We start from the raw sequence: 57671 nt of genomic DNA on the forward strand, positions 1-57671 counted from the left end.
GGGGCCCGGCCCGGCCTCCGGGGCCGCGGACCGGGACCCCACCTCGTTCGACTATCATCGAAATAGCAGAGGTGAGTGGAAGGCGGTCGTGGTGGCTCGAGTCGTTAATCAGCCGGCGCGCGAGGACATCGAATTGACCGCGGTCTTCCATGCACTCAGCGATCCGGCACGGTTGCGCATCGTCTGCGATCTGGCCGACCGCACCGACGAGATGTCGTGCAGCGAGCTGACGGTCGAGATGTCGAAATCGACTCTGTCCCACCATCTGAAGGTGCTGCGCGAGGCGGGACTCACGGTGACCCGAGTCGACGGCACGCGGCGGATGGTGTCGCTGCGCGCGGACGATCTGGACGCCCGCTTCCCGGGCCTGTTGCGGACCGTCGTCGCGGTCGCCCCGCGCCCCGTTCGCGCCTAGACCGCGAAAATCGTTCCGCGGCAGCCGAAGACAGCTCCGCCGGAGGTTCTGGATCTATCCTCACCGCCCAGGCGCGCGTTCTCACAACCGTTGACGCCCCTACGGGCCTGTGTCACCATGTGAACCACATTTCGATTGTTTTCGAAGTCTCTTACAATCCCCCGAAGTAGGTGTACACGCATGGTTTCACCGACCCCACCCGTCACCGAGGATCCGGATCGCGCCACGCGCCGGCTGCTGATCGTCGGTTCCGTCTGCGCGGCGCTCGTCGGCCTCGACGCGCTGGTCGTCGCGCCCCTCGCCCCCACCATCACCCGCTCCACCGGCGCGTCGATCGACTCCGCCGGACTGCTGGTGACCACCTACGCACTGGTCTACGCGGTGACCGGCCCCCTGTTCGGCCCGGTCTCCGACCGCTGGGGCCGGCGCAATGTGATCCTCACCGGCCTGGTCGCCTTCTCCCTGGGCACGGCCCTGACCGGCGTGTTCTCGAATTTCGCCGTGCTGCTCGTCTTTCGCGGTGTCGCCGGTCTCGGCGCCGCGATGATGGTGCCGAGCATCTTCGCCGCCGTCGCCGACGTCGTCGCGCCCGAACGCCGCGGTCGTGCGATCGGCATCATCATGGGCGCGCTCACCGGCTCCTCGCTGATCGGCGTACCGCTGGGCTCCTTCGCCGCCGACGCGTTGAGCTGGCGGGTGACCTTCTGGGTGATCGCCGCCCTGGCGGTGGTCGCACTGGTGGCGGTACCGCTGTCGCTGCCGCAGCTGCCGCCGGCGGCCGCCGACTCCGACGTGAGTCCGCTGCGCGCCTATGTGGGCAAGTTCCGGGCCGCGTTCAGTAATCCGACGGTGATCTTCGTGCTGCTGTCGACGTTCTTCTGGACGGCGGGCAACCAGGGCATGTGGGCCAATATCGGGGTCTATTTCCATACCGCCTTCGATCTGTCCACCACCGCGATCGGCCTGGTCCTGCTGGTCATCAGCGCGGTCGGTGTGCTGGGCAACTTCCTCGGCGGGCGGCTCACCGACCGATACGGCAAGCGTGCGGTCATCGCCGCGGCCGGTGTGTCGGTCGCGGTCGCGCTGGTCACCTTCTCGAGTCTCAGCGGCGCCCTCGTTCCGCCCGTCGTGATCGCCGCGCTGTGGGTGCTGGCGTTCAACATCGGAGCGTCCTCGATCACCACGCTGGTGAGCGAACTCAGTCCCGGTGCGCGCGGAACCGCTCTGGGCTTGAATTCTTCCGCGCTGTACGCGGGTTCGACGATCGGCACCTCGGCATCGGTCGCGGTGTTGTCGGGCACGCACAGTTTCGTCTGGCTCGGCGTCGTCTGCGCGATCTCGTGCCTGCTGGTTTTCCCGATCGTGGTGTTGCTCGTGCGTGAGCGCGCGGTGGCCGAGGCGGTGGCGGCGTAATGGTGACCAGGCTGAATCTCACCACCGACGAACTGCTCACCACCACCCGGGCGGTGCGCAAACGACTCGACCTGACCCGGCCGGTCGAACGCGAGGTGCTCGAGGAGTGCCTGCACCTGGCCACTCAGGCGCCCACCGGGCGCAATCGGCAACGCTGGGCGTTCGTGGTGGTCACCGACCCGGAAAAGCGTGCGGCACTGGCGAATCTGTACCGCAAGGGACTGATGGCGCCGACCGAGGTGGTCCCCGAGGACGGCATCGACTGGCGCGACGACCCGGCCCAGATCCAGCGCGGTCACGACAGCGGGCATCATCTGTTCCGGTATCTGCACCAGGTGCCGGTTCTGCTGGTGCCGTGCGTGCACATCGTGCGGCGCACCCGTCCCGGAGCCGTCGACCTGGCCAACAGTTTCGGCTCGATCCTGCCGGCCACCTGGAGTTTCATGCTGGCCGCCCGGGAACGCGGCCTCGGCACCGTGTGGACCACGCCGCATCTGCAGTACGAGCGCGAGGCGGCCGAATTGCTGGGCATTCCGTACGAATCGGTACTCCAGACCGCGCTGATTCCGGTGGCGTACACCATCGGCACCTCGTTCCGCCCGGCGGCGCGCACCGATCTGGACAACGTCGCGCACTGGGACACCTGGTGAGCGCGGCTGCGCCGTCCGCGACGCCGGTAGACTCGCACAGTGCGCGCGCTCGAACACCCCTCCGTCGACTCGGTCGCCCTGCCCACTCTGCTGCAGGCCCTCGCCGATCCGGTGCGCCTGGACATCGTCTGCAAACTGATGCAGCGCGAGGCGATCACCTGCGGCGGATTCGATGTCCCGGTGAGCATGTCCACGCTGTCGCATCATCTGAAGGTGCTGCGGATGGCGGGTCTGCTGCGCGTGATCCAGGAGGGCAGCTACCGCCGCAACGAACTGCGCTACGACGAGGTCGAGACCCGCTTCCCCGGAGTGCTGAGCTCTATTCTGCGCAATGTGCACGAGGGCATCACGGCTTCCTGAACGTCCGCACCAGCGGCCCGGTCGTGCTGGTCACACCGGTCGCGGTGGCACATCCGGCCAGATCGGGCGTCAAATAGATCCCGGCGCCGTCCACCTGATCGCCGAGGAATTCGCCGTCGACGACCGTGCCGGACACGACGATCACCGTCTGCCCGGCCGGTCGGTCGGCGAAGACCGTGCGGAAGCGAAAGGTGCTGTGGCGTCCGTTGTTCCAATCTATGCGGGAAGTGCCGACTCCCGCCGCCGGGCCGCAGCCGATCTCCGCCCGGCCGCCGGCGTGGGTGGTGCCGCCGGTGATCGACGGATCGCTCGAGGCGCACGACAGGGTCGCGTCGGTGACGATGGTCGTCGGCCGCGCGGTGGCGGTGAGGCCGGGCGTGTAGGTGACCGTACTGGTTCCGGCGCAGCGTGTTCCGACCTCGCCGGCGCGTGCGGACGGCGCGGTGCACAGGGTCACCGCCACCGTCCACGCCAGGACCACCGCCGTGACGATCATCGCCCTCATCGCTGCACCCCGTCCGCCGCAGGCGAATCCGACACCGCCGCAGGCGAATCGACCACCGCGATCGGCGGCGCGGCCGCGACACCCTCGGCACCGGATGCGTCCGCCGGCCTCGCGGTGTCCGCCGCCACCCCGGCGAGTGAGGTCAGCGTCGCGGTCGATACGGCGGGCAGCGACGACCGGCGCCGGCGCGGACGACTCCACCGGCGCACGATCGGCGATTCCACCGCCGAGTACAGGCCCCAGGCGAGCACGACATCGACCACCAGCAGCCCCAGCACGACCGCGAGCGCGACCGGAGTGGACCAGGCCGCCTGGATACCGAACAGCCGGACCCGATAGTGCAGGACCAATTCGTGAATCATGTAGAACGCGAACGAGATATCGCCCAGCCACACCACGAAACGCGCTCGCCACAGCGACGGTGTGCCCCGCACATCGGCGCGCGCGCCCGCCAGGATCAGCAGCGCGATCGGCACGATGGTCACCGCGTCGAGCGCGAACAGGTACGGCGCGTACAACAGACCCACATATCCCAGCACCGCCAGCCCGGTCGCCGGGGCGAGGGACAGCGGCGCGCGCCGGCCCGACAGCAGCAGCTTCGCCAGCAGGATGCCGAGCAGGAAGTCCAGGGTGCGCACGGGCGGGAACAAGTAGACGAACCAGAACTGGTACACCGGCACGTCCGGTGCGAACGGCACCCGCGGCCGGTCGGGCAGCAATCGCGCGATCAGCGGGAGCACGACGATGACGGCGATCACCGCGATCGTCACTGCCCAGAGCCGTTCGGCCCGGATCCGGTTCACCGCGGCCAGCAGCCAGGGGAACAGTAGATAGAAGAACGCCTCACAGCACAGCGACCAGGCGACGGTGTTCATACTGGCGAAGTTCTGCACGATCGGCAGCCAGGTGTGCACGAGCAGCAGATTGGGAATCGCCACCCCCGCGGTGACCGTCTTTCCCGTCCACAGCAGCAGCGCGAACGCGATCGCCCAGGTGAGCAGGTGATTGGGGTAGATCTTCACCGCCCGGCGACGCCAGAAGCCCACCGTGGTGTCGCCGGGACGCGCCGACCACGCCAGCACGAAACCGCTGAGCACGAAGAAGAATCCGACACCGGTCCACCCCGCCCGTTTCACCAGGAACGAGGCGGTGTCGGCGGCGCCGGCATCGGCGAAGAACCCCTCCAGCGAGACGTGCGTGCAGAACACGAGAAGTGCTGCGGCGAAACGCATTCCGGTCAATGTCGGCAGGCGGGGAACCTTGGTCGGTTGCGATGTGTCGGTCACGGAGCACCCTCCTGACGGGCGAAGGAAACGACGGCCCATCAAGTGTCGAAAAGGGTGATCCGGTCGTCTTCGGGCAACGGACCGGTTCGCCGGCCCGCCCTCGGTCCGGTCCGCGTCAGCACCGGACCGGTACTGCGGTCGCAAGCGTCGCGGCGAGCAGCCCGCCGAAGCGCTCGGCGATCAGCGCGTCGCCCGCGGCATCCGGATGCAGGCCGTCGACGGTGAGCGCGGCATCGCCGGCCCCGAACAGTTCCGCGCCGGAGACGAGATGCAGATTGTCGTCGCCCAGCCGCTGCAGGACCGCGACCACGTCCTCGACCAGCGCCCGGACGTCGCGCAGCGTGAGGCCGTGTGAATTCGGTTCGTGCTCGCGCTCCACCCATACCGGCGGCGAGAACGCGACCACCGGAACATCCGGATGCGCCGCGCGGATCGTCTCCAGGAATCCGGCCGCGAGCCCGCCCAGGGACCGGGCGGTGAACGGTCCGCGGATGTAGAGGTTCGGCCCCAGTTCCACCGAGATCAGGTCCGCGGGCCGGGCCGCGATGGCGCGTGCGACGAACGGGTCCAGATAGGCCTGGGCGGCGAAACCCAGATTCAGCATGCGCCAGCCGTGGGTTCGCGCGATCCGGGCCGGCCAGGTGTCGCTGGGCGTCTCGGTGATCAGGCATTGGGTGATGGAGCTGCCGTAGGTGATCCACTGCGGACCGTCGGATTCCCACGGTTCCACGGTCGCGCCCGCCGGTACCGACAGGGCTCCGACCCGCGTCACGGCCCCGCGGTGCGGCAACCACAGCTCTACCCGAGAACGCGTGCCGGGCAACGTCGCAACCACCTGCTCGGCACCCGAGCCCACCCGGACGCGCTGGGTGAGCCGCCCGTCGACGAAGACGTCGACGAACCGGGGCCGAGGCTGCCAGATCGGGGTGGAGTGCACGGGCAGCGTCACCTCGGCCGCATCGGTCACCAGTCCCAGCCGCACCCCCGTCGCCACGGCCGCGTGTTCGGCCAGTTCCGGAGAGAACGCGGCTGCCAGGCGGTCCGGAGGCAACCGCCATGGCTGCCGCCACTCCCCGGCGTCGCTCACCGCGACCACTCCGTCCCAGTTCATCAGATCATCGGTCACATTTCGATTGTCGTCGAAATCATGAAGAAATGTCCAGTACCTGCGCGGGCCGATCAGAACAGCGCGAAAACCCGTGCGGGCCCACCTGTTCCGCCGCCGTGCTTGGGCGCACCCACGATCAGCGTCGCGCCCGCGTCGGGCACCTGATCCAGGTCGGCGAGCGATTCGACGCCGTAACGCCCCGCCGGCAACCAGCTGCGATGAACCGGAACCGCATGGTCGCTACCCCGGTCCAGACCCGTGGAATCGACACCGATACCGACCACCCGGCGTTGCCGGATCAGGAAATCAGCGGCCTCGGCACTGAATCCCGGCCAGCGATAGAGATTGCGCCGCTCGTCGTAGTTGAGATAGGCCCCGGGTACCGAAATGCGGTGCGACCACCCCGAATCCATCGCCACGAAGGCGCCGTCGGGCAACGGACCGTGCGAGGCCTCCCAGGTGCGGATGTCGGCCACGGTCACCGCGGCGGACGGATCCCGCGCCGCCCGATCGGCGATCCGCAGCACCGCCAGCGGCGCCACCAGCTGGTCGGCCGGAATCCGGTCCACCGACAAACCCGTGTCGCTGAAATGCAGGGGTGCGTCGACGTGGGTGCCGACATGTTCGTAGGTGACGATCTCGTCGCCGTTGTATCGGTTCTGCGCCATCCGGGACACCGGAATCAACTGCGGCGGTTTGCTCACCTGTGTCCACACCGGAAAGTCCGGGGTCACGGTGTGGGTCAGATCGACGACCCGGCCGAATCCGCGACCACGCCCGGACGCCGCCTGCACCGGCGGCGCACCCGTCGCGACAGCCCCGGCCGCACCGACCACCAGACCCGTGGCCAGCGTCTTCAAGAATCCACGGCGAGCCGGACGGGGCGGGGCGGCGACCAGGCCGCACGGCGACGCCACACTGTCGATCAGTTCCGGAGCACACACAGACGATCTCCTTTCGCGACGGTGCCCCCAGTGTGCTGGCGCGCCGGGGCCGCGTCTTCGGGCCGTGGCCCGGATCCACGCCCCCGTCCCCAGCCCGGGATCGCCCGGCCCTCAACGGCTTTCGAACCGCGCGGCTCGGTCTCGCGCAGCCGGGAGCGTCGGCACCGCGGCGAGCAGTTCGCGCGTGTACGGGTCACGCGGGTCGGCGAACAGTTCGCCGGCCGGGCCGGACTCGACCACGCGCCCCGACCGCATGACCAGAATCTCGTCGCTGACGTGGTGGACGACACCGAGGTCGTGGGAGATGAACACCAGTGCCACACCGAGTTCCGCCCGCACCCGCAGCAGCAGATCCAGGATCTGGGCCTGCACCGACACATCCAGCGCCGACACCGGCTCGTCGCAGACGATCACGTCCGGCCCGGGAGCCAGTGCCCGCGCGATCGCGACCCGCTGCTGCTGACCACCGGACAGTTCCAACGGACGACGAGGCAGCACCGTCTCGGACAATCCCACCGCGGCCAGGAGCCGACGGGCGTGGCCGTCGCGGGCGGCGCGCGGCACCCGTCCCGCCTCCAGGGCCTCGGCCAGGACCCGGCGCACCGTGAACCGCGGATCGAACGATCCGAGCGCATCCTGGAACACCGCCTGGACACTGGTGCCGGGAGCAACCGTCAGGGAACCGGAGTCGAGCCGCTCGAGCCCCAGCAGCACCCGCGCGAAAGTGCTCTTGCCCGAACCCGATTCGCCCACCACACCGACCACCCGGCCGGGCGCGACCACCGAATCGACCCCGTCCAGCGCGACGGTGACCCCGCCGTCGGGCTTACCGAAACGGCGGTGCGCGCCCGCCAGTCGCACGAGCGGTTCCGTCGTCGTCACCGCCGCCCGGGCGGGCAACTGCGCGGCGAGATCGAATTCGACCGGCGAGAGCCGCGCGCCCCGGGTATGCGCCGAGGGCACCGCGGCCAGCAGCAGTTCGGTGTACTCGTGTTCGGGACGGCCGAGTACTTCGGCCGTCGCGCCCTCCTCGACGATCCGGCCGTCGCGCATCAGGACGATCCGATCCGCCACCTCCGCGACCACCGCCAGGTCATGGCTGATCAGCAGCACACCGGTGCCGGCATCGCGAATGTCGCGCAGCAGCGTGAGGATCTGACGCTGGACGGTGGCGTCCAAGGCGGTGGTCGGTTCGTCGGCGATGAGGAACTGTGGTTGCGCCGCAAGGGCACTCGCTATCAGGACCCGCTGGCGCAGACCCCCCGAAAGCTCGTGCGGATACTGCCGCAACCGGTTGACCGGATCGGGTACTCCCACCCGCCGCAGCAGCTCCAGCGCACGATCGGGATTCGAGGCCGCGGGGACGCTGCGGTGCACCCGCAATGCCTCGCCCAGCTCCTGCCCGACCCGCCGCAACGGATCCAACGACGCCAGCGCGTTCTGGGTGACATAGCCGACGGTGCTGCCCCGCACGGTCCGCCAGCGCCGCTGCGACCACCCGCGCGCGTCGTGGTCGCCGATGCGCAGCCGTGCCGCCCGCACGCGGCCGTCGCGCTGAGTGAGCCCGATCAACGCCCGTGCGGAAACGCTTTTGCCGGAACCGGATTCACCCACCACGGCCACGCATTCCCCCGCCCGCACCCGCAGCGAGATGCCGTGGACGACTTCGGTCTCGCCGAAAGAGACGGTGAGATCCTCGAATTCGAGTGCCGTCATCGCGCGGTCCTTCCTTCCGCCAGGCGCTGCCAGTACCGGCTCAGCACCGTGATCGATACGACCGAGGCGACCACGAACAATCCTGGGAACACCCCGATCCACCAGGCCCGGCCGACGAGATTGCGTCCCTCCGACAGCATCGAGCCCCATTCGGGCGTCGGCGGTATCACGCCCAGTCCGAGAAAACTCAGGCCCGCACCCGCCACGATCGCGGTGCCCACGCCGAGTGTCGCCAGCACCACCAGCGTCGTCAACGCATTGGGCAGGACGTGACGCAGCGCGATCCGCCGTCTGCTCTGCCCCAGGGTGCGCGCGGCCTCCACATATCCGCTGTGGCGCACCTCGAGCGCCTGCGACCGAACCAGCCGGGCGTAGTACGGAATGGTGGCCAGCCCGATGGCGATGGCCGAATTGCGCGCTCCCGGCCCGGATACCGCGATCACCACGAGCGCCAGCAGCATCCCGGGAAAGGCCAGCATGGTGTCGGTCAGCCGCATCAGCACCGCGTCCAGCCACCGCGACGGGCCCGAGGCGAGCAGTCCGATCACCGCGCCCAGGCCGAATCCGATCGCCGTCGCCGCCACCCCGATGCCCAGCGAAATCCGCGTGGCGTGCACGGTTCTGGCGAAGACGTCGCGGCCGAGTTGATCGGTGCCGAACAGGTGCTCTCCGCTCGGCGGCCGCAGGGTCTGGCGGCGGGCCATCGCGGTGGGGTCCACTCCGGTCACCAGATCCGGCACCAGCGCGGCGACGACCAGGAAGGCGAAGACGAGGGCGGCGATCCATACCGGCCACGGCACCGAACGCAGTCGAGCCCCGGGACTACCCTTCAGGGCTTCGGACCAGCTGCTCACGGCGTCCCCTTTGCGACGGGTTCGGCATCGGCCACGACCGCGCCCGCACCGGCGACGCTCGCCGACGCCGCGGCCTGCGTGCGCACCGGACGCGCGCGGGGCGCACGAAGCCGCGGATCGAGGACCAGATACAGCAGATCCACCACCAGATTGATCACCACGAACAGCACCGCGGCCAGCAACACCACCGCGCTCACCACCGGAAAGTCCTTGGTGGTCACCGCGTTCACGGTGATCCGGCCGATGCCGGGCCGCGCGAACAGCGTCTCCACCAGCACGGTCCCGCTGAACAGCGTGCCGAGCATCCAGCTGGTCATGGTGACCGTGGCCAGCGATCCGTGGCGCAGCGCGTGGCGCACGCGCAGGCCGGGCTCGGACAGTCCGCGCGCCCGCAGTGTCGCGACGAACGGTTGTTCCAGGGTCCGGTCCAGATTCGCGCGCAGCACCTGCCCCAATTCGCCCGCCATCGGTACCGCCAGGCTCAGCGCCGGCAGCACCAGACTCGCCGTGCCGTGGGCACCGGCGACCGGGAAGATGTGCAGACGGAAGGCGAATGCCGTGATCAGCAGCAGTCCCAGCCAGAACGGTGGCAGTGATACCGCGAGCAGTTCCGCGCCGGAGACCGCCGCACGCACGAACCGCCCCCGGCCGGCCGTCGAGGTCGCCGCCACCACGGCCACCAGGACGGCGGGTACCAGGGCGCACAGCGCCAGCTCCGCGGTGGGCCGAAGTTGGCTCAGCAGCAGCCTTTTCACATCCTCTTGCAGCTGATAGGAACGGCCGAGATCGCCGGTGAGCGGACGCACCACGGTGTGCAGATACTGCCGCCACACCGGCTGGTCCAGTCCCAGATCGGCGGCGATCTGCGCTCGGACGCGCGGCGACGCGCTGGTCTGGGCGCCCAGCAGGGTGTCTACCGGGTTTCCCGGCGCCAGCCGCAGCGCGAAGAAGGTCAGCGTGACCGCGCCCAGTAATACCAGCGCACCGGTCCAGATCCGGTGTACGAGGATGCGAACCACCTGCCCGGTCACGAGTGATCCACCCAGGTGTCGTAGAAGTTGCTCCAGCCGTTGGCATCCAGTCCGAAGCCGTGCACACGGGCGGCAGCGGTGTAGACACCGGTGAAGACGTAGATCGGCAGGGCGTACGCCTTGTCGAGGATCAACTGCTGCGCTTGCTTGTAGACGGCGCCACGCTGCGCGGGATCGGCGGTGGCACGGCCCTGCTGCAGCAGCGCGTCCAGTTGCGGGTCGGCGACCTTTCCGTTGTTGGCGCCGCCCTTGGCAACCGAGCGGTCCGACTGGTACAGCGTGGCGAGCACATCCGCATCGGATCGGCCCCAGCTGGCGCCGACCAGGTCGTAGCCGTTGCCGCCGACGATCGTGGTGTAGGTCCCGTAATCGACCGGGGCGAGCCGCAATTCGATGCCGACCTTCTTCAGATCCTGCTGCACCGCCTGGGTGACGAGATCCCGGGACTCGCGCACCAGATTCGAGGCGTAGGGCAGCACCAGGCCGAACCGGTGACCGTCCTTGGTGCGATAGCCCTGGGCGTCGCGCCCGGTGTAGCCCAGTTCGTCGAGCAGGCGGTTGGCCTTCGCCACGTCGTACCCCGGTCGCTTCTCCACCGAGGCGTCGTAGCCGGGAGTCGAGGCGGACAGCGGTCCGTACGCACGCGGGTAGACGCCCAGATAGATGCTGTCGACGATGCCGTCGATATCGATCGCCGCGCACACCGCCTGCCGCGCCCGGATATCGGAGAACGGCTCCTTCGACTGATTGAAGAAGAACGTGTACGGCGCCCCCGGCGCATCACCGCGAACGATCCGGTACGCCGGATCCTGCTGCAGCGCTTGATAATCCGCCGGCGGCGTACCCGCGATCACGTCGACCTGCCCACCCCGCAGCGCGCCCGTGCGCACCGCGTCCTCGGTGAGATACCGGACCGACAACTTGTCCAGATACGCCGGACCGGTGTGCCGCGCGGTCGCCGGCGGCCAGGTGTAGTCCGGATTCCGTTCGAATTCGATGCCCTGGCCGTGGGTCACGCTCACCTCCCGGAACGGTCCGCTCCCCACCGCGTAGCGGCCGCCTCCGCACAACTCGTCCGGATGTTCGGCCAGCACCTTCGGTGAGTAGAACCCCAGGTAGGCGGTGCTGGCCGCCTGCAGGAACGGCGAATACGGCTGGGTGAACCGGACTCGCACGGTGTGGTCGTCGATGATGTCCGTGCCGGCGTAGGGCCCGAGCAGACTCGCCGCGTACTGCGATTTCGTGGCCGGCGCGAGAATGTGTTCGAAGTTGGCCTTCACCGCTGCGGCATCGAATGGGGTGCCGTCGAAGAATTTCACATCCGGGCGCAGTGTGAACACATATTCTTTACCGTCGGCGGAAATCTTCCACGCGCTCGCCAGCCACGGAGCGAAGGTGCCGTCGGATTTCTGCGCGACGAGCGAGTCGAATACGTTGCGCTGCAGTTCGCCGACGATGTCGCCCGGACTGACATGCGGATCCATGCACGTCGCGTCGCGATAGGAGGCGTAGGTCAGCGTACCGCCGGAAACCGGCGTGGCGGATTCCTGATCCGCGCCGGAACCGCCGGACGAACAGGCTGTGACCAGCGCTACCAACGTCATTATTGCCGCGATCGATCCGGAAATCGACCGACTCTTTTTTCGCATCACACATTCTTTCGTCGGCGCGCCGGGCGCGCATCGGACGGGCTACGGGGTATTTCAGTGAAGTCGACGACAGGTCGGCACACACCTTTTCGCCGAAGACGGATTCCAAACATTGACAAAAGCTATCCGCGGGGAGCGAGGTAATTCGACCGGCAAAAGTCCAGTACAGAAATGTGGGGACGGCCCACAGCCGGGGACGGAACCCGGTCTCCGGTACGGGTCGATGTCCGGAAAACACGCCGCTGGACCCGAACGCAATAGGGCCGTGGCCGGAAGACCGATATTCCCGGCCGAAACAGAATGATTTGCGATCGCAATTCGATCGTTTTCTTCCCGCCTGGCTCGCACCAATGCTGCTGCCCCAGGGTTCGGCGACCCGAGGAGGCCGACACGATGACCGTCTACGTAGCGCACACCCGCGGCGATATCGACGAAAACCGGTTGCAGGACCTGTTGTCCCGGATCCGGCAACTGCCCGCCGCCGCGACCACCCGGCGCACCCGCGACGGCTTCCTGATCGTGGCGTGGGGCGCCTCCGGTCCCGTCCTGGAGGCCGAACTCACCCGCAGTGAGTATGTGACCCGCGTACTGCCGGAAGGGACGTCGTTTCCGCTCGCGGCCAGGGCGCATCGACCGGAGGGTTCGGTGGTGCACGTCGGCTCGGTGCCGGTCGGCGACGGCCGACCGGTGATCATCGCCGGGCCGTGCTCGGCCGAGACCCCGCAAGTGCTGCTGGAAACGGCCCATCGGGTGAAGGCCGCCGGCGCGGCCATGCTGCGCGTCGGCATCTTCAAACCGCGCACCTCCCCCTACAGCTTCCACGGCCTCGGCCACATCGGGCTGCCGCTGCTGCGCGAGGCGCGGGCGCAGACCGGACTTCCGATCGTCACCGAGATCCTCGACGCCCGCGACATCGAACTGGTCGGCGATGCCGCCGACGTGCTGCAGGTCGGCGCGCGCAATATGCAGAACTTCAGCCTGCTCACCGAATTGGCGCTGACCGGGCGACCGGTACTGCTCAAGCGCGGCATGTCGGCGACCGTGCACGAATGGCTCAACGCGGCGGAGTATCTGCTCGCGCACGGCAACGACAACGTCATCCTCTGTGAGCGCGGGATCCGCACGTTCGAGCGCTCGACCCGGTTCACGTTGGACCTCAACGCCGTTCCGGTGGTCAAAGAACTATCCCACCTGCCGATTCTGGTCGACCCGAGCCACGGCACCGGCGCGACGCGATATGTGCCGCCGATGTCGGCCGCCGCGCTCGCCGCCGGCGCCGACGGACTGATCGTCGAGGTGCATCCGCGCCCGCACGAGGCGCTCTCCGACGGCGCACAGTCGCTGGATCTGGCGCAATTCGACCGCTTCGCCGCGGATCTGCGCGGGCTCGCGAGCGCACTCGGCCGGGAATTCGTCTCCGCCCCCGAACTGCTGGCCGAACTGTCATGACCACCACGAGTACCGAACTGGTTCTGGACGGCAACGGTTTACAACTCACCGACGTGGCGGCGGTGGCGCGCCGCACCGCGCCGATCTCGGTCAGCATCGCACCGGTGGCCCAGGCCGGGATGTCGGAGTCGGTGCTGCTGAAGAACGAACTGCTCGAAACCGGGATACCGATCTACGGCGTCACCACCGGATTCGGCGACAGCGTCAACCGGCAGATCGCACCGTCGAAAGCGGCTGCGCTGCAGCGCAACCTGATCCTGTATCACCTCAACGGCGTCGGTCCGATCGCGACGCCGGAGATCGCCCGCGCCACCATGCTGATCCGGGCGAACTGCCTCACCCGCGGGCCGTCCGCGATCCGCCCCGATGTGGTGGCGACGTTGCTGCGGCACCTCGACGAGGACATCCTGCCGCTGATCCCCGAACGCGGATCACTAGGCGCCAGCGGCGATCTGGTGCCATTGTGCTACGTCGCGGCGGCGCTCATCGGCGAGGGCGAGGTGCGCTACCGCGGCGAGACCCGGCCGGCGCTCGACGCGTTGCGCGAGGCGGGCATCGCACCGGTCGCGCTGGGCCCGAAGGAGGGCCTGGCGCTGATCAACGGCACCTCCTTCACCGCGGCCTTCGCGGCGCTGGCGCTCACCGACGCGGCCGAGCTGGCCTACGCCGCCGACGTCGCCACCGCGATGACCTGTGAAGCACTGCTGGGCAACGCTTCTCATTTCCACCCGTTCGTGCACGCCAACAAGCCCCATCCGGGTCAGGGCGCCAGCGCCGCGCTGATCCGGGAACTGCTCGCCGATTCGAAACTCACCACCAGCTACGAGGAGATCCTGGTCCGCCGCGACACCCTGGACGGGCGCGGGTTCCTGCTGCTGGACCACCGCATCCAGGACAAGTACTCGGTGCGCTGCGCACCGCACGTCAACGGCGTGCTGCGCGACAGTCTCGAGTGGACCCGCAGGTGGGTGGAGACCGAGATCAACTCCTCCACCGACAATCCGCTCTTCGCCTGGGAGACAGGCGAATTGCATCACGGCGGCAACTTCTACGCCGGCCACGTCGGACAGGCGATGGACAGCCTGAAGGTCGCCGTGGCCAGTCTCGCCGATCTGCTGGACCGCCAGCTCGCCCTGGTGGTGGACGAGAAGTTCAACGCGGGCCTGACCGCCAATCTCGTCGCGCCGGTGCCCGAGTCCGACCGGCAGTCCGGCCTGCACCACGGGTTCAAAGGCATGCAGATCGCCGCGTCCGCGGTCACCGCCGAGGCGCTCGGTCTCAGCGGTCCGGCGACCGTGCTGTCACGCTCGACCGAATCGCACAACCAGGACAAGGTCAGCATGGGCACGATCGCCGCCCGGGACGCGCGGACCATCATCGAGTTGACCCGGCAGGTCACCGCCATCCACCTCGTCGCGCTCGCGCAGGCGATCGATATCCGGGGCGCCGGGCAGGCCGCACCCGCCGTGCGCCGGGTCCATGAACTGATTCGCGCGCACGTCCCCTTCACCGACCGCGACCGCCGCATGGACCGCGATATCGAGCGGGTCGCCCGGCTGATCGCCGACGGATCGGTGCGTGCCGCCGCCGGCGTTGCCGATCCCCTTTTCACCCCCCACGGTTAGGAGCCGTACCGATGTTGCTGTTACGCGATGCGCGGACGCGCGCGAAGAACGAGGCCCTGCTGGACGAACACACCCACCTGGTTCGCTCGGTTCTCGACGGCACCGCCGACCTCGACCGGGTTCACGCCGAGAAACTGTTGCGAACCGTCCGGGCCGCCGCCGGCTCCCCCATGTACGAGGGACGGCTGCCGGCCGATCTGCTCGCCGAGATCGACGCGGGCACAACGATTTCCGACGAGCGGGTGCTCAGCGAGATCCTGCCGTCGCTTCCGCTGCTCGGCAAGCGCGAACTGGGCCGGTTCGGGGCCGAGGCGTTCACCCGGCCGCTGGACGAATTCCTGCACTACTACGAATCCTCCGGCACCACCGGCGATCCCGCCGCCGCGCCGAAGGCGCTGGACGATCTGCTGGTCAACACCGTCAACATCGGCGAGATGTGGGCCCGGCTGCTGCAGCCGAAGGATATCGCGCTGATTCTGATCAACGCCCCGTTCGCCCCGGCCGCCTACCAGTTCGAGAAGGCGCTGGAATACCTCGAGGTCATGTCGCTGCGGCCCTGGGTGGACAACATCACCGGCGACTACACCCGGGTGCTGCGGCTGGTCGACCAGCTCGGCGCGAACGTCTTCGTCGGCCCCCCGTCGCGGCTGCTGGAAATGGTGCAGTTCGCCCACCGCAACGAACTGCCCGCGCCGCGCTTCGATCGGCTGCTGCTGATGGCCGAGCAGACCGGCCCCAGTTTCCGCCGTCACCTCGAACGCCTCACCGGCGCGCGATCGTACGTATCCTCCTACGGCTCCTCCGAGACCGGAACACCCGCGGTCACCTGTGAGCAGGGACAGCTCCACCTGCAACCGCAGAGCTTCCTGCTGGAGTTGGCCGACGACAACGGAATTCGCCGCATCGGGAACAGCTCCGATCGCGGTGAACTGGTGCTGACCACGCTCGATCTGCCCGCCCGGCCGCTGTTGCGCTACCGCACCGGCGATCTCGTCGAGATCGACGCGACTCCGTGCCCGTGCGGGGTCCGCACCCCGATCCTGCTCACCCAGGGGCGTTCCCAGGATCTTCTGGTCCTGGACCGCAACGGTATTCGGCAGAACGATCTCGAGGCGGCGGTATGGGAACAGCCGCTGCCCGCGGCGACGGTCTTCAACTACATGGTCGTCGTGCGCGGCCGCCAGGTCGTCTTCCTGGTCACCTACGACGGCGACCCCGCCGGTCCGTGGACCGACGTGCTGACCGGCCGGTTGCGGGCGCTGTTCGGCCGCGAGGAAGTGACCGTCCGTCCGGTGCCGGTCCTGCCGCCGCTGGCCTCTCTCGGCCAATACCTCGGCTGGAAACTCTCGCGGGTCCTCGACCTCGACGACGAGAAGAACTGGGACCGGCTGCCCGCCCCGATCGACGCCGTGGTGCGGCAGACGATCGCCGAACTCGCACCCGGTGCCTGAGGAGGCGACGACTCATGTCCGCAATCACCGGCTGGCTCGACCGCGACCGCGATCTGCGCGAACACACCACGACGGTACGGGCCATGTCCGACGCACTCGCTCACCGCGGTCCCGACGGCGGCGGCATCTGGCTGGAACGACGAATCGCGCTGGGCCGCAACGTACTCGCGGTGGCCGATCTGCTCGACAACGGGCAGCCCGTCGTCACCGGCGAGGCCGGAAGGCCGATCGCGGTGCTGACGCTGTCCGGCGAGCTCTACAACACCGCCGAACTCCGCCATGAACTGACCGCCCGGGGCCACGCGTTCACCGGCGCCACGGACCCGGACGCCGAGGTGGTGCTGCACGCCTACCTGGAGTGGGGCGCCGGCGCGGTGAGCCGCCTCGACGGCATGTTCGCCTTCGCCGTGTGGGACGTGCGTCGCGGCGAACTGCTGCTGGCCCGCGACCGGCTGGGCATCGAACCGCTCTACTACGCCGAACACCCCGGCGGCCTGCTGTTCGGCTCGGAACCGAAAGCGTTGCTGGCCAACGAGTTGTTCCGGCCCCAAGTGGATGTCGAGGGACTGATCGACATCTTCACCGTGGCGATGCGGCGGCCCGGTGACGCGGTCTATCGCGGACTGCGCGAGGTGCGGCCGGGCTGGATCGTGCGCGCCGATCACAACGGCCTGCACCACCACCGGTACTGGCAGCCGGTCAGCGCGCCGCACACCGACGATGTCGACACCACGATCGCCACGCTGCGCGAGCTGCTCACCGATATCGTCGAGCGGCAGACCCGCACCGGCACGGCCGCCGGGCTGCTCTCCGGCGGCCTGGATTCCAGCGTCATCACGGCCTTGGCGGCGCGGGCTCGTGGCGATGCGAAACTGGCCACCTATTCGGTCGACTTCGCCGGCAGCGACACCGATTTCACGCCCGACGCGCTGCACGTCAGCCGGGACGCGCCGTACGTGCGCGCGGTGGTGGACCATGTCGGCACCGACCACACCGAGGTCCTGCTCGACGCGCCCGCTCTGCTGGACGAGATGGGGGAAACGTTGCGGGCGCGCGACATCCCTGGCGTCGGTGATCTCGATGTCTCGCTCTACCTGCTGTTCCGGGAGGTCCGCCGATACGCGGACGTGGTGCTGTCGGGAGAAGGCGCCGACGACATCTTCGGCGGATACCCGTGGTTCGCGGCCGAGGCCACCGCGTCCAGCGGCGGTTTCCCGTGGGCCGCGGGCAACACCGACCGCAACGCGATGCTGTCGCCCGAACTGCGCGCCCATCTCGACCTGGACGCGGCGGTGGTGCACCGGCATCGCGAGGCCGTCGCCGAACTGGTCCCGCTCGACGGTGAACAGGGCCCGGACCGGCGCATCCGGGAGGTCTTCCATCTCGAACTCACCCGCTTCCTGCCGTTCCTGCTCGACCGCAAGGACCGGATGAGCATGCGTACCGGCCTGCTGGTCCGGCTGCCGTTCTGCGATCACCGGCTCGTCGAATACCTCTGGAACGTGCCGTGGGATCTCAAGCGCCACGGCGGCCAGGAGAAGGGAATCCTGCGCGCGGCGGCCGAGCCGTGGCTGCCACCACAGGTCGCCAAACGCCCCAAGAGCGGTTTCCCGTTCGGCCAGAGTCCGCAATATCTCGCCGCGGTGCGCGAGGCCACCCGAGCCATGCTGGCCGACCCGACCGCCCCCGCACTGGCGCTGCTGAATACCGGCGCACTCGCCGAACTCGCCGAGGGCGATCGCTGGCACAGCGGCACCTTCACCCCGCCGCCCTGGCTGCCTCGCGCCCTGCAGCTCAACACCTGGCTGCGCGACTACCACGTCGAGGTGCGGCTGTAGCCGCACCCGGCACGTACCCACCACCGGCCCCCGTCGACAACCGATGGTGCGGACCGGTTTCGGGAGAGGAAAGGAAAAGATGAGGAAAATGATCGCGGCGAGCGCACTGCTGGCCACCACACTGAGTGTGGCGCTCGCCCACGCCGATCCGGGCGAAGCCGGCGCGGTGAACTTTACCGCCACCACGACTCCGACGTCGACGATCATCCGCACCGACAGCGGTTCGCTGACCGACGAGGGCGGCGTCTTCACGATCGAGGCGGCCGACGGCACCGTGCTCGCCGGCACCGAATTGTCCTTCCGGGTGGACGATTTCGTCTTCCCGATCGCCGCGGACATCTCGGGCCACACCGCGACCCTGACACCGCGACTGGATCTCGCGCACGCGACATACCGCCCCGTCGCGCTGCCGTACGAGAATCAGGCGCCGTGGAAAACGCCCTACGACCGCGAACAGGCCGCCTGGTCCCGCCTGACCAGCACGATCGGAGCGGGCGCCACGATCGGCACCCTGGTCGGCGGGCTCAGCGGCGGCGCGATCGGCTGCCTGCTCGGCGGCATCGCCGGAGCCACCGTCGCCTCCGCGACGATCGTCGGCCTGTTCGGCCCGTTCGTTCCGGCGGCGGTGGTGGGCTGCGTCGGCGGCATCGTGGCGATCGGCGCCCTCGGCACCCTGATCGGTCAGCTGCTGGTGACGGCACCGGTGGCGATTCTGGCCGCGGCCCAATACTTCACGACCGTCAACCAGCCGTTCACCAAACCGGCGGGATAGGCGGTGCGGGCGGGCTTCCGGATCGCCGGAGGCCTGCCCGACGGCCATCCCGTCGAGTGGTGTCTAACCCTCTGCGGCCAACTGTCCGCAGGCCGCGGCGATCTCCTGCCCCCGGGTATCGCGCACCGTGCACGGCACCCCCTGTGCCTCCACCCGCCGAACGAATTCCCGCTCAACAGGTTTCGGTGAGGCGTCCCACTTCGAGCCCGGGGTCGGATTCAACGGGATCAGGTTCACGTGGCCACGGGCGCCCAGCGCCTTGTGCAGCTTCTGGCCGAGCATGTCGGCACGCCACGGCTGGTCGTTGATATCGCGGATCAGAGCGTATTCGACCGAGACCCGGCGACCGGTCTTGTCGGCGTAATACCGTGCGGCGTCGAGGACTTCGGCGACCGACCAGCGATTGTTGACCGGCACCAACGTATCTCGCAATTCGTCGTCCGGCGTGTGCAGGGACACGGCCAGCGTCACCGACAGGCCCTCGTCGGCCAGTTTGCGGATCGCGGGGGCCAGGCCGACGGTCGACACGACCACGTTGCGCTGCGAGATACCCAGGCCGTCCGGCGCGGGAGAGGTGATCCGCCGGACCGCCGCCACGACCCGCTTGTAGTTGGCGAGCGGCTCACCCATGCCCATGAACACGATGTTCGACAGACGACCGGCACCACCGGCCACCTCGCCGTCACGCAGCGCCGCGGCGGCCGCGCGCACCTGGTCGACGATCTCGGCGGTGGAAAGGTTGCGGTTCAGCCCGCCCTGCCCGGTCGCACAGAATGGGCAGGCCATACCGCAGCCGGCCTGACTGGAGATACACAGCGTGTTGCGGTCGGGGTAGCGCATCAACACGCTCTCGAGCAGGGTGCCGTCACCGGCGCGCCACAGGGTCTTGCGGGTGGTGCCCTCGTCGCAGACGACCTGCCGCACCTCGCTGAGCAGCGGCGGGAACAACGCCTCGGCGATCTTCTCCCGCATCGGCTCGGGCAGATCGGTCATCTGGCGCGGATCGGCCTGCAGCCGCCCGTAGTACTGCCGGGCGATCTGATCGGCCCGGAATTTCGGCAGTCCGAGTTCCTCCACCGCCTGCCGCCGCTGGGCCGAATCGAGGTCGGCGAGATGCCGCGGCGGCATTCCACGGCGCGGAGCATCGAAAACGAGCGGCAGGGAGGTAGTCATAACCCTTCCAGTGTCGCATTGCCGGTACGGGCCCGCCGCCCGCGGGCAGGGATAACCCGATCACAGTTACGGCGCGGGCGAACGGGTATTCCCCAGATACACCTATCCGCCATAGCGATCGGGAATGATCGAAATATGACCAGCGACGCAGTACCGAGCCACGGACCGGACCCGGTCCCGCACACCGATCCCCCGCGCGTCGACACTCCGCCCTCGACCGCACCCGTCCGCCGCAACCGAGCCCTCAAGACCCGCGCGGGCTATACCTGGGTGGCGCTGGTCGCGGCGGCGGTCATCGGGGTTCTGCTGTTGATCTTCATCCTGCAGAACCTCGATCAGGTCCGGATCCACCTGTTCTTCTGGCAGTTCAACCTGCCGCTCGGCGTCACGCTGCTGCTGTCGGTGATCGCCGGAGCGCTGGTGATGGCGCTGGCCGGCGGCTGGCGGATCATGCAGTTGCGGCGCGCGGCGAAGCGACGCTGAGCCCGAGCAAGGGGGGTCAGAGCAGGGCGGTCAGCACCAGCCAGGAGACGAACGCCGAGGGCAGCATCGAGTCGAGGCGGTCCATGATGCCGCCGTGCCCGGGCAGCAACGTGCCCATGTCCTTGATGCCCAGCTCGCGCTTGATCTGCGATTCGATCAGATCACCGCAGGTCGCCACGAGCACGACCGCGACGCCCAGCAGCACGCCGATCATCGAATTGGCCTGCAGCAGCAGCGTCACCGTGAGCAGTCCGCCGATGATGCAGAACACCAGCGATCCGGCGAAACCCTCCCACGATTTCTTCGGGCTGATGGCCGGCACCATCGGATGGCGGCCGAACAGCACGCCGGCCACGTAACCGCCGACATCGGAGCAGACCACCAGGATCATGAAGGTCAGCACGCGGAGATTGCCGTCGTCCTGCTGCAGCATCAGCACCGCGAAGGAGGCCAGCAGCGGGATCCAGGACACCACGAACACCGTGATCGCGGTGTCGCGCAGGAAGTTTCGCGGCGTGGCCGCCAGGCCGTGGTCGAACAGTCGCCACACCATGCACACCAGCGCGGTCGCCGCGAAGGCGCCCGCCACACCCTGGGTGCCGTAGGGCCACGCCAGCCAGATCATCGCCTGCCCTCCGGCGATGAGCGGCACCCGCGGCACCAGGACGTCGGCCTCGCGCAGCCGCTTGGCGACCTCCCAGGTGGCGATCGCCATCGCGACCGCGATGACCCCGATCAGAACCTTCGGAACGAACAGCAGGATCGCGATCAGCGATGCGCCGAGGCCGACACCGACCGCCAGCGCGGCCGGTAAATTGCGACCGGCGCGGGAGGGCTTACCGCTCGGCTGCGCCGAGGGCGTGTCGGGAGCCGGTGTTGCACCGGCCGGGTCGCTCGCCGGCATCGTCTCGCCGGCTGCGGCTTCTTCGGCCACGATTGTCCCGTCGCTCACTTATTCGTCCACTCCATCCCCGGGCCCGTGCCGCATCGTCGCGCCGGGCCGAGTCTCACACCTCGAGCAGTTCCGATTCCTTGTGCTTGACCAGCTCATCGATCTGGGCCACGTACTTCTGGGTGGTCTTGTCGAGTTCCTTCTCGGCGCGACCGACCTCGTCCTCGCCGGCCTCGCCGTCCTTCTGGATGCGGTTCAGCTCGTCCATCGACTTGCGCCGCACATTGCGAATGGCGATCTTGGCGTCCTCCCCCTTGGATTTCGCCTGCTTCACCAGTTCGCGCCGGCGTTCCTCGGTCAGCTGCGGGATCACCACGCGGATGATGGTGCCGTCGTTGGTCGGATTCACGCCCAGATCCGAATTGCGGATCGCGGTCTCGATCGTCTGCAACTGCCCCTGCTCGTAGGGCTTGATGACGACCATGCGCGGCTCGGGCACGGTGATGCTGGCCATCTGGGTGATCGGCGTCGGCGAGCCGTAGTACTCGACCACGACCCGGTTGAACATGCCCGGGTTGGCGCGGCCGGTCCGAATACTTCCGAGGTCGTCCTTCGCCACCGAGACAGCCTTTTCCATCTTCTCCTCGGCGTCGAAGAGCGCTTCATCAATCACGACCGTTTCCTCCACAGCATCGTTTCGGGGCCCGGAATTCGCGAGGACCGATCCCCGCAGGGTTCAGGACCGAACCAGTGTGCCGATTTTCTCACCGGCCACCGCGCGGGCGATATTGCCCTTGATCAACAAATTGAACACCAGCATCGGCATCTGGTTGTCCATACACAGACTGAACGCGGTGGCATCGGCCACCTTGAGTCCCCGCTCGAGGACTTCCTTGTGCGTGATCTCGGAGAACATGATCGCCTCCGCCTCGACCTTGGGGTCGGCGGTGAAGACGCCGTCGACGGCCTTGGCCATCAGTACCACCTCGGCGCCGATCTCGAGCGCGCGCTGCGCCGCGGTGGTGTCGGTGGAGAAGTACGGCATGCCCATACCGGCGCCGAAGATCACCACACGGCCCTTCTCCAGATGCCGCTTCGCACGCAGGGGCAGGTACGGCTCCGCGACCTGTCCCATGGTGATGGCCGTCTGCACGCGGGTGTCGACACCCTGCTTCTGCAGAAAGTCTTGCAGCGCAAGGCTGTTCATCACGGTGCCGAGCATACCCATGTAATCGGAGCGAGCCCGTTCCATGCCGCGCTCCTCGAGTTCGGCGCCGCGGAAGAAGTTGCCGCCACCGATGACCACCGCCACCTGCACGCCGGTCGAGACGACCTCGGCGATCTGCTCGGCTACGGTCTGGACCACATCCGGGTCGAGCCCGACCTCGCCGCCGCCGAACATCTCCCCACCCAATTTGAGGAGTACTCGGCGATAGCCCTTGCGGTCGGGCGCCGTATCCGGGTCCGTCATCGGTCTCCTAGTCCTCGGCAGTCGAGCGAGCGCACGCACAGGAAATTACCCTCCCGGGCGCGATTGTTCGCGCGGGACGGTAACACGCTGCGTCCATCCTGCACCACGAGCGGTCGCGCCGGTGAGCCGACCCTCGAATACACGGCAAATACCGATCCCAGTGCGAAACGTTGTTGTTTCAAATAAGGTGCGGGCGCATGACGATCACTCGCCGCACAGTTCGAATCCTCTGCGCCGCGGCACTACTCGGCGCCGCACCCCTCGCCGTCGCCTCGCCCGCCGCAGCGGCGGTCGTTCCCCTGACACCGGAGGCCGGCCCGGCGGCGGACCACGCCGGTTCCGCGGCGCCGGCCGGTTTCACCGGTCCGATCCCCACCGGCAGCACCGAGGCCGCGTTCGGCAGCGTCGACAGCGGCACGCCGATCATCAGCCTGCTGCCGGCGATCCCGTACCTGGCGAACTGGGCCATCACGGGCAGCAGCGGATGCATCAACCCCGGCGGATGCGGCGGCTGATCGATGCCGAAAGGCCCCCGGCACAACGGAATTCGTCGCGCCGGGGGCCTTCGCGGGGTATCAGGCCTGACCGACCTCGAAGCGAGCGAAGCGGGTGATGGTGACACCGGCGTCGTCCAGCAGCTGCTTGACGGTCTTCTTGCTGTCGGTGACCGAGGACTGCTCCAGCAGGACGACGTCCTTGTAGAAGCCGTTCACGCGGCCCTCGACGATCTTCGGCAGCGCGGCCTCCGGCTTGCCCTCTTCCTTGGCGGTCGCCTCGGCGATCTCGCGCTCCTTGGCGACGACCTCTGCCGGGACATCCTCGCGGGTCAGGTACTTGGCCTTCAGCGCGGCGATCTGCATCGCGGCAGCCCGAGCGACCTCGGCCGCGGCGTCGCCCTCACCCTGGTACTCGACCAGCACGCCGACGGCCGGCGGCAGGTCCGAGGAACGCTTGTGCAGGTAGGTCGCGACCGGGCCGTCGAAGGACACGACGCGACGCAGCTCGAGCTTCTCGCCGATCTTGGCGGCCAGCTCCTGCACCACCTGGTCGGCGGTCTTGCCGTTGACGTCGACGGCCTTGAGCGCCTCCAGGTCGGCCGGGCGCACCTTGGCGGCGGCGTCGACGATGTCGCCGGCGGTGTTCTGGAACTCGTCGTTCTTGGCGACGAAGTCGGTCTCGGAGTTGAGCTCGATCATCACGCCGTTCTGCGCGGCGACCAAGCCCTCGGCGGTGGCGCGCTCGGCGCGCTTGCCGACATCCTTGGCGCCCTTGATCCGCAGCACCTCGACGGCCTTGTCGAAGTCGCCGTCGGTCTCCTCCAAGGCCTTCTTGCAGTCCATCATTCCGGAGCCGGTGAGCTCGCGGAGCCGCTTCACATCCTGGGCGGTGTAGTTCGCCATCGTGGCGAGCCTCCTCGAAGATTTACGAAAGTTGTCAGGTCTCTTAGCACCACCATGCCGACCGCTTCCGAACAGGAAGGGCCGGCAAGGTGAACAGACAATCGCGGTGGGAACCGCGCCGGATCAGAAGTCGGCCGGGGTCTTGGTGGCCGGCTCTTCCTTCAGCTCCGCCTCGGCGGCGGTCTCCGGAGCAGCCTCGCCGCCCTCGGCGGCCGGGGTCGCCTGCGCGAGCAGTTCCTGCTCCCACTCGGCGAGCGGCTCGCCGGCGCCGGCTTCGGGCTTCACATCGCCCGAGGCGCGGGAGGCGCGGGCCTGCACGCCCTCGGCGACCGCGGAGGCGACAACCTTGGTGAGCAGCGCGGCCGAGCGGATCGCGTCGTCGTTACCCGGGATCGGGTAGTCGACCAGGTCGGGGTCGCAGTTGGTGTCCAGGATCGCGATGACCGGGATGTTCAGCTTGCGAGCCTCACCGACGGCGATGTGCTCCTTGTTGGTGTCGACGACCCAGATGGCCGAGGGCACCTTGGCCATATCGCGGATACCGCCGAGGGTGCGCTCCAGCTTGTTCTTCTCGCGGGTCAGCATCAAGATTTCCTTCTTGGTGCGGCCCTCGAAACCACCGGTCTGCTCCATCGCCTCGAGTTCCTTCAGGCGCTGCAGCCGCTTGTGCACGGTGGAGAAGTTGGTGAGCATGCCACCCAGCCAGCGCTGGTTGACGTAGGGCATCCCGACGCGAGTCGCCTCGGCCGCGATCGACTCCTGAGCCTGCTTCTTGGTGCCGACGAAGAGAACGGTGCCACCGTGGGCGACGGTCTCCTTGACGAACTCGTAGGCCTTGTCGATGTAGGTCAGCGTCTGCTGCAGGTCGATGATGTAGATGCCGTTGCGGTCGGTGAAGATGAACCGCTTCATCTTCGGGTTCCACCGCCGGGTCTGGTGACCGAAGTGTGCGCCGCTGTCGAGCAGCTGCTTCATGGTTACGACAGCCATAGCTGCGTACCCGCCTTTCTGAGCCGGTTGACGCAGAAATCGAGGGTCGATCTCTGCCCTGGCGTCCGTGGCCGCCGGACCTTCCGGAAGAATTCGGGAGGACCAGCCGACGGCACCGTGATCGGACGCGCGAAGTCGATCCGCGTACAGCGAACCGCGTTGCCAGTCTACGACCAGCGCAGGTGAGAACATAAACGGGGTGGTCAGCGCCCGGTTTCCGACCCCGGCTCAGCGGACGCCGGGCAACCCGCCGATGCGCAGATCAGCTCAGAGATGCCAGCCGGGCGTCGACTCCAGCAACGCCACCACGAGTGCCACCGACGCCACGACGCAGATCGCCGCGCTCGTCGTCGACATCGCGGCCCGCCCGTCACTCCATCTCCCCCACGCATGGGTGTGCAGGGTCCGGCTGCGCGCCACACAGACGGTGGCGATCACCGCCAGCGCACCGATCGCCACCAGCGCGAGCACGGTGGCGGCCCGGTCACCACTGGTCAAGGCGACATGCAGGAACAGCAGCGCATTGGCCATGGCCCCCACGGCGGTCCGCCACCAGGACAGCGCTGTCCGCTCCGCCTGCAGACCACGGTCGGCCGGGGCGGCGGGCGGACGATTCGGCGGGATCGCGGTCATGACAGCAGCAATCCGATTCCGGCCAGCATGGCGATGACGGCGATCCCGATCGCCAGAATCGGCACCATCATCGTGTTCGGGAGCGGACGGCCCTCCCGCATCGCCGCGCCCACCAGTCGCCAGCGGCCGAACGCGCCGAGCGCGATGACGGCCGACAGCACGATGCAACTGATCGCCAGCACCGATCGGATGTCGTGATGTCCGAACGGCTGCACCAACTCGTGCACCGCGACCCCGCCCGCGAGCAGGCCGAGGGCGGTGCGGATCCAGGCGAGGAAGGTGCGTTCACCGGCGAGGGTGAATCGGTAGTCGAGATCGGGCCCCTCGGCGGGGGCGAGCGACGACTGGGCCGCAGGAGCGGGCGACGACTCAGCCGCGGGTGCAGGCGACGACTCAGCCGCGGGTGCAGGCGACGACTCGACATCACGCGCGGCGGACGAGCCGGCACCGCCGCCGCTCGGTTCCGGTGGTGCGGATTCGGCGGGCTCGGGCGTTTCGGCACTCATGAGCCGGACCGGCTACGGGCTCGGGCCGGGCAAGGGGCGAGGGCCGAATCAGGAACGGCCACTTGCCTTTCCACCGGTCGCATCGTCCCGGCGAACGATGCGGCTGTGATCGAGTCGGCGACATCACGACACACGACCATCGACCTGCCCTTCCACGGGGCGAGCCCAGTGGACCTGGGAACCGACACAACGTCGTGCCAGGAACACGCCCTGTTCACATGCTTCCGAGTTGTCCACACACGCCGAGACCGATCTTTCCATGCCCCTCGGTTCCGGCGAGGGTGGACGCATGCGCTGGATGTCGATACTTCTCCTGGGGGCGGCGGTGGTGGCCGTGAACTGCGGAGCCACCTCGGCGAACGCCACGCCCGCGACCGGATTCGGCTGGCCGCTGCAGCCGCGTCCCGCTGTCGTGCGCGGTTTCGACAGACCGCCGCAGGATTGGCTCCCCGGCCATCGCGGAGTCGATCTCGCGGGCGCCGCCGGACAGTCGGTACTCGCCGCCGGCTCCGGAATCGTGGCGTTCGCGGGTGAGGTGGGCGGCAAGCCGGTCGTTTCGGTAGACCATCCGGGCGGACTGCGCACGACCTACGAGCCGGTGCGAGCGGATGTGCCGGTCGGCCGCCGAGTCGGACGTGGGTCGGCGCTGGGAACGCTGCAACCCGGACATGCGGGCTGCCCCGGCGTCTGCCTGCATTGGGGTCTGCGGCGCGGCCGCGACTATCTCGACCCGCTGGCCCTCGTGCGACGCGCCCCCGTGCGCCTCCTGCCGGTGCGACCGCCCGGGCCCTCGGACACTCGCCGGGACCCGGCGGCGGCCCGCGCCGGTCTAGCGAACGGCCTCGGCGGCACCGGATTCCTGGTCGGACAGTTCACGCTTCCACTGCCGGAAGCCCTCCTCGGTGCGCCCGCGCCGCCAATATCCGGAGATCGAGGCCCAATCGGCGGGCACCCCACGTTCGGTGCGGATATAGCGCCGCAGATCGTGCATGATTTTGTCGGCCTCACCATGGATGAAGACGTGCACGCGGCCCTCGCGCCAGGGCTCGGCACGGACCGCGGCGGCGAGCGCTTCGCCGGGTGCGCGATCCCCGCGGTGCACCCAATCGAGTTCGACCGCCGCAGGGCGGGGGACATCCAATTCGTCGGCGGGACCGGCGATTTCGACGAACACCCGGCCGACGGCATCGGACGGCAGGGCGGCACATGCGGCGGCGATGGCGGGCAGGGCGGCCTCGTCGCCGGCGAGCAGATGCCAATCCGCCTCGGGCTTGGGGGAATACGCGCCTCCCGGCCCGAAGAGTTCGATGGGGTCGCCCGGCCGAGCCGCTGCGGCCCACGGACCCGCCACCCCCTCGTCGCCGTGGTAGACGAAATCGATGGCGATCTCCTCCGCGTCGGCATCGATGGCGCTCACGGTATAGGTGCGCATCGTCTCGCCGTCGGGGCCGGGAAACAGCAGTTTGACGTAGGCGTCGGTGAATCCGTTGGGCTGAAATCCGGCGAAACCCGGACCGCCGAGATACACCCGGATCAGATGGTCGGTCAGTCGTCGGGTGCGCCTGACCTCGAAGGACAGTTTGGTGCGGGTACGTGCCACAGGACGATACCTCCAATATTAGGGTTACCTAAGGTAGGCTAGCACGACTTATCTCCGATAGCTCGGAGTATATCGGCGATAAATTACGAGCGTGCTGCGTCGCTCCGATATCCCTGGTGTGTCACTCCCGCCGCGAGCGAGGATGGAGAGATGGCGAATTCCGCGGCCGCCGAGCCGTTCACCTATCCGGAAGTCGGAGCGACCGCCGGGGAATTCCCGCCCGGCTATCACCACTTCCGCCTGCGCCGCCGCATCGGCAGCGGACGAGCGCTGTTCGACTCCGCCGGCGATCAGATCCTGGCCTACCGCATGCAGCGTGGCACGGGAATCTTCCAGCACGCCGACACCACGACCGCCGAACCGGGCACGGCCCTGACGGTGCGACTGGGCATCGCCGGTCTCGGCATCACGGCACCCTGCCGGGTGATCTACGTGGTCGACGAGCCGACCCGCCGCGGCTTCGCCTACGGCACTCTGCCGGGCCACCCCGAAATCGGCGAGGAACTCTTCGCGGTGGAATACGACCCCGCCGACGAGACGGTCTACGGCATGGTGGCCGCCTTCTCCCGCCCCGCCACCTGGTACACGAAGCTCGGTGGCCCCGTCGTCCGCGCCATCCAGCACTTCATCGCCGGCCGCTACATCGACGCCATTCGTCCGTAGGAGACGACGCCAGACCGTAGGCGACGACATGATCGGCCCGCAGGCGGCGACGCCATCCGGCCGCAGGCGAGTTTCGCAGTGGCCCGGACACGCGCCGCAGCGACCGGATCGGTGCGAGCGTCTTTACGCCGACGCGAAGCCAGGAATGGACCCGCCGCCCGTCTTCGCCTGCCGCGCCACGCGCCTCGGACGAGCTTGCCGGGGTCCTGCCGGGCAGGGTCATAGCGCACCCGGCGCCGGAGGGCACCCCAGCAGCGCGCCCGACTCCGCGAAACAAACCGCGAGTCGAGTATCCGAACTGCGGTGCACAACAACGTGTTTCGAGCCCTGCGGCGCAAACGGCACCATCGGCGCGACCCTGCGGGACGTCCGTCGCACCGCTGCTCAGGCGCGGGGGTGGGCCTGGTCGTGCACCCGTTTCAGGCGTTCGATCGAGACGTGGGTGTAGAGCTGGGTGGTCGCCATACTGGCGTGGCCGAGCAGTTCCTGGACCACACGCAGGTCGGCTCCGCCTTCCAGCAGATGGGTGGCGGCGGTGTGGCGCAAGCCGTGCGGACCCAGGTCGGGGGCTCCCGGAACGGCCGAAACGACCTCGTGGACAACGGTTCTGGCCTGGCGCTGGTTCAGCCGGCGGCCGCGGCGGCCGAGCAGCAGCGCTCGCCCGGATTCAGCAGTGGCCAGGTGCGGGCGCCCGAAGTTCAGCCAATTCTCCAGTGCCCGGTCGGCGGGCAGGCCGAACGGAACCGAGCGCTCTTTGTTGCCCTTGCCCAATACCCGGACCAGCCTTCTGCCCCGGTCGACGTCCTCGATGTCGAGCCCGCACAGTTCGCTGACCCGAATCCCGGTGGCGTACAACATCTCCACGACGAGGCGATCGCGCAGAGCCATCGGGTCACGCTGCGCCGCACCGGATTCCGCGGCGTTCATGGCCGCGTCGGCCTGATCCTTCCCCAGGACGGCGGGCAGGACCCGATGCGCACGGGCCGAGCCCAGCCGTGGGCCGGGATCGGCCGCGAGGCGGCCGGTGTGCGTCAGCCAAGCGGTGAACGTCCGTGCGGCCGAGGCGCGCCGCGCCATGGTGGTCCGGGCGGCGCCTGCGGCGGATTGTTCGGCCAGCCAGGATCGCAACAGCGGCAGATCGATCTCTCCCACCGCGGCATCGGGCGATCGGGCGCACAGGTGTTCCAGCAGAGATCGCGCATCCCCGAGATAGGCCCGCACCGTGTGCGCGGACCGGTTGCGTCCGAGCAGCAGGTGCCGTTCGTACTGCTCGAGCAGATCCGCGAGATCGCCCGGTAATCCATCCATTTCTCCACGTTCACCGGCGGCCGCCCCGCGCGCAAGCCACCGCGCCGACAGCATCCGCAGAACCCGCACACCCTCATCGGCCGGCTTCCTGTGGGCGTCGGTCGGCCACCCCGGCTTCTCGCGACCGGGACGCTCGCTCACCACCGACCGACAGGCCCACCACCGCCGGCCACGCCACTTGCCACCCTGCGGCAGACCCTGTGGTGCCGGCCGGGCCATACGCTCACCGCCCGCCACTCGCGCCCGCTCACCGGCCGCGTCGATGCCGTCGGTGACGAAGGTGAACGGCACCCCGGATGCGCGCCGACCACTCCTGCGGGATGTGTTGGGTGACAACGCCGGTCCGGATGTCGGCGTACTCCATCGACCGGCTACCAGCGCCGTGGTGCTCCCAGTCGGTCGGTCATTCGTCGCGAGGCCGCAGATCACCGCCGAGCACATCGCCAGTCAGGCGCACTCTCACCGCAATCACGTCGTACTGGCCTTTCACGCCCCCTTTCGCACCGTGCGGAACCAGCCCGAACTGTCGGACCCGACCAGCCCGGCGACCTCGAGGGCTACCAGTGCCGCGCGCACCGCGTGGATGGTGAGGCCGCTGTCGTCGGCGATCTGTTTCGGCAAGCGCGAACCGGCCACCGGCAGTTCGGCGAAGACCGTCGCCTGGTCCCCGGCGAGATTCGCACCGGCGTCGCCGCCGGTAGGCAGCGACAGTCGCAGTGGACCGACCTCGTCGTGAATTTCGTCGACGCGAGTGACGAGGATCGCTTCCCGGTCGCGGATCATGCGGTGGCAGCCGACCGACGCCGCGGCGGTGATCGGCCCCGGCACCGCGAGGGCCGGACGGCCCAGGCGCCGAGCCCATTTCGCGGTATTGCGCGCACCGCTGCGCATGCCCGCCTCGACCACCAGCACACCATCGGACAGGGCCGCGATCAAACGGTTCCGGGCCAGGAACCGGTGTTTGAGGGCGGCGGCGCCGGGCGGGTATTCGCTCACCACCACACCCGTTTCGGCGATCTCGGCCAGCAGGCGTTCGTGCTGAGCGGGATAGGGGCGGTCGACGCCGCAGGCCAGCACGGCGACGGTGGGGCCGCCGGCGGCCAGCGCCGCGCGATGCGCCGTCCCGTCGATGCCGAATGCCGCTCCGGACACGATCGTCCAGCCGTGCGCGGCCAGTTCACCCACGAGTTCGGCGGTGACCTGTTCGCCGTATCCGGAGGAGCAGCGAGCGCCCACCACGGCCAGGGCCTGTTCGGTGTACTGCTGCAGCGACAACGGACCCCGGGCCCACAACACCAGCGGCACCGCGGCGTCGGCGTCGCGGGCCGGGTCGAGCTGGGTCAGCCCCAGCAGGCGCCACTGCGGCCATTCGGGGTCGTCGGGAGTGATCACTCGTCCACCGATGCGCGCCATCAGCTCGAGATCGCGTTCGGCACGGTCGACTTCGCGCCGGCGTTCGGTCGGACCACGCAGCGATTCGGGCAGATCGCATTCACGCACCGCACGCGCAGCCTCCACCACACCGACTTGTGCGATGAGCGCCGACAACGCCGGACACGGACCCTCCACCACGCGAGACAAATAGACCCACGCCAGCCGCCGTTCGTCCGCGTCGACGGTCACCAGAGACGCGACACCACCACCCGAATCGCCGTCCGCGCCGACGCCGTGGCCGGTCACCGCGACACCTCCGCCTCGCCGCCGACGCGGCACACCTGCCGGTGATGCCGTCGAATTCGACAGGCCGGCGTCGCGGTCATATCGTCCCCCGCCCTGCGAAAAACACCCGGCCGGTCCGTCCGATCTCGACTCCGATCGCATTGGGCGATTTCCGTTCCCACTCGGACCATCGATCTGCGAATCATCAAGCCCTCCCTCACTGCGCATTCGGTCATCCGTACCCACGCCCACACCCACGCCCACGCCCACGCCCACGCCCACGCCCACGCCCACGCCCACGCCCACGCCCACGCCCACGCCCAGACGATGTGCGCCGAAGCCGGGCGCACAACGACTCAGGACACGCCGCGTTGCCGAAAGTTCAACGCCTGCAAGACGTCCTGCGCCGACGGCACCTCGCCCCCGCGTAGGTCACAGACGGTCCAGGCCACTCGGATCGCCCGGTCCGCACCGCGTGCGGACATCCGGCCCTGCCGCAGCGCACTCTCCACCGGCGCCAGCGCATCGGCCGGCAGCCGGAAGCGCTGGCGCAGGACGTGTCCCGGCACTTCGGCGTTGACGGTCCACCCGTACTCGGACCAGCGCCGCGCCGCGACCTGCCGCGCCAGCTCGACCCGTTCCCGCACGACGACACTGGATTCGGCGTCGGACGGGGTGAACGTTCCGGCGGCGTGCGCATGCATCTGGACCCAGATGTCGATGCGATCCATCAGCGGCCCCGACAGCTTGCCCAGATATCTGCGGCGGGCCAGCGGCGCACAGATGCAGTCGACATCGCGAGCGGGCGCACACGGGCAGGGGTTCGCCGCCAGGATGAGCTGGAAGCGGGCCGGATATCGGGCCACGCCGTCGCGGCGGGCGATGCGAACCTCGCCCTCCTCCAGCGGAGTTCGCAACGCCTCCAGCACTTTGGTTCCGATCTCGGCACATTCGTCGAGGAAGAGCACACCGCGGTGGGCCCGGCTGACGGCCCCGGGGCGCGCGGAGCCGGAACCGCCGCCGACCATCGCCGACACCGATGTCGAATGGTGCGGAGCCACGAACGGCGCCGTCGTGATGAGCGGATGATCGTCCGACAACGTCCCGGCCACCGAATGGATGGCGGTGACCTCCAGCGACTCCGTTTCCGTCAACGCGGGCAGCAACCCCGGAAGTCGTTGCGCCAACATGGTTTTGCCGATGCCGGGTGGCCCGGTCAACAGCAGATGATGGCCGCCGGCCGCGGCTACCTCCAATGCCCAGCGCGCCTCGTCCTGCCCGACCACCTCGTTGAGATCGCCGACACTTCGGCGCGGGGCGGTGTAGCTGCCGTCCGGTGCCGACAGTTCGCCGTCACCGCGCAGCCAATCGATCAGTGCCCGCAGTGTCGGCGCCCCGAGCACGGTGATGCCGTCCACCAGCCCCGCCTCACCGAGCACCGACTCGGGCACCACGACGGTCCGGCGGCCGGCGGTCCGCGCCGCCAGCACGGCGGGGAGAATGCCGCGCACCCGCCGCACCCGGCCGTCGAGGGCCAGTTCGCCGAGCAGGACCGTACCGGCCAGCTTCGCCCCCGGTACCGAATCACCGGCGTGCAGCACGGCTGCGGCCAACGCCAGGTCGTACACGCTGCCGACTTTCGGCAGCGTGGCGGGCGACAGGGCGAGAATCACACGCCCGTCGGGCCACTTCTCCCCCGAATTCGCCACCGCGGCCCGGACCCGGTCCCGCGATTCCTGCAACGTGGTGTCCGGACGCCCGACCAGGTGCACCGAGGGCAACCCCTGTCCGATATCGGCCTCGATCTCGACGAGTTGCCCGTCCACCCCGGTCACAGCCACCGAATGAGCGCGTCCCAGGGCCATCAGAAGGCCGCCCGGACGTGCTCGATCTGTGGGTCACGGCCCGGCAGCAGCAGGACCGACACCACATCGAAGCGGACCCGCCGCCACGGTCCGCTCTGTTCGGCCAGCCATAGCAGCGCCAGCCGCCGAATGCGCTGCTGTTTGGCGAAGGTCACCGACTCGGCCGGTGTGCCGAACCCCAGCCCGGAACGCGTCTTGACCTCGACGAAGGCGGTGGTGTCGGACTCCCGGACGATGAGGTCCAGCTCGCCGTAGCGACACCGCCAGTTTCGTTCGACGATCCGTATCCCGGCCCCCTGCAGGAACTGCGCGGCCAGTTCTTCTCCGTGGGCGCCGAGCGCCAGATTGTGTGCCACCCGCTCAGGATGCCGTCGGCGTGACCGCGGTCTGCGGGCCTCACCTGCGGAAACAGAAACACTGTGGATGAACCCGAGGCTGTGGATCAACGGCGCTGCCGGCGACCGATCGCCCCAGGTGGGACGGTTCTCGCGACCTGCGCGCTATTCGGGCAGGCGCAGGTCCGGCTTCTCCAGTTCCTCGATGTTCACGTCCTTGAACGTGATCACGCGGACGTGTTTGACGAAGCGGGCGGGCCGATACATGTCCCAGACCCACGCATCCGACATCCGCACTTCGAAATACACCTCACCGTCGGCGTTCTGCGGGCGCAACTCGACAGAATTGGCCAGATAGAAGCGGCGTTCGGTCTCGACGACGTACGAAAACTGACCGACGATGTCCTTGTACTCGCGATACAGCGAGAGTTCCATCTCGGTTTCGTACTTCTCGAGGTCCTCGGCGCTCATGCCTCGCTCCGCTTGCTCATCGGGTGGAATATCCTCCTCTATCGCCACGAACGCGTGTAGGTCACATCATCCCGCATGGGCCGGATCGGCAGCCACCCGCCCGGTCTCCCCGGTCGCGGTGCCCCGCACATTGCGCCACGACCGGCGGTGTTCGTCACTGGGCCCGAGCCGCTCCAGCGCCGCCAGATGTTCGGGCGTGTTGTAGCCCTTGTGCGCGGCGAAACCGTATCCTGGCAGGTCACGGTCCATCTCGACCATGATCCGGTCGCGTGTGACCTTGGCCAGAATGCTGGCCGCGGCGATACACGCCGCGGCCGCGTCACCGCCGATCACCGGCAGCGACGGAACGCTGATACCCGGCACCCGGAAGCCGTCGGTGAGTACATAGCCGGGCCGCACCTCCAGACCCGCCACGGCCCGGCGCATGCCCTCGATATTGGCGACGTGGATGCCGATCGCGTCGATTTCCCAGGCGGGGATCACCACGACCTTCCAGGCCAGCGCCCGGCGCACGATCACCGGATACAACTGCTCGCGCACGGCCTCGGTCAGCTTCTTCGAATCATCCAGTCCCGCAAGGGAATCGTAGGCCTTGGGCGCGAGCAGGCAGGCCGCGACCACGAGTGGGCCGGCGCAGCATCCCCGGCCCGCCTCGTCGACACCCGCGACGGGACCGAGGCCGCTGCGGATCAGCGCCGCTTCCAGGGTGCGCAGGCCACCGGCCCGCCGCATCACCACTCGCGGCGGCCAGTCCCCTGTGCGAACCACCGGCCGGATGATCTTGCCGCCCTTACCGTTGCGCGTCGTGCGTCGCGATGTCTCCGCCACTGCACCTACCGTTCGACTATCCCGTGACTCGATTATCTCGCGCCGCGCGCCTCAGTTCGTCTGCGGATTCTGTGATTTGACCGGGCCGATCCGGCTCGGCGGCCAGATCTTGAACACCGCTTTACCGCGGACAGCGTCGATCGGCACGGTGCCGGAGTACTCGTCGTCGACGTGGGCGCGCGAATCCGCGGATTCGTTGCGGTTGTCACCCATCACCCACAGATTGCCCTCGGGCACCTTGACCGGGCCGAATTCGCGCCCGCGCGGGTCGATCGACAGCCCGCCGGCCACCTTGGTCGCATAGGCCAGCCCCGGCTGATAGGGGTAGATGTAGTGCGCGTAGGGCTCGTCGAGCGGTTTGCCGTCGACCATCACCCGGCCCTGCGCGTCGCAGCACTGCACGGTTTGGCCGCCGGTTGCGATCACGCGCTTGACCAGGTCGTTCTCATCCGGCGGCACCAGTCCGAAGAACGAGAAGAAGTTCTGCACGCCGCGCACGGCGACATTGCTGGAGCGGTTGGAGTGATAGGACTTGTTCCAGGAGCCGCTCGGGCCGACGAAGACCACGACGTCGCCGGGCTCGGGATCACCGAAGTCGTAGCTCAGCTTCTCGACGTAGATCCGATCGCCCGTACAGCCGGCACAGCCGTGCAGGGTCGGTTCCATCGACTGCGACGGGATCACATAGGGCCGGCCGATGAAATTCACCACCAGCGCCGCGATCACGGCGGCGATGACGATCAGGATCGGCAGTTCCTGCCAGAAGGGCCGCTGCTTGCGCTTGCGCCTGCCGCGCCGGCTGCGCGATGCGGACCCGCCTTTGCGTTCGCCACCGGCACGGTTGTCATCGGCTCCGGGCACCGCCACCGACTCGCTTTCGTCTGCCACGCCGAACAGGTTATCCCGCAGCCATGTTCGTCGTCGCCCCGGCGCACCCCGCGCGCCGGGAAGGCGGGCATCTCAGGCCTATTCCGGCCGGAAAAAGGAAAACCCCCGGTCGCGAGGACCGGGGGGCGGCGTGAACGGGCAGAGCCCTGATGTTCAGCGCTTCTCCTTGATCTTGGCGGCCTTGCCGCGCAGATCGCGCAGGTAGTACAGCTTGGCCCGGCGGACGTCACCGCGGGTCACCACATCGATGTGGTCGATGTTGGGGCTGTGTACCGGGAAGGTGCGCTCGACACCAACGCCGAACGACACCTTGCGCACGGTGAAGGTCTCGCGGATGCCGCCGCCCTGGCGGCGGATGACCGCACCCTTGAAGACCTGGATGCGCTCCTTGTTACCTTCGATAACCTTCACGTGCACGTTCACCGTGTCACCCGGGCGGAAGTCCGGGATATCGGTGCGCAGCGACTTTTCGTCGACGAAGTCGAGGGTGTTCATTTCCGTCCTTTGGAAGTTCGCGTGAACAGAGGAACCTGGCGGCAACTGCTCGGCCGGTTCGTGCTCCGGATAGTGGGCGGTGCGCCGGGTCGTATTCGCCCAGAGCAACCTGAGCATTGTGCCAGATCAGGCCGCTGCACGAAAAATCGCCCCCCCCGAAGTCAGCGCGGTTCGGGCGTCATTGTCCGGAACGCCGGGGGTGGGCCGCGGTGAGGCCGTCCGCATCGGCCGGTCGCGGCGTATCCGCGGGTGGCGACGTGTCGGCAGCGCTCGTCCGGACCGGCCCCTCGTACATCGATGCCCGCATGGCCCTGGTCCGCAGATGAGCGGGCGGAGCGGGGACCACGGTCCGCGCCAATTCCTCTTCGGCGGCGCTGCGGACGTGGGCGACATCGGGCTTACCGGCGACCAGATCCTGCACGAAGATCTTGGCCCGGATCACCGGGCGCCGGTACCGGCGTTCGCGCACGACTGCCCGGTACATGAGGCGGCGGCGCTCGCCGTAGCGCCAGCGTGCCCACGGCGCACCCGGCCGGCTCAGCCGCAGTGCGCCCACGACCAGCAACGGCAGGAAGAACATGCCGAACAATCCGGTCCAGATCTTGCCCTTGGCGATGACGATCGCGGCCAGCACCAGATTCACCAGCGCGAAGATGCCGAGGAAGCTGCGCCCCGCGACGCTGCTGTCGTGCCGGATGTCGTTGACGTCGAGCAACCACAGCGGATGGAAGCCGAGCAACAGCAACCCTGTGACGGCCACCGCGACGAACACCGCATCGACCGATGTGCGCCCCTGCTCCTCCCAGTACACGTCGCGCAGGTAATAGATCAGCGCGAATTCGTCGAGCACGAGCGCCGCGCCGACCCCGAACGTCGAGGCGAGCGCGGAGATGGTGCCGACCCCGCTGTTGTAGGTCGCGACCATGCCCAATCCCGACGCCAGCACCAGCACCACCCCGAACACCATGTGGTGGATGTGCACGTTGCCGGCGCGCAGGTTGCCGGGCCACCAGCGCACCTGCTTGCGAATCATCCGCACACTGAGCCGGATCAGCAGGAATCCGACGATGAAGCCGAGCAGGAAGCACAGCAACGGCAGACGTCCCTCCGCGAGAATCGCGTCGTCGAACCAGCGCCGCACAGCCGTCGTCCCCTCATTCGGAACCCGGGTCGGGGTAGTGCCCCGCGGGGCCGATCACCGAGATCGAACCCCGCGGCTCCATTGTCCCGTACCCGGCCGCCGCGGTCGGGACGAACCCGGATGCGACGGCCGCCGAGGTGTTACCGCCCGAAACCGGCGCGGCGCAGCGCATCCGCCATCGCGCCCGACGGCTCGGGCGCGCCGCGGCGCTGCTGATTTCGGCCCTGCCCCTTGTTCTGGCCGCCGCCACGGTTCTGTCCGCCGCGATCCTGTCCGCCGCGGTCCTGTCCGCCTCGGCCCTGATTACCCTGGCCGCCACGCGGCTGACCACCCCGGTTCTGCCCACCGCGCTGGCCCGCTCCGCCCTTCTCGGGTTTACCGGCACCGGGCTCGTCGTCCAGACGCAGGCTCAGGCCGATGCGCTGGCGGGCGACGTCGACCTCCAGCACCTTCACCTTGACCACGTCACCGGACTTCACGATCTCGCGAGGATCGCGGACGAACGAATGCGACATGGCCGACACATGGACGAGACCGTCCTGATGAACACCCACATCGACGAAGGCGCCGAAGGCGGCCACGTTCGTCACCACACCTTCGAGCACCATGCCGGGTTCGAGGTCGGCGACCTTCTCCACCCCGGCGGCGAATTCGGCGGTCTTGAACTCCGGGCGCGGGTCACGGCCGGGCTTCTCGAGTTCGGCGATGATGTCGGTGACGGTCGGCACACCGAATTTCTCGTCGGTGAATTCGCTGGGCCGCAGGGCCCGCAGGGCGGAGGTGTTGCCGATCAGGCCGGGCACGTCGCGTCCGGTCGCCTCCAGCATCCGGCGCACCACCGGATAGGCCTCCGGGTGCACGGCCGAGGAGTCCAGCGGATCGTCGCCGCCGCGGATGCGCAGGAAGCCCGCGCACTGTTCGAACGCCTTGGGGCCCAGCCGCGGAACTCCCAGCAGCGCGGTGCGACTGCGGAACGGCCCGTTCTGATCGCGATGCGCCACAATCGATTCCGCGACCGAGGACGCGATGCCGGAGACGCGCGACAGCAGCGGCACCGAGGCGGTGTTGACGTCGACACCGACCGCGTTCACCGCGTCCTCGACCACCGCACCCAGCGACCGGGCCAGCAGCGTCTCGGAGACGTCGTGCTGGTACTGGCCGACGCCGATGGACTTCGGCTCGATCTTCACCAGTTCGGCCAGCGGATCCTGCAGCCGGCGCGCGATCGAGACCGCGCCGCGCAACGAGACGTCCAGTTCCGGCAGCTCCTGCGAGGCGTACGCGGAGGCGGAATACACCGACGCGCCCGCTTCCGACACCACGATCTTGGTCGGCTTCCGCGCACCGGGCGTCGCACCGATCCGCGAAATCAGTTCCGCGGCAAGGGCGTCGGTTTCCCGGGAAGCGGTGCCGTTGCCGATCGCGATGAGCTCCACGTCGAACCGCGCCACCAGCGCACCGAGGACGGCCAGCGACTTCTCGGTCTGGCCCTGCGGTTTGTGCGGGTAGATCGTCTCGGTGGCCACCACTTTGCCGGTGCCGTCCACCACGGCCACCTTCACGCCGGTGCGATAGCCCGGATCCAGGCCCATGGTGGTGCGGGTGCCGGCCGGTGCGGCGAGCAGCAGGTCACGCAGGTTGGCGGCGAAGATGTCGACGGCGTCCTTCTCCGCGGACTGCCGCAGCCGCATCCGGATATCGATGCCGAGGCTGACCTGCAGCTTGGTCCGCCACGCCCAGCGCACCGTGTCCAGCAGCCAGGTGTCGGCCGGGCGGCCCTGGTCGGCGATGCCGAACTTGTGCGCGATGCGGCCCTCATAGATGGTGCGCTGCCCCGGTTCCGGTTCCTCGGTGTCGGGTTCGAGCGACAGGCTCAGCACGTCTTCCTTCTCGCCGCGCAGCAGCGCGAGGATGCGGTGCGAGGGCAGTTTGGCGAAAGGTTCGCTGAATTCGAAGTAGTCGGCGAATTTGGCCCCGGCCTCTTCCTTACCGGCTCGGACCCGCGAGGTGACCTGCCCGCGCTCCCACATCAATTCGCGCAGTTCACCGACGAGGTCGGCGTCTTCGGCGAATCGCTCCACCAGAATCGCGCGGGCGCCGTCGAGCTGTTCGGCGGTGTAACCGGCCGGATCGGTGGCGGGGTCGCCGATGAGGGCGTCCGCGACCGGTTCGTGCCCGGCTTCACGGGCGATCTGCGCCTTGGTGCGCCGCTTGGGCTTGTAGGGCAGGTAGATGTCCTCGAGGCGGGCCTTGGTCTCCGCGAGCATGATCTGCTGTTCCAGCGCGGCGTCCAATTTGCCCTGCCCGCGAATGGATTCCAGGATCGAGTTCCGCCGCTCGTCGAGTTCGCGCAGGTAGTGCAGCCGCTCCTCCAGTTGCCGCAACTGCGCGTCGTCGAGCCCGCCCGTCACCTCCTTGCGGTAGCGGGCGATGAACGGCACGGTCGACCCGCCGTCGAGCAGCTCTACGGCGGCACGGACCTGTTCGTCACGGACCGAGAGTTCCTCGGCGATCCGCCTGCCGACACTGGCCAGGCGGACCTTGCCGGTGGCGGGGGCATCGGCCGCAGCGGTGCCCACGGAGGCTTCCGTGCCGGTGGTTGCTTCGGTGCTGACGGGTTCGGAGGCTGTCGTCACGCTGGCTGACACTACCGTCGGCCGCCGACAGCAGACCAGGTGGAGCGGCCGGTGCTCACGCAGACGCACCCGGTGTCGGCGTGCCGCGGACGGAAGAGGCCGAAAATCGGCTGGCCACAGCCTCGCCGGTCTCGCGAGTGCGATCGAACTCGGTTCCCGGGCGACCGCACATCCGCACCCCGTCACGGGCGCGTCGGGAACGTTCGGCCCGCGATACGACAGCGGCGCGAATGCCAGATCTCGGCGCGGTGAAGTCCTGTCGCGCGGACGCGGTGAAGTCCTGTCGCGCAGAGTTTTCGGTTACTCCGGCGGCAGCAGATCCGGGCGCCGTTCCCTGGTCCGCAGCACCGATTGTTCATGCCGCCACGCCTCGATGCGCGCGTGGTTGCCCGACAGCAGAATCTCGGGCACGTCGAGTCCGCGCCAGCTCACCGGCCGGGTGTAGCTGGGGCCTTCGAGCAGGCCGTCGGAGAACGAATCCTGTTGGTGGGAGGCCTGATTACCCAGTACCCCGGGGATCAGGCGCACCACCGCCTCGGTCATCACCAGCACGGCCGCCTCCCCGCCGATCAGGACGTAGTCGCCGATGCTGACCTCTTCCACCCGGACCCGGCGGGCGGCATCGTCGAAGACGCGCTGATCGATCCCCTCGTAGCGGCCGCAGGCGAAGACCAGATGCGATTCGGCGGACCAGCGCCGGGCCATCTCCTGAGTGAACGGCACACCGGCCGGCGTCGGCACGACGAGCAGTGCCTCGTCCGGGCACACCTCGTCGAGCGCGTCACCCCAGACGACGGGTTTCATGACCATGCCCGGACCGCCCCCGTAGGGCGCATCGTCGACCGACTGGTGCACATCGTGGGTCCAGCGCCGCAGATTGTGCACGTCGAGTCGAACTATGCCCTTCTCGATCGCCTTGCCCAGCAACGCCGTTCGCAGCGGCTCGAGATATTCGGGGAAGATGGTGACGACGTCGATGCGCAGAGCTGACGAGCGCTGCGCGGGTTCGTCGGCTCCGGTGGCCATCACTACTCCTCGTCCAGCAGGCCTTCGGGTGGGTCGATCACGACCAGGCCCTCGGCGACCGACACGGTCGGCACGATCGCGGTCACGAAGGGCACCAGAATTTCACGACCGGCGCGCCCCCCGGCGCCCGCACCGGCCCGGATCGACAGCAATTCGCCCGCGGCCGAATGCAATACCTCGTTCACGGTGCCGATTTCGGTCCCGTCCGCGAGGCGCACGCTCAGTCCTTCGAGTTCGTGATCGTAGAACTCGTCGGGATCCTCCGACGGCGGAAGATCATCGGTGTCGACGAGAAACAGAGTGCCGCGCAACGCATCCGCGGCGGTCCGATCGCCGACCCCCTCGAGACGGACGAGAAGCCGGCCCGAATGCTCTCGGGCCGACTCCACCGTGAATATGTCCACCGCCTCGCTTCCCCGCGCCCGGCCGCGCAGGCGGGCGCCGGGAGCGAAGCGGAGTTCGGGTTCGTCGGTACGTACCTCGACCACGAGTTCGCCGCGCACACCGTGCGATTTGGCGACCCGCCCGACTACCAGTTCCATCTACTGATCGGTATCGACCACGTCGACCCGGATCCCCCGGCCACCGATGCCGGCGACCAGGGTGCGCAGCGCGGTCGCGGTACGACCGCCGCGGCCGATCACCTTGCCCAGATCGTCAGGATGGACGTGGACCTCGACGGTGCGTCCCCGCCGGCTGGTGATCAGGTCGACGCGCACGTCGTCCGGATTGGCGACGATGCCGCGCACCAGGTGCTCGACGGCATCGGCGACGACCGCACTCATTACTCGGCAGCCTCGGTCGCGGCCTCGGCCTCACCCTCGCCCTCGGCGGCCTTGGACTTCTTCTTCTTGGGGGTGACGGCCTCGGCGACCGGCTCGCTGTCGGCGGCGGCCAGGGCGGCGTTGAACAGGTCCAGCTTGCTCGGCTTGGCGGCCTTGACCTTCAGGGTGCCCTCGGCGCCCGGCAGGCCCTTGAACTTCTGCCAGTCGCCGGTGATCTCCAGCAGACGCTTGACCGGCTCGGTCGGCTGCGCGCCGACGCCCAGCCAGTACTGCACGCGCTCGGAGTCGACCTCGATCAGCGAGGGCTCTTCCTTCGGGTGGTACTTGCCGACGTTCTCGATGGCGCGGCCGTCGCGGCGGGTGCGCGCATCGGCGACGACGATGCGGTACTGGGGGTTGCGGATCTTGCCCAGACGGGTCAGCTTGATCTTGACAGCCATGGCTGTATCGATGCCTTTCGATGGCGGCCGCCCGAGGGCAGCCTGAGTGGTCACGGCGCAATTCAGCAGCCCGCACGGGGTACGGGCCCGGTTTTGCGTTGAGTGTGTGACCGCCGCGCGGTACGTAACCGGAGACGGGCTGACACTGGCCTCGAACACGGCACCGCGAGCGGGTCGCGGTCGTCGACGAGGACGGTCGTTCATTGTGCCAGATACGTCCGCACCCGGAGAAATCGCCCCGCGCCGAGCGGGCCGTGCGCCGAGCACACGGAGATCGATGACCAGCCACCGTTGCCGCCGTTCGTCGCGCCGACGCCTCTACCGGTGTCCGGTGACCGGATCGCGGCCCGGGTACACCCGCCCACGGAGGACGACGTACGCCGGGGCGTCGAGCGCGTCGCGACTCGACCGCGGGTCGGTGCGGTAGACGACGAAATCGGCCGGTGCGCCGTCCTCGATACCCGGTCGGCCGAGCCACTCCCGCGCCCGCCACGACGACGCCGCCAGCGCCTCGTGCCGCGACAACCCCGCCCCGGCCAGCGCGTCGATCTCGTCGGCGATGCGGCCGTGCCGGATCGAACCGCCGGCGTCGGTCCCCGTGTAGATCGGCACCCCCGCCGCGTGGGCGTCGGCGACGGTGTCGCGGACCCGGCGGTGCAGATCGCGCATGTGGGCGGCGTAGACAGGGAATTTGGTCGCGCTGTCGGCGATATCGGGGAAGGTGTCGATGTTGACCAGGGTGGGCACCAGGGCGGTGCCGTGTTCGGCCATCATCTCGATGGTGTCGTCGGTGAGTCCGGTGCCGTGCTCGAGGCAGTCGATGCCGGCGTTGATCAGGCCGGGCAGCGCGTCCTCGCCGAAGACGTGCGCGGTGACACGGGCGCCTTCGCGGTGGGCGGCGTCGATGGCCTCCTTCAGGATCGCGTCGCTCCACAGCGGCCGCAGATCACCGGCGGACCGATCGATCCAGTCGCCGACGATCTTGACCCAGCCGTCGCCGAAGCGGGCCTGTTCGGCGACGATCTCGGGCAGGTCGCGCTCGTCGTCCAGTTCGATGCCCAGTTCGCGGATATACCGCTTGGGGCGGGCGATGTGGCGACCGGCCCGGATGATCTTCGGCAGTTCATGGTGGTCGTCGATGAATCGGGTGTCGATCGGCGATCCGGCGTCGCGCAGCAGCAGCGCCCCCGCGTCGCGTTCCACCTCGGCCTGCGCGATCGCGCCCTCGCGGTCCTCGTGCCCGCCGCCGTAGCGAATGCCGACGTGACAGTGGGCGTCGACGAGGCCGGGCACGATCCACCCTGTGTCACACAGGGTTTCGGCGTCACGCACCGGCTCGAACGAGATCACCCCGTCGCGAACCCACAGGTCGCGCACCTCGTCATCGGGAAGAACCACCCCGCGCAGATGCATCCGCATACCGCCTCCTGACCCCGTCGCGAACCCGGTCTCGCCGTCGATGCCAACCTACCGCCGCCATCCACGGTATGTGTCCCGGCACCGCACCCCGGACACGAAACGGGCGGCGCCCTCCGACGCCGCCCGTTTCGCACATTCAGTTCTTGGGGAACTTCAGCTTCGACAGATCGAATCCCTCGAGCCCCGGCGGCAATTCGTCCAGCCCCGCGGGCATATTCGACAGATCCGGCATCCCGGCGGCGGGCATCCCCGGCATTCCGCCCGGCAGACCCGGCATCCCCGGGAACCCTCCGCGCATCCCCTTCGGCGGGGTCGGGCCGCGTCCGCCCTTCTTGCCCTTCTTCCCCTTCTTGCCCTTGGCGTTGCGGCGCGCGCCCGGCAGGCCCATCTGGCGACCCATCGCGGCCATCATCTTGCGGGCTTCGAAGAAGCGGTCGACCAGCTGGTTCACGTCGGAGACGGTGACGCCGGAGCCGTTGGCGATGCGCAGGCGGCGGGAGGCGTTGATGATCTTCGGGTTGGCCCGCTCGGCGGGGGTCATACCGCGGATGATGGCCTGCACCCGGTCGAGTTGTTTGTCGTCGACCTGGGCCAGCACATCCTTCATCTGCCCCGCGCCCGGCAGCATGCCGAGCAGGTTGCCGATCGGGCCCATCTTGCGGATGGCCAGCATCTGGTCGAGGAAGTCCTCGAGGGTGAGTTCGCCGGAGCCGATCTTGCGGGCGGCCTCCTCGGCCTGCTGCTGGTCGTAGACCTGTTCGGCCTGTTCGATCAGGGTGAGCAGATCGCCCATGCCGAGGATGCGGCTCGACATGCGGTCGGGGTGGAAGACGTCGAAGTCCTCGAGCTTCTCACCGGTGGAGGCGAAGAGGATCGGGACGCCGGTGACCTCGCGGACCGACAGCGCGGCGCCACCGCGGGCGTCACCGTCGAGCTTGGTGAGCACGACACCGGTGAAGCCGACGCCGTCGCGGAATGCCTCGGCGGTGCTGACGGCGTCCTGGCCGATCATGGCGTCGAGGACGAACAGCGTCTCGTCCGGGCGCACCGCGTCGCGGATGCCCGCGGCCTGACGCATCAACTCCTCGTCGATACCGAGGCGGCCCGCGGTGTCGACGATGACGATGTCGTAGTGCTTCTGCTTCGCTTCCTCGATGCCGGCCTCGGCGACGTGGATCGGATCGGCGGCGGTGACGCCCAGGGCGTTGTCGCCGCCGCCGATCGACGTCCCCGGATGCGGGGCGAACACCGGCACTCCGGCCCGTTCGCCGACCACCTGCAGCTGGGTGACGGCGCCCGGCCGCTGCAGGTCACAGGCCACCAGCAAGGGCGTATGCCCTTGGCCCTTCAGCCATTTCGCGAGCTTGCCCGCCAGCGTGGTCTTACCGGCGCCCTGCAGACCGGCGAGCATGACGACCGTGGGCGGATTCTTCGCGAACTGCAGGCGCCGGGTCTCGCCACCGAGGATGCCGATCAATTCCTCGTTGACGATCTTCACGACCTGCTGCGCGGGGTTCAGCGCGGCCGATACCTCGGCGCCCTTGGCGCGTTCCTTGACGCGGGCGATGAACTGCCGCACGACCGGCAGCGCCACGTCGGCCTCGAGCAGGGCGAGCCGGATCTCGCGCGCGGTCGCGTCGATATCGGCCGGTGACAGACGCCCCTTGCCACGCAGATCCTTCAGGGCACCGGTCAACCGGTCGGAAAGGGATTCGAACACCGATCGCGCTCCTGGTCTCGTCGAGGGACGTCACTCGGGTTACCAGGGTACGGGCAACTCCGCGATCGGTGGATTCGCCCTAGTCGAAGCCCCGCCGCCGACCGGGCGGCGGGGCCGTCACCGGCACTGCGATCAGGACAGCGCGCTGTGCCGCGGCCGCGGGGCCCGGCTGAAGTCGTGCTGTTCGTAGGCCACCAGATAGACCGCCTCGCGGCCGGTCAGCCCCAGTGGCAGTGCCATGGCGTCCAGGGTCGCCCAGTCGGAGTCACCCGGTGTGCCGTCGACGAGCGCGCCGGCCAGTTTCATGGCCGCCACCGCCTGACCGCCGGTCAGCGTCCGGCCCGGAAGCCAGGAGACCACCCAATGGTCGCCGCCGACGCAGCGAGCGATGTGGTGGGTCGAATCGCTGGTGATCATGGATGAGGACACGACTTCGTTTGCCATCGACCTGCTCCCCTCAACGCACCCAACTCGCCGGACAGGTACAGCAACAGCTCGAACAGCTTGCGATCACGATCAACTTCACGATCTACACCGATCGTAGAGTGGCGGACATCACATCCAGCAGAGGTTGCAGCAACGATCTGGTTACCGCATTACGGACCGAACGACCAGATTGGCCCGATAACCGGCGGGAGGTTGGTAAACCTAACCGGCATCGGCGCCAGTGTCCGTTTCGCTCGGTTTCTTCGGCTCCTGATGCGGGACGACCCCCAACAGCGCCGCCTCGATGGCACGGCGCCGCTGCGGAGTGTCACCCTCACCCAGACCGAGGCCGAACGAGTCGACCACCACCGAGCCCATCGTGTCCGCTTTCGCCCACCGCACATCCGCGCCCTGGTCGGCCAGCGCCGCGGCCAACCGGCTGAGCAGGCCGATGCGGTCCTCGGCGCGCAGTTCGAGCACCACCTCGCCGGGCCGGTCGACCTCGGTCCAGATCACCTTCGGCTGCGCCTGCGCGTACCGGCTGGTCCGAGCCGCCGCCTCGCGCTCCTTGTCCGCGAGGACGGAGGCCAGCTTCAGATCGCCGTTGATCGCGCGGATCAGCTCCTGGCGCAGCAGACCGGCGTCGGGCGGATTGCCGAAAGTCGGTGTCACCACGAAGGTGTCGATCGCGGTGTCTCCGGAAGCCGTCAACGTCGCGGAGAGCACCCGCAGGGAGTGCAGGGCGAGCACCCCGGCCGCCTCCGAGAGCAGACCCGGAGTATCGGGAGCCACGACCGTGACGGTATGGATGTAGCGCCCGTCGCCGGGCGCCAATTCCACGTGCACGCCACCGGCCGCGACCTTGTCCATGACAGCCGCGTCGACCACCGTCGGCGTGGGCGAAACCCGTTGCGGTGCGGGCTCTCCCGCCATCGCGGCGTGGCCGCGGCGCACGAGTTCCCCGATCAGGGACGCCTTCCACTCCCCCCACACACCCGGACCGGTCGCCAGCGAATCGGCCTCGGCGAGGGTGTGCAGCAGATCCAGCAGCTGCTGGTCACCGCCCAACGCGTCGACCACGCGGGCGGCGGTCGCCGGATCATCGAGATCGCGCCGGGTCGCCGTCTCGGGCAGCAGCAGATGATGCCGCACGATCGTCGCCAGGCTGCGCACATCGTCGGGCCACAGACCCAGCCGATGACCGATCCGGTCGGCCAGTTCGGCACCCACCACGCTGTGATCCTCGGTGCGGCCCTTGCCGATATCGTGTAGCAACGCTCCGAGCAGTAGCAGATCCGGCCGGGCGACCCGGGTGCTCAGCGCACTGGCGTAGGCGACGGTCTCGACCAGGTGGCGGTCGACGGTCCAGGTGTGCACGGCATCGCGCGGCGGCAGGTCACGCACCGCCCCCCATTCCGGAAACAGCCTGCCCCACAAGCCCGTCCGATCCAGTGCCTCCACCGCGTCGATGGTGTTGCGGCCGGCGCCGAGCAGCACCAGCAGATCGTTGAGCGCCTCACGCGGCCACGGTTCGCGCAGTTCCGGGGCGTCCTCGGACAGGCGATTGAGGGTGGTTGCCGACATCGGCAGGCCGGTGCGCGCCGAGGCGGCGGCGACCCGCAGGATCAGGCCGGGATCGCGCTGCGGCCGTGCGTCGCGGGCCAGCACCACCTCGCCGGCGTGTTCGACGACGCCCTCGTCGAGCGGGCGGCGAACGGGCAGACGCCGCAGCCGGGCCAGGCCGCGACGCGGCAGCGCGTTGCCGGCGGTGCGCAGGCCGACGTCGACCGAATAGACGACCGTGCGCGCCGCGTCGCTGAGCGTACGTGCCAGATCGAATCGATCGCCGATGCGCAGCGCGGCGCCGATTTCGTCCGCGTCCTGGGCGCGCAGCTGATCACGGGACCGCCCGGCCACCCGATGCAGTTCGGTCCGCACGTCGAGCAGCCGGCGATGGGCGGCCTCGAGACCGCCGCCGGGAACGTCGGGGCCCAGGCCGGGCATGGCGTCGGTCAGCTGGGCGATGGACAGGGCGTCGAGCAACTGGATATCGCGCAGCCCACCGCGACCGCTCTTGAGGTCGGGCTCGGCCCGATGCGCGATCTCGCCGTTGCGCTTCCATCGCGCGTGCGCCTGTTCCACCAATTCACCGAAGCGAGAACGGATTCCGGTCCGCCATTCGCGGCGCACGCCACCGATGAGCAGATTGCTCAGTTCCGCGTCGCCGACGATGTGGCGGGCATCGAGCATGCCGAGCGCGGCGGTGAGATCGTCGGCGGCCACCCGCAGCGCCTGCGGCACGGTCCGCACGCTGTGATCCAGTTTGATGTGGGCGTCCCACAGCGGATACCAGAGCCGATCGGCGACCTCGGCGACCCGCGCGGGATCGACGTCGTCGTGCAGCAGCACCAGATCCAGATCGGAATACGGCAGCATCTCGCGCCGGCCCAGTCCGCCGACCGCCACCACGGCCAGCCCGCTGTCGTCGGTGATACCCAGCTCCGCGCCCTTGGTGGTCAACCACAGCTCGTGCAGGTCGACCAGCGCCTGCCGCAGCGCCTCGGCGCTCAGCCGCGGGCGCCGGGGATCACCACCGTCGAGCAGTTGATCTCGTGCGGCCACCAGATCCTTGGCGCCCTGGGACAATTCGTCTGCACTCATACCCGCAACCACCGCCCGTTCATGCGGGCAGCCCCGTCCCCGGCCGGTGCCAGGAGCGGGGCTGCCCGAATCCTTCATCTCCTATAGTGCGTCGGCACCGCGTTCACCGGTTCGGACCCGGATCACCGATTCGACCGGGGTCACCCAGACCTTGCCGTCACCGATCTTGCCGGTGCGCGCGGCCTCGACGATCACCTCGACGACCTTCTCGACCGAGGCGTCGTCGACGACGACCTCGACCCGCACCTTGGGCACGAAATCGACCGAGTACTCCGCGCCGCGGTAAACCTCGGTGTGCCCCTTCTGACGGCCGTACCCCTGGACTTCGCTGACCGTCATTCCCAGCACACCGGCCTGCTCGAGCCCGGACTTGACGTCCTCGAGTGTGAACGGTTTGACGATTGCAGTGATCAGTTTCATTGCGTCATGCCTCCTTGACGGCGGTACGTGCCGTGCCACCCACAGCAGCGAAATCGTATGACGTCTCCGCGTGCTCCGACTCGTCCATGCCCTTGAACTCGTCTTCCTCGGAAGCACGAATGCCGATCGTGTACTTGATGATCAGCCCCAGAATCAGCGAGACGACGAAGGAGAACGCCAGCACGGTGAAGGCACCGACGGCCTGCTTGCCGAGCTGATCGAAACCGCCGCCGTAGAACAATCCCTTCGCACCGCCGGCGCCCGCACCCGATTCCGGGGTGAGGAACAGACCGATCAGCAGCGTACCGACCACACCACCGACCAGGTGCACGCCGACCACGTCGAGCGAGTCGTCGAAACCGAGTTTGAACTTCAGGCCGACCGCCAGCGCGCACAGCACGCCGGCCACCGCGCCGATCACCAGCGCGCCGAGCACGTTCACCGACGAGCACGACGGGGTGATCGCGACCAGGCCCGCGACGATGCCCGAGGCGGCGCCGAGGCTGGTGGGTTTGCCGTCGCGGAACTTCTCCACGACCAGCCAGCCGAGCATCGCGGCGCAGGTGGCGAAGGTGGTGGTCAGGAAGGTCGAACCGGCCAGGCCGTTGGAGCTCACCGAGGAACCGGCGTTGAAGCCGAACCAGCCGAACCACAGCAGACCGGCGCCGAGCATGACGAAGGGCAGGTTGTGCGGGCGCATCGGCGTCTTCGGCCAGCCCTTGCGCTTGCCGAGCACCAGGCACAGGGCCAGGCCCGCGGCACCGGCGTTGATGTGCACCGCGGTACCACCGGCGAAGTCGATGGCCTGCAGTTTGTTCGCGATCCAGCCGCCGTGGTGGACGATGTTGCCCGCGGCGTCCTTGACGTCGAAGTCGAACACCCAGTGCGCGACCGGGAAGTAGACGATGGTCGACCACGCGATCGAGAAGACCACCCACGCACGGAACTTCATGCGGTCGGCGACCGCACCCGAGATCAGAGCCACGGTGATGATGGCGAACATCAGCTGGAAGGCCACGAACACCGTCATCGGGATGGTGCCGGCCAGCGGGATGTTCACCTGATCCACCGCCGACGCACCGGTCGAGGGGTCCGCCGGGCTGGCCTTGACGGCATTGGTGCCGATCAGCCCCTTGAGCCCGAAGAACTGGGCGGGGTTGCCGATCAGGCCGAGTTTGTTGTCGCCGAATGCCTCGGAAAAGCCGTAGAGCGACCACAGCACGCCGACGACGCCCATCGCGCTGATGCTCATCATGATCATGTTGAGCACGTTCTTCGAGCGGACCATGCCGCCATAGAAGAACGCCAGCCCTGGGGTCATCAGCAAAACGAGCGCGGAGCTCGCCAGCATCCATGCGGTGTCGCCGGTGTCGGGCACACCGAGCAAGGGATACGCCACCTTGTTCCTCCTCATCTCGGGCCCGGCCGAAACTGCGGCAAACGAGCCTGCACAGAAGGGTCGCGATCTGGTGTTTCATCCGTGCCGCCGCGATGTTTCGCATGCGTGAACGGATCCGCTTGCTGTGTTGCTACCAGGTTTCAGCGCGCGCACAGCGCATGCCGGCGCACCGTGAGGACCGTGTCGAAATGAGGAGGAACTGCCGTTTTCGCTGCTCGCCGCTACCCGAGGAGGGCGTCGACGAATGCGGATGGTTCGAAGGGGGCCAGATCGTCGGCGCCCTCGCCGAGGCCGACCAGTTTCACCGGCACGCCGAGCTCGTGCTGCACCTGGAAGACGATGCCGCCCTTGGCGGTGCCGTCGAGTTTGGTGAGTACCACCCCGGTGATGTCGACGACCTCCGCGAAGACCCGGGCCTGCGTGAGGCCGTTCTGCCCGACGGTCGCGTCGAGCACCAGCAGGACCTCGTCGACGGCGGCCTTCTTCTCCACCACGCGCTTGACCTTGCCCAGCTCGTCCATCAGGCCGGTCTTGGTGTGCAGGCGGCCCGCGGTGTCGACCAGGACCGCGTCGACACCCTCGTCGATGCCGGTGCTGACCGCGTCGAAGGCGACCGATGCCGGATCGGCCCCCTCGCGGCCGCGGACCGTATCGGCGCCGACCCGCTCACCCCAGGTCTGCAACTGGTCGGCGGCGGCGGCGCGGAAGGTGTCGGCGGCGCCGAGCAACACGCGCCGGCCGTCGGCGACCAGGACGCGCGCCAGTTTGCCCGTCGTGGTGGTCTTCCCGGTGCCGTTCACGCCGACGACCAGCAGGATCGATGGATGGTCGGCATGCGGCAGCGCGCGGATCGCGCGATCCAGGTCCGGGCGCAGGGCCTCGATCAGCACATCCCGCAGCACCTGTCGCGCCTGCTCGGCGGTGCGCACGCTGCGCGCGGCCATTTCCTCGCGCAGTCGCTCGACCACGGTCGTCGTGACCGAGGTGCCGAGGTCGGCCATGACCAGGGTGTCCTCGATCTCTTCCCACGAGTCCTCGTCGAGGTCACCGCCGCCGAGCAGGCCGAGCAGGCTCTTGCCGACCGCGTTCTGCGACCGCGAGAGCCGCCCGCGCAGGCGGGTCAGGCGGCCGGCGGTGGGTTCGATCTCCTCCACCGGGGTGGGCTGGGGCGCCGGGGCGGTGGGGGTCGGGGCTGTCGGAGTAGGCGCGGTAGGAGTAGGGGCGGTCGGGGCGCTCGGCGCCGTGGCCGGAGCCGAATCCACCGGGGCGGATTCGGGTGTCTCGACGGGGGTGGGCGTGACCGCGGTGGCGCCGTCGGTCGAGGGCGGCGCGGCGGGAGCTTCGGCCGGCGCTTCCGGCGCGGCCACGCCGTCGCCGGGGGTTCGGGTCGTTTCCGGTTCGACGGTCGGCGCGGTCGCGGTCGCGCCGTCCGCCGGGCGATCGGCGAGGGTATCCGGTTCCGGCAACCGTACGTCGGTGATGGTCCGGCGCACCGAGTCGCGCGGGATGGCGGCGTCGTCGCCGACGTGCGGCTGCCCCTCGTCGTCGGTGCGTTCGATCGGGACCGGTTCGGGGCGCGGTGGGGTCAGCGTGCCGGAGCCCGCATCGCCTCGACTGAAGTTGAAGCCACCCGCTGCGGTGTATCCGCCCGACCGGTCGGTCAGCTGCTTGTCCTGCTCCTCCGCCGGGGCGATGCTCACTCGGCGGCGCTTGTACAGGACGAATCCGGCAACGAACGCCACCAGTAGTACGGCGACGATCGCGGCGATCAGAATCCAGGCTTGCGCAGTCACGACTCCCATCCTGTCAGAACCCGCGAACGCGCCCGCGTGGCGGCAGGCGGGTGTTGCGCCCGCGGCGGTACGGGTGATTCGTCACTATCGGCGCACGCCCGACACGCCGACGACGTCGGACGATAAGCCGTCCGGCCACGCATCACCGGCAACCGTCCCGATACCAACCGCCCAAGGCGCGGCGAATCCGACACAGAGACAATAGGATCGGCTCGTGACCGATCGAAATGTGCTTGGGGGACCGCTGGAGGAGTGTGGCACCGATCCTCTCACCGGCTTCTACCGGGACGGCTGCTGCAGCACCGGCCCCGAGGATCTGGGTAGCCACACCGTCTGCACTGTTGTGACCCAGGAGTTCCTGGAGCATCAGAAATCGATCGGCAACGATCTGCTGACCCCACGCCCGGAGAACAATTTCCCCGGCTTGCAACCCGGCGACCGCTGGTGTGTGGTTGCGGTGCGGTGGCTGCACGCCCACGAGGACGGGGTGGCCGCGCCGGTCGTTTTGGCCGCGACCCATGAGAACGCACTCGAGGTCGTGCCGATGGAGACCCTGCGCAAATACGCCGTCGACGTCCCCGACGACGTGAGCGATCTGTTGTGATCGCGGACCGCCGATCGGGCCGCTCGAGGCTCGGGGCTTGCGGCGAACGAGACCCCTCAGGAATGGGCTGCCGGCCGAGTGCAACCGTCACGCGGCCGCGCACAGCCGGACCGCGGTATTGCGCAGCCCGATAGCGGGACGCGATCCGGGCACCATCAGCGCCGAGGCGAATCGAACCCCGCGATGTGATGCGCCGATCCGATCGCGATGCCGCCGCTCGTAGCGTGCCCACGCCGTAGCCGGGTCGTGCGGCGTCCGCGCGAGTTCCTCGGCCAGGGTGTACGCGCCCGCGATGGCCAGGCTCGATCCGTCGCCGAACAGCGACAGGCATGAGGCGGCGTCTCCTACGACCGCGACCCGGCCTCGCGACCAGCGCGGAAGCGATACCTTGCTGACGGCGTCGAAGTAGAGGTCACCACCGGCACGCACCTCGTCCAGCACGGCCTCGAACGGCCCCGTTCGCCCGGCGAATTCCGCGACCAGCAACCGACGGTGCGCCTCGCTGTCGCGGTGGTCCAGACCGGCCACCGGTGCCCGCCGGAACATGAAGGCCGCGATCGGGCGGCCGCCGGCGGGATGGACCGAAACCGACCGTCCCGGCGAGTTGTACATGACCACCTCGTTCGCGGCGCCCGCGGCGCGCGTGACGGGCACGGTGGCGATGTAGATCCCCATGTGCCGCACGAATTCCCGGTCGTCGCCGAAGGTCAGCCGGCGCACCGCCGAATGCAGGCCGTCGGCGCCGAGCACGTAGTCGTAGTGCGCCCGCTCCCCCGATTCGAAGCCGACGGTGACTCCCGCCGCGGACTGCTCGATCTCGGAAACACCGTCATTCCAGCGCATCTCGACGTGGCCGCGGGAGGCTCCGGCGAGAATGGTGGCGAGATCCGCGCGGGCGAGCTCCACGTCACCGCGCTCTCGATCACCGACGCGCATCGAGGCGCGGTCCCGGCCCCGCGCGTCGACGAACCGCAAGCGGTCCACGGCCGTTGCGGCAGCACGCAATTGGGGCAGCACACCCATGGCGGTCACCACCTCGAGCGCCGGCCCGCGCACGTCGACCGGGTTGCCGCTGGAGCGCAGTCCCGCGGCCCGCTCGACCACGGTCACCCGGAATCCGTGTCGGCTGAGCCAGTAGGCCAGCGTCGATCCCGCGATTCCCGCTCCGGAAACGAGTACCTCGACCATGTCGCCACCTCTCTCAAGTGGACGATTTTCGTCCGCTTAGTTCGATGGTAGATTAAGTGGACGCAATTCGTCCACTTAATGAGCACGACGGGAGCCGCCGATGGTCTCGGAGCCGATTCACCCGGATTCCCTGCGCGCCGACGCGCGCAGCAATCGCGATCACCTCCTGCTCGCCGCCTTGGACGTCTTCGCCGAACGCGGCACCGATGTCCCGATGAAGCTGATCGCCGATCGCGCCGGGGTGGGAGTCGGCACGCTGTATCGCCGGTTTCCCGACCGCGACGCCCTGGTGGTCGCCACCGCGCGGGCCCACCTGGACCGCCTCGCCCGCATGGCCGACTCGGCGGGGGCGGAGGAAGCGACGGCATGGGACGGGTTGCGCCGGTTCCTGCGCGAGTGCGCGCTACTGCGCCTGGGCGCGCTGGCGGCGGCCATCGAACCGGCCGTCCACGCCATGGTCCGCACCGATCCGAGCGTGGGCGCGGTGCGTGCGGGAGTTCTCGACCGGATCGGCGAATTGATCCGGCGAGCCCAGCGAGACGGCGACCTGCGCACCGATATCGGCCTCCCCGAGGTCGGTCTCCTGATGACCGTGCAGGTCTACGCCCAGCCCGGGGAACCCTATCCGGCGGCGGTGGAGCGAGTGCTCGCCATCGTGTTCGACGGGCTGCGTCCGGTGTCGCGCTGATTCGGCCTTCGCGCCGCAGCTGCGGCGCGGCGCAACCGGTGGGCCTTCTGCCTGCACGCGGACGAGCAGTACCGGGCGGGCCGTCCGGTCTCCGCATGCGCCACGTCCGCCCCGCAGATCGGGCAACTCCCACTGTCACGATTCCCCGCGGCCACCGTCGTTTCGTTACGGCCGAGAGAAAAGTTCGCCGGTTTCGTTACGGCCGACTCGCTACGCATCGCAGCCAGCAGCATGGCGGCGGGGCGGGACAGCTCGTCGCGGGCAGTCGAAACACGCTGCATCGCAACGCAACCGGCGAAGATCGCCAGCACGTCGGTCAGGGTCAGATCGGCACGTACCCCGCCCGCACGCCGCGCCGCCTCCAGCAGCTGCCCGAGGGCGAGGTGAAATCGCTCGCCCGCATCCCGGAGCAGCATCCGTGGCCAGCCGTCGTCGGCGTCGAGCAGGTCGCACATCGCCTTGTTCCCGGGCGTGCGGGTGACGACCTCCGCGCAGAATGCCAGGAAGGCCGCGGCGGGGTCCGGATCGTCGCGCAGCATCAACGCCCGCGCGGTGAGCTGGTCGATCCGTTGCTGCAGCACGGCCTCGAGCAGGTCGGTCTTGGTCGGGAAGTGGCGATGCACGGTGCCGGCCCCCACACCGGCGCGGCGGGCGATCTCGGCCAGCGACACCGACGTTCCGGATTCGGCGAAGGCCCGCTGGGCGGCGGCGAGGACACGAGCCCGGTTGCGGCGCGCGTCGATTCGGGTGCCCGTCACTGCGGGCGCCGGTTCGCGCACCCCGTAACGAAACCCCGCGTCGGCGAATAGCGGAGACGACAACGCTGCTCCTATCGTGCGAATACGGGTCGACCGACCCGATTCTACCGAAAGGGCTCCTCCGAAATGTCTATGCAGAACAACCTCGTTCTCGTCACCGGCGCGACCGGCAAGCAGGGCGGCGCCACGGCCCGCGCGCTGCTCGCCGGCAACGTCCCGGTCCGCATCCTGGTCCGTGATCCCGCCGCCGAGGCGGCGCGCGAACTCGCCGCCCTCGGCGCGGAGGTGGCCGTCGGCGACTTCGACGCCCCGGCCACCCTGACCGCGGCGGTAGCCGGGACACGAGGCGTCTTCCTCGTTCCACCCGCGGCCTTCCGGCCCGACGGCTGGGACGTCGACCTGGAGACGATCCGCGGTGCCGCCGTGATCGAGGCCGCCCGCAACGCCGGAACCGACCACGTCGTCTTCACCGGTGTGGCGTCGTTCGACAAAGAAATCTCCTGGGGCAGTACCGGAAAGCGGCAGATCGAGCAGGCGCTGGCCGACAGCGGCATGCGCTACACCGTGCTGCGTCCGGTCCGGTTCATGGAGAACTATTTGGCGCAGGGTATGCCGCTCGACGGCTTCGTCGACGGCGTGAACGTCCACCTGTTTCCGGCCGATCGACCGGCACAGATGATCGCGGCCGACGATATCGCCGCGGTGGCCGCGCTGGCGTTCGCCGATCCCGAACGGTTCTCCGGGCAGACACTCGAACTCGCCGGCGACGCCGTGACCCCCGCCGCCGCCGTCGAGCTGATCTCCCGCGCGACCGGATATCCGGTGCGGTATCGCGAAATCACCGAGGCGGAGGCCGACGCACTGGGTGAACAGATCGGCAATACCTGGCGCCTGAGCCATCAGGGCCACGGCTGGCATGCCGATATCGAGCAGACCCGCTCGTTCCATCCCGGCCTGCAGAGTCTGGAAACCTGGCTGGCCACCACCGGCGCCGCGGTTCTGAAGTCCCGGTTCGCGGCGGGCGACTAGGTCGTCGCGCCCACCAGATTCTCCCCGCGCAGTCGCTGCGAGATGACCTGGGTGATGCCGTCGCCGCGCATGCTGACGCCGTACAGCGCGTCGGCGATCTCCATGGTCGGCTTCTGGTGGGTGATGACGATCAGCTGCGACTTCTCCCGCAACTGCTCGAACAGCCCGATCAGGCGGCGCAGGTTGGTGTCGTCCAGGGCCGCCTCGACCTCGTCCATCACGTAGAACGGGGAGGGGCGGGCCCGGAAGATCGACACCAGAAATGCCACGGCGGCAAGGGATTTCTCACCACCGGACAGCAGCGACAGCCGCTTCACCTTCTTACCCGGCGGCCGCGCCTCCACCTCGATACCGGTGGTGAGCATATCGCTGGGGTCGGTCAGCAGCAGCCGCCCCTCACCGCCGGGGAACAGGCGGCCGAACACCTGCACGAATTCACGTTCCACATCCTCGTAGGCCTCGGTGAACACCTGCAGAATGCGGGCGTCGACCTCGGCCACCACATCGAGGAGATCCTGGCGGGCCTTCTTGACGTCCTCGAGTTGGGTGGACAGGAAGTTGTAGCGCTCCTCCAAGGCCGCGAACTCCTCCAGGGCCAGGGGATTCACCTTGCCGAGGGTGGCGAGATCCTTCTCCGCGCGTTTGACGCGGCGCTCCTGGGTGGCGCGGTCGTAGGGCATTTCCTGCGGTGGGCTCACCTGGTCGCCGCGCTCGCGGGCCTGCTCGTACTCCTGCATCTCCAACGCGGTCGGCGGCATCGGCACGTGCGGACCGTATTCGGCGACCAGTTCGTCGAGCGCGATGCCGAACTG

55 protein-coding genes and 2 pseudogenes (1 of these 57 running past the window's edge) are annotated in these 57671 nt (G+C 68.8%); 16 read left to right on the top strand and 41 right to left on the bottom strand.

The genetic code is table 11. From position 1 onward, the window contains the following. The first annotated feature begins 91 nt into the window (after nucleotides 1–91). From NMI01S_RS36015 to NMI01S_RS22345, 4 genes are all read left to right on the top strand, one after another. On the top strand, nucleotides 92–415 hold the full coding sequence (locus NMI01S_RS36015; RefSeq protein WP_232329432.1) for an ArsR/SmtB family transcription factor: 324 nt from the start codon (nucleotides 92–94) through the stop codon (nucleotides 413–415). A 180-nt stretch (nucleotides 416–595) separates the two neighbouring features. Continuing rightward, complete coding sequence (locus NMI01S_RS22335; RefSeq protein ID WP_063000214.1) at nucleotides 596–1828, top strand: MFS transporter; 1233 nt, start codon at nucleotides 596–598, stop codon at nucleotides 1826–1828. Nucleotides 1829–1830: 2 nt separating this feature from the next. Beyond that, nucleotides 1831–2478, top strand: a complete 648-nt coding sequence (locus tag NMI01S_RS22340; protein WP_439955960.1) for a nitroreductase family protein — start codon at nucleotides 1831–1833, stop codon at nucleotides 2476–2478. A 39-nt stretch (nucleotides 2479–2517) separates the two neighbouring features. Further along, complete coding sequence (locus NMI01S_RS22345; RefSeq protein ID WP_039779771.1) at nucleotides 2518–2838, top strand: ArsR/SmtB family transcription factor; 321 nt, start codon at nucleotides 2518–2520, stop codon at nucleotides 2836–2838. Here the strand turns inward: NMI01S_RS22345 and NMI01S_RS22350 are convergent. From NMI01S_RS22350 to NMI01S_RS22385, 8 genes are all read right to left on the bottom strand, one after another. After that, the gene (locus NMI01S_RS22350; RefSeq protein ID WP_157126309.1) at nucleotides 2825–3343 is read right to left on the bottom strand and encodes a hypothetical protein; all 519 of its coding nucleotides are present in this window, start codon (nucleotides 3341–3343) and stop codon (nucleotides 2825–2827) included. The genes NMI01S_RS22345 and NMI01S_RS22350 overlap by 14 nt on opposite strands. Beyond that, complete coding sequence (locus NMI01S_RS22355) at nucleotides 3340–4629, bottom strand: acyltransferase family protein (RefSeq protein WP_063920816.1); 1290 nt, start codon at nucleotides 4627–4629, stop codon at nucleotides 3340–3342. Before NMI01S_RS22355 ends, NMI01S_RS22350 begins: the two co-directional genes overlap by 4 nt. A 115-nt stretch (nucleotides 4630–4744) precedes the next feature. Beyond that, on the bottom strand, nucleotides 4745–5755 hold the full coding sequence (locus NMI01S_RS22360) for an SGNH/GDSL hydrolase family protein (protein ID WP_063000221.1): 1011 nt from the start codon (nucleotides 5753–5755) through the stop codon (nucleotides 4745–4747). Nucleotides 5756–5808: 53 nt separating this feature from the next. Beyond that, on the bottom strand, nucleotides 5809–6681 hold the full coding sequence (locus NMI01S_RS22365; RefSeq protein WP_063000223.1) for a cyclase family protein: 873 nt from the start codon (nucleotides 6679–6681) through the stop codon (nucleotides 5809–5811). 111 nt (nucleotides 6682–6792) lie between these two features. Continuing rightward, nucleotides 6793–8397, bottom strand: coding sequence for an ATP-binding cassette domain-containing protein (locus tag NMI01S_RS22370; RefSeq protein ID WP_063000225.1), 1605 nt, complete (start codon nucleotides 8395–8397; stop codon nucleotides 6793–6795). Continuing rightward, nucleotides 8394–9251 (bottom strand): ABC transporter permease, encoded by an 858-nt coding sequence (locus tag NMI01S_RS22375; protein ID WP_063000227.1) that lies wholly within the window; start codon nucleotides 9249–9251, stop codon nucleotides 8394–8396. The genes NMI01S_RS22370 and NMI01S_RS22375 overlap by 4 nt, the downstream gene beginning before the upstream one ends. After that, complete coding sequence (locus tag NMI01S_RS22380) at nucleotides 9248–10282, bottom strand: ABC transporter permease (protein ID WP_063920817.1); 1035 nt, start codon at nucleotides 10280–10282, stop codon at nucleotides 9248–9250. The genes NMI01S_RS22375 and NMI01S_RS22380 overlap by 4 nt, the downstream gene beginning before the upstream one ends. Beyond that, complete coding sequence (locus NMI01S_RS22385) at nucleotides 10279–11886, bottom strand: ABC transporter substrate-binding protein (RefSeq protein ID WP_063000229.1); 1608 nt, start codon at nucleotides 11884–11886, stop codon at nucleotides 10279–10281. Before NMI01S_RS22385 ends, NMI01S_RS22380 begins: the two co-directional genes overlap by 4 nt. Nucleotides 11887–12324: 438 nt before the next feature. Here NMI01S_RS22385 and aroF point away from each other — a divergent pair, with 438 nt between their 5' ends. The 5 genes from aroF (at nucleotide 12325) to NMI01S_RS22410 (ending at nucleotide 19066) form a co-directional block, all read left to right on the top strand. Then, nucleotides 12325–13380 carry a 3-deoxy-7-phosphoheptulonate synthase gene (gene aroF, locus NMI01S_RS22390; RefSeq protein WP_063000231.1) on the top strand — a complete coding sequence of 352 codons (1056 nt, stop codon included), beginning with the start codon at nucleotides 12325–12327 and terminating at the stop codon, nucleotides 13378–13380. Continuing rightward, the gene (locus tag NMI01S_RS22395) at nucleotides 13377–15005 is read left to right on the top strand and encodes an HAL/PAL/TAL family ammonia-lyase (protein ID WP_063000233.1); all 1629 of its coding nucleotides are present in this window, start codon (nucleotides 13377–13379) and stop codon (nucleotides 15003–15005) included. Before aroF ends, NMI01S_RS22395 begins: the two co-directional genes overlap by 4 nt. Nucleotides 15006–15016: 11 nt before the next feature. After that, nucleotides 15017–16456 carry a phenylacetate--CoA ligase family protein gene (locus NMI01S_RS22400; protein ID WP_063000235.1) on the top strand — a complete coding sequence of 480 codons (1440 nt, stop codon included), beginning with the start codon at nucleotides 15017–15019 and terminating at the stop codon, nucleotides 16454–16456. Between the two features lie 14 nt (nucleotides 16457–16470). Beyond that, on the top strand, nucleotides 16471–18294 hold the full coding sequence (gene asnB / locus NMI01S_RS22405) for an asparagine synthase (glutamine-hydrolyzing) (RefSeq protein ID WP_063000237.1): 1824 nt from the start codon (nucleotides 16471–16473) through the stop codon (nucleotides 18292–18294). Nucleotides 18295–18373: 79 nt separating this feature from the next. Further along, nucleotides 18374–19066, top strand: coding sequence for a DUF8020 domain-containing protein (locus NMI01S_RS22410; RefSeq protein WP_063000239.1), 693 nt, complete (start codon nucleotides 18374–18376; stop codon nucleotides 19064–19066). Nucleotides 19067–19129: 63 nt separating this feature from the next. On the opposite strand, the gene rlmN is transcribed toward NMI01S_RS22410, so the two are convergent. Beyond that, on the bottom strand, nucleotides 19130–20239 hold the full coding sequence (rlmN, locus tag NMI01S_RS22415) for a dual-specificity RNA methyltransferase RlmN (RefSeq protein WP_063000241.1): 1110 nt from the start codon (nucleotides 20237–20239) through the stop codon (nucleotides 19130–19132). A gap of 135 nt (nucleotides 20240–20374) precedes the next feature. Between rlmN and NMI01S_RS22420 the strand changes: the two genes are divergently transcribed. Beyond that, nucleotides 20375–20722 (top strand): LapA family protein, encoded by a 348-nt coding sequence (locus NMI01S_RS22420; RefSeq protein WP_030513091.1) that lies wholly within the window; start codon nucleotides 20375–20377, stop codon nucleotides 20720–20722. A 16-nt stretch (nucleotides 20723–20738) separates the two neighbouring features. Here NMI01S_RS22420 and NMI01S_RS22425 read toward each other — a convergent pair whose 3' ends face one another. From NMI01S_RS22425 to pyrH, 3 genes are all read right to left on the bottom strand, one after another. Further along, nucleotides 20739–21626 (bottom strand): phosphatidate cytidylyltransferase, encoded by an 888-nt coding sequence (locus tag NMI01S_RS22425; protein ID WP_063000934.1) that lies wholly within the window; start codon nucleotides 21624–21626, stop codon nucleotides 20739–20741. Between the two features lie 103 nt (nucleotides 21627–21729). After that, entirely contained in the window at nucleotides 21730–22287 is a 558-nt protein-coding gene (gene frr / locus NMI01S_RS22430) for a ribosome recycling factor (RefSeq protein ID WP_036503637.1), read from the bottom strand. Between the two features lie 63 nt (nucleotides 22288–22350). Continuing rightward, entirely contained in the window at nucleotides 22351–23085 is a 735-nt protein-coding gene (gene pyrH / locus NMI01S_RS22435) for a UMP kinase (protein ID WP_030513088.1), read from the bottom strand. 197 nt (nucleotides 23086–23282) lie between these two features. Here pyrH and NMI01S_RS22440 point away from each other — a divergent pair, with 197 nt between their 5' ends. Further along, on the top strand, nucleotides 23283–23600 hold the full coding sequence (locus NMI01S_RS22440) for a hypothetical protein (protein ID WP_063000243.1): 318 nt from the start codon (nucleotides 23283–23285) through the stop codon (nucleotides 23598–23600). A gap of 60 nt (nucleotides 23601–23660) precedes the next feature. Here the strand turns inward: NMI01S_RS22440 and tsf are convergent, their stop codons facing one another. The 4 genes and pseudogenes from tsf to NMI01S_RS36425 form a co-directional block, all read right to left on the bottom strand. Beyond that, entirely contained in the window at nucleotides 23661–24485 is an 825-nt protein-coding gene (tsf, locus tag NMI01S_RS22445; protein ID WP_036503639.1) for a translation elongation factor Ts, read from the bottom strand. Between the two features lie 123 nt (nucleotides 24486–24608). Further along, complete coding sequence (gene rpsB / locus NMI01S_RS22450) at nucleotides 24609–25475, bottom strand: 30S ribosomal protein S2 (protein WP_039779785.1); 867 nt, start codon at nucleotides 25473–25475, stop codon at nucleotides 24609–24611. Between the two features lie 267 nt (nucleotides 25476–25742). After that, nucleotides 25743–26108 (bottom strand): DUF202 domain-containing protein, encoded by a 366-nt coding sequence (locus NMI01S_RS22455; protein ID WP_063000245.1) that lies wholly within the window; start codon nucleotides 26106–26108, stop codon nucleotides 25743–25745. Beyond that, nucleotides 26105–26440 (bottom strand): annotated as a pseudogene (locus tag NMI01S_RS36425) (YidH family protein); the annotation flags it as partial. The gene NMI01S_RS22455 and the pseudogene NMI01S_RS36425, both read right to left, overlap by 4 nt. 472 nt (nucleotides 26441–26912) lie before the next feature. Here NMI01S_RS36425 and NMI01S_RS34995 point away from each other — a divergent pair. Beyond that, nucleotides 26913–27287: pseudogene (locus tag NMI01S_RS34995) on the top strand (peptidoglycan DD-metalloendopeptidase family protein); the annotation flags it as partial. A 156-nt stretch (nucleotides 27288–27443) separates the two neighbouring features. Here NMI01S_RS34995 and NMI01S_RS35000 read toward each other — a convergent pair. Next, nucleotides 27444–28214: a siderophore-interacting protein gene (locus NMI01S_RS35000; protein WP_063000247.1), complete on the bottom strand. Its 771-nt coding sequence runs from the start codon at nucleotides 28212–28214 to the stop codon at nucleotides 27444–27446. Nucleotides 28215–28364: 150 nt separating this feature from the next. On the opposite strand from NMI01S_RS35000, the gene NMI01S_RS22470 reads away from it, so the two are divergent. Next, complete coding sequence (locus NMI01S_RS22470; protein WP_063000249.1) at nucleotides 28365–28877, top strand: DUF1990 domain-containing protein; 513 nt, start codon at nucleotides 28365–28367, stop codon at nucleotides 28875–28877. Nucleotides 28878–29261: 384 nt separating this feature from the next. Here the strand turns inward: NMI01S_RS22470 and NMI01S_RS22475 are convergent, their stop codons facing one another. The 21 genes from NMI01S_RS22475 to ftsY all read right to left on the bottom strand — a co-directional run bounded on the left by NMI01S_RS22475 (nucleotide 29262) and on the right by ftsY (nucleotide 52592). Then, nucleotides 29262–30185, bottom strand: a complete 924-nt coding sequence (locus tag NMI01S_RS22475; RefSeq protein WP_063000936.1) for a tyrosine recombinase XerC — start codon at nucleotides 30183–30185, stop codon at nucleotides 29262–29264. A gap of 486 nt (nucleotides 30186–30671) precedes the next feature. Next, a complete protein-coding gene (dprA, locus tag NMI01S_RS22480) occupies nucleotides 30672–31808 on the bottom strand; it encodes a DNA-processing protein DprA (protein WP_063000938.1) in 1137 nt (378 codons plus the stop codon). A 392-nt stretch (nucleotides 31809–32200) separates the two neighbouring features. Beyond that, nucleotides 32201–33709 carry a YifB family Mg chelatase-like AAA ATPase gene (locus tag NMI01S_RS22485; RefSeq protein ID WP_063000251.1) on the bottom strand — a complete coding sequence of 503 codons (1509 nt, stop codon included), beginning with the start codon at nucleotides 33707–33709 and terminating at the stop codon, nucleotides 32201–32203. Next, nucleotides 33709–34065 (bottom strand): YraN family protein, encoded by a 357-nt coding sequence (locus tag NMI01S_RS22490; protein WP_063000253.1) that lies wholly within the window; start codon nucleotides 34063–34065, stop codon nucleotides 33709–33711. The genes NMI01S_RS22485 and NMI01S_RS22490 overlap by 1 nt, the downstream gene beginning before the upstream one ends. A 144-nt stretch (nucleotides 34066–34209) precedes the next feature. Next, a complete protein-coding gene (locus tag NMI01S_RS22495) occupies nucleotides 34210–34515 on the bottom strand; it encodes a DUF2469 domain-containing protein (RefSeq protein ID WP_011210678.1) in 306 nt (101 codons plus the stop codon). A 66-nt stretch (nucleotides 34516–34581) separates the two neighbouring features. Further along, nucleotides 34582–35283 carry a ribonuclease HII gene (locus NMI01S_RS22500; protein ID WP_281186749.1) on the bottom strand — a complete coding sequence of 234 codons (702 nt, stop codon included), beginning with the start codon at nucleotides 35281–35283 and terminating at the stop codon, nucleotides 34582–34584. Between the two features lie 111 nt (nucleotides 35284–35394). After that, a complete protein-coding gene (gene lepB, locus NMI01S_RS22505; RefSeq protein WP_063000255.1) occupies nucleotides 35395–36231 on the bottom strand; it encodes a signal peptidase I in 837 nt (278 codons plus the stop codon). A gap of 153 nt (nucleotides 36232–36384) precedes the next feature. Further along, entirely contained in the window at nucleotides 36385–36726 is a 342-nt protein-coding gene (gene rplS, locus NMI01S_RS22510; protein WP_030513071.1) for a 50S ribosomal protein L19, read from the bottom strand. 178 nt (nucleotides 36727–36904) lie between these two features. Beyond that, entirely contained in the window at nucleotides 36905–37867 is a 963-nt protein-coding gene (locus tag NMI01S_RS22515; protein WP_245716978.1) for a hypothetical protein, read from the bottom strand. A 140-nt stretch (nucleotides 37868–38007) separates the two neighbouring features. Next, complete coding sequence (locus tag NMI01S_RS22520) at nucleotides 38008–40446, bottom strand: Tex family protein (RefSeq protein WP_157126341.1); 2439 nt, start codon at nucleotides 40444–40446, stop codon at nucleotides 38008–38010. A gap of 357 nt (nucleotides 40447–40803) precedes the next feature. Next, nucleotides 40804–41487: a tRNA (guanosine(37)-N1)-methyltransferase TrmD gene (gene trmD / locus NMI01S_RS22525; RefSeq protein WP_063000944.1), complete on the bottom strand. Its 684-nt coding sequence runs from the start codon at nucleotides 41485–41487 to the stop codon at nucleotides 40804–40806. 44 nt (nucleotides 41488–41531) lie between these two features. Beyond that, nucleotides 41532–42071 (bottom strand): ribosome maturation factor RimM, encoded by a 540-nt coding sequence (gene rimM, locus NMI01S_RS22530; RefSeq protein ID WP_063000257.1) that lies wholly within the window; start codon nucleotides 42069–42071, stop codon nucleotides 41532–41534. Then, the gene (locus NMI01S_RS22535; protein WP_036503663.1) at nucleotides 42072–42314 is read right to left on the bottom strand and encodes an RNA-binding protein; all 243 of its coding nucleotides are present in this window, start codon (nucleotides 42312–42314) and stop codon (nucleotides 42072–42074) included. Beyond that, a complete protein-coding gene (rpsP, locus tag NMI01S_RS22540) occupies nucleotides 42314–42754 on the bottom strand; it encodes a 30S ribosomal protein S16 (protein ID WP_062962501.1) in 441 nt (146 codons plus the stop codon). Before rpsP ends, NMI01S_RS22535 begins: the two co-directional genes overlap by 1 nt. 318 nt (nucleotides 42755–43072) lie before the next feature. Further along, complete coding sequence (locus NMI01S_RS22545; RefSeq protein WP_063000946.1) at nucleotides 43073–44167, bottom strand: amidohydrolase family protein; 1095 nt, start codon at nucleotides 44165–44167, stop codon at nucleotides 43073–43075. 142 nt (nucleotides 44168–44309) lie between these two features. Further along, the gene (ffh, locus tag NMI01S_RS22550) at nucleotides 44310–45893 is read right to left on the bottom strand and encodes a signal recognition particle protein (RefSeq protein WP_063000259.1); all 1584 of its coding nucleotides are present in this window, start codon (nucleotides 45891–45893) and stop codon (nucleotides 44310–44312) included. A 132-nt stretch (nucleotides 45894–46025) separates the two neighbouring features. Beyond that, nucleotides 46026–46337: a hypothetical protein gene (locus tag NMI01S_RS22555; RefSeq protein WP_036503669.1), complete on the bottom strand. Its 312-nt coding sequence runs from the start codon at nucleotides 46335–46337 to the stop codon at nucleotides 46026–46028. A 204-nt stretch (nucleotides 46338–46541) separates the two neighbouring features. Next, nucleotides 46542–49058, bottom strand: coding sequence for a [protein-PII] uridylyltransferase (locus tag NMI01S_RS22560; RefSeq protein WP_084513176.1), 2517 nt, complete (start codon nucleotides 49056–49058; stop codon nucleotides 46542–46544). A gap of 3 nt (nucleotides 49059–49061) precedes the next feature. After that, complete coding sequence (locus NMI01S_RS22565) at nucleotides 49062–49400, bottom strand: P-II family nitrogen regulator (protein ID WP_030513058.1); 339 nt, start codon at nucleotides 49398–49400, stop codon at nucleotides 49062–49064. 4 nt (nucleotides 49401–49404) lie between these two features. Continuing rightward, entirely contained in the window at nucleotides 49405–50814 is a 1410-nt protein-coding gene (locus NMI01S_RS22570; RefSeq protein ID WP_157126311.1) for an ammonium transporter, read from the bottom strand. A 206-nt stretch (nucleotides 50815–51020) separates the two neighbouring features. Next, nucleotides 51021–52592: a signal recognition particle-docking protein FtsY gene (ftsY, locus tag NMI01S_RS22575; protein ID WP_063000948.1), complete on the bottom strand. Its 1572-nt coding sequence runs from the start codon at nucleotides 52590–52592 to the stop codon at nucleotides 51021–51023. Nucleotides 52593–52806: 214 nt separating this feature from the next. Between ftsY and NMI01S_RS22580 the strand changes: the two genes are divergently transcribed. Next, nucleotides 52807–53196 (top strand): DUF2237 family protein, encoded by a 390-nt coding sequence (locus tag NMI01S_RS22580; RefSeq protein ID WP_030513055.1) that lies wholly within the window; start codon nucleotides 52807–52809, stop codon nucleotides 53194–53196. A gap of 87 nt (nucleotides 53197–53283) precedes the next feature. Here NMI01S_RS22580 and NMI01S_RS22585 read toward each other — a convergent pair whose 3' ends face one another. After that, nucleotides 53284–54384, bottom strand: coding sequence for an FAD-dependent oxidoreductase (locus tag NMI01S_RS22585; RefSeq protein WP_063000265.1), 1101 nt, complete (start codon nucleotides 54382–54384; stop codon nucleotides 53284–53286). Nucleotides 54385–54484: 100 nt separating this feature from the next. Here NMI01S_RS22585 and NMI01S_RS22590 point away from each other — a divergent pair, with 100 nt between their 5' ends. Next, the gene (locus NMI01S_RS22590) at nucleotides 54485–55072 is read left to right on the top strand and encodes a TetR/AcrR family transcriptional regulator (protein ID WP_063000267.1); all 588 of its coding nucleotides are present in this window, start codon (nucleotides 54485–54487) and stop codon (nucleotides 55070–55072) included. On the opposite strand, the gene NMI01S_RS22595 is transcribed toward NMI01S_RS22590, so the two are convergent. Further along, nucleotides 55006–55893, bottom strand: coding sequence for a TetR/AcrR family transcriptional regulator (locus NMI01S_RS22595; RefSeq protein ID WP_245716979.1), 888 nt, complete (start codon nucleotides 55891–55893; stop codon nucleotides 55006–55008). The genes NMI01S_RS22590 and NMI01S_RS22595 overlap by 67 nt on opposite strands. Before the next feature lie 63 nt (nucleotides 55894–55956). Here NMI01S_RS22595 and NMI01S_RS22600 point away from each other — a divergent pair, with 63 nt between their 5' ends. After that, nucleotides 55957–56859, top strand: a complete 903-nt coding sequence (locus NMI01S_RS22600) for an NmrA family NAD(P)-binding protein (protein WP_084513177.1) — start codon at nucleotides 55957–55959, stop codon at nucleotides 56857–56859. Here NMI01S_RS22600 and smc read toward each other — a convergent pair. After that, nucleotides 56856–57671, bottom strand: the final stretch of a protein-coding gene (smc, locus tag NMI01S_RS22605; RefSeq protein ID WP_063000269.1) for a chromosome segregation protein SMC. Its footprint extends 2793 nt past the window's final position; only the last 816 of its 3609 coding nucleotides appear in the window; its start codon lies beyond the right edge, outside the window; its stop codon occupies nucleotides 56856–56858. The two genes, NMI01S_RS22600 and smc, sit on opposite strands and share 4 nt — an antisense overlap.

The sequence above is a fragment of the Nocardia mikamii NBRC 108933 genome (assembly GCF_001613505.1).
GTDB lineage: Bacteria > Actinomycetota > Actinomycetes > Mycobacteriales > Mycobacteriaceae > Nocardia > Nocardia mikamii.

Bases quoted from the DNA above. Each gene is read 5' to 3' on its own strand.
- NMI01S_RS22470 (WP_063000249.1), top strand. From the start codon at position 28,365: ATGGCGAATTCCGCGGCCGCCGAGCCGTTCACCTATCCGGAAGTCGGA.
- NMI01S_RS22570 (WP_157126311.1), bottom strand. From the start codon at position 50,814: ATGAGGAGGAACAAGGTGGCGTATCCCTTGCTCGGTGTGCCCGACACC.
- NMI01S_RS22545 (WP_063000946.1), bottom strand. From the start codon at position 44,167: ATGCATCTGCGCGGGGTGGTTCTTCCCGATGACGAGGTGCGCGACCTG.
- NMI01S_RS22495 (WP_011210678.1), bottom strand. From the start codon at position 34,515: ATGAGCGCCGAGGACCTCGAGAAGTACGAAACCGAGATGGAACTCTCG.
- rplS (WP_030513071.1), bottom strand. From the start codon at position 36,726: ATGAACACCCTCGACTTCGTCGACGAAAAGTCGCTGCGCACCGATATC.
- rpsB (WP_039779785.1), bottom strand. From the start codon at position 25,475: ATGGCTGTCGTAACCATGAAGCAGCTGCTCGACAGCGGCGCACACTTC.
- NMI01S_RS22585 (WP_063000265.1), bottom strand. From the start codon at position 54,384: ATGGTCGAGGTACTCGTTTCCGGAGCGGGAATCGCGGGATCGACGCTG.
- NMI01S_RS22395 (WP_063000233.1), top strand. From the start codon at position 13,377: ATGACCACCACGAGTACCGAACTGGTTCTGGACGGCAACGGTTTACAA.
- NMI01S_RS22600 (WP_084513177.1), top strand. From the start codon at position 55,957: ATGTCTATGCAGAACAACCTCGTTCTCGTCACCGGCGCGACCGGCAAG.
- NMI01S_RS22565 (WP_030513058.1), bottom strand. From the start codon at position 49,400: ATGAAACTGATCACTGCAATCGTCAAACCGTTCACACTCGAGGACGTC.
- pyrH (WP_030513088.1), bottom strand. From the start codon at position 23,085: ATGACGGACCCGGATACGGCGCCCGACCGCAAGGGCTATCGCCGAGTA.
- aroF (WP_063000231.1), top strand. From the start codon at position 12,325: ATGACCGTCTACGTAGCGCACACCCGCGGCGATATCGACGAAAACCGG.
- NMI01S_RS22335 (WP_063000214.1), top strand. From the start codon at position 596: ATGGTTTCACCGACCCCACCCGTCACCGAGGATCCGGATCGCGCCACG.
- tsf (WP_036503639.1), bottom strand. From the start codon at position 24,485: ATGGCGAACTACACCGCCCAGGATGTGAAGCGGCTCCGCGAGCTCACC.
- NMI01S_RS22455 (WP_063000245.1), bottom strand. From the start codon at position 26,108: ATGACCGCGATCCCGCCGAATCGTCCGCCCGCCGCCCCGGCCGACCGT.
- rpsP (WP_062962501.1), bottom strand. From the start codon at position 42,754: ATGGCTGTCAAGATCAAGCTGACCCGTCTGGGCAAGATCCGCAACCCC.
- NMI01S_RS22590 (WP_063000267.1), top strand. From the start codon at position 54,485: ATGGTCTCGGAGCCGATTCACCCGGATTCCCTGCGCGCCGACGCGCGC.
- NMI01S_RS22370 (WP_063000225.1), bottom strand. From the start codon at position 8,397: ATGACGGCACTCGAATTCGAGGATCTCACCGTCTCTTTCGGCGAGACC.
- NMI01S_RS22475 (WP_063000936.1), bottom strand. From the start codon at position 30,185: ATGGATGGATTACCGGGCGATCTCGCGGATCTGCTCGAGCAGTACGAA.
- NMI01S_RS22350 (WP_157126309.1), bottom strand. From the start codon at position 3,343: ATGAGGGCGATGATCGTCACGGCGGTGGTCCTGGCGTGGACGGTGGCG.
- NMI01S_RS22410 (WP_063000239.1), top strand. From the start codon at position 18,374: ATGAGGAAAATGATCGCGGCGAGCGCACTGCTGGCCACCACACTGAGT.
- NMI01S_RS22385 (WP_063000229.1), bottom strand. From the start codon at position 11,886: ATGACGTTGGTAGCGCTGGTCACAGCCTGTTCGTCCGGCGGTTCCGGC.
- NMI01S_RS22485 (WP_063000251.1), bottom strand. From the start codon at position 33,709: ATGGCCCTGGGACGCGCTCATTCGGTGGCTGTGACCGGGGTGGACGGG.
- NMI01S_RS22560 (WP_084513176.1), bottom strand. From the start codon at position 49,058: ATGAAGGATTCGGGCAGCCCCGCTCCTGGCACCGGCCGGGGACGGGGC.
- NMI01S_RS22420 (WP_030513091.1), top strand. From the start codon at position 20,375: ATGACCAGCGACGCAGTACCGAGCCACGGACCGGACCCGGTCCCGCAC.
- asnB (WP_063000237.1), top strand. From the start codon at position 16,471: ATGTCCGCAATCACCGGCTGGCTCGACCGCGACCGCGATCTGCGCGAA.
- NMI01S_RS22440 (WP_063000243.1), top strand. From the start codon at position 23,283: ATGACGATCACTCGCCGCACAGTTCGAATCCTCTGCGCCGCGGCACTA.
- NMI01S_RS22425 (WP_063000934.1), bottom strand. From the start codon at position 21,626: ATGCCGGCGAGCGACCCGGCCGGTGCAACACCGGCTCCCGACACGCCC.
- NMI01S_RS22400 (WP_063000235.1), top strand. From the start codon at position 15,017: ATGTTGCTGTTACGCGATGCGCGGACGCGCGCGAAGAACGAGGCCCTG.
- rimM (WP_063000257.1), bottom strand. From the start codon at position 42,071: ATGGAACTGGTAGTCGGGCGGGTCGCCAAATCGCACGGTGTGCGCGGC.
- NMI01S_RS22555 (WP_036503669.1), bottom strand. From the start codon at position 46,337: ATGGCAAACGAAGTCGTGTCCTCATCCATGATCACCAGCGATTCGACC.
- NMI01S_RS22535 (WP_036503663.1), bottom strand. From the start codon at position 42,314: ATGAGTGCGGTCGTCGCCGATGCCGTCGAGCACCTGGTGCGCGGCATC.
- rlmN (WP_063000241.1), bottom strand. From the start codon at position 20,239: ATGACTACCTCCCTGCCGCTCGTTTTCGATGCTCCGCGCCGTGGAATG.